At 57.7% G+C, this 55,690-nt stretch carries 55 protein-coding genes and 1 tRNA gene (1 of these 56 cut by a window edge); 27 read left to right on the top strand and 29 right to left on the bottom strand.

Features of this window, described 5'->3' with window-relative positions:
• The 3 genes in view from MDG893_RS09735 to MDG893_RS09725 are tightly spaced (at most 42 nt apart) and all read right to left on the bottom strand, a layout consistent with a single transcriptional unit that may run on beyond the window.
• Window positions 1–1,004 carry the 5' portion of an ornithine cyclodeaminase family protein gene (locus MDG893_RS09735; protein WP_007153601.1) on the bottom strand. Its footprint begins 73 nt before the window's first position, so 1,004 of the gene's 1,077 nt are visible here — the first part of the coding sequence; it begins with the start codon at window positions 1,002–1,004; its stop codon lies beyond the left edge, outside the window.
• A 42-nt stretch (window positions 1,005–1,046) separates the two neighbouring features.
• Window positions 1,047–2,153 carry an ornithine cyclodeaminase family protein gene (locus tag MDG893_RS09730; RefSeq protein ID WP_007153600.1) on the bottom strand — a complete coding sequence of 369 codons (1,107 nt, stop codon included), beginning with the start codon at window positions 2,151–2,153 and terminating at the stop codon, window positions 1,047–1,049.
• Between the two features lie 20 nt (window positions 2,154–2,173).
• Window positions 2,174–3,310: an ornithine cyclodeaminase family protein gene (locus MDG893_RS09725; RefSeq protein ID WP_007153599.1), complete on the bottom strand. Its 1,137-nt coding sequence runs from the start codon at window positions 3,308–3,310 to the stop codon at window positions 2,174–2,176.
• A gap of 163 nt (window positions 3,311–3,473) precedes the next feature.
• On the opposite strand from MDG893_RS09725, the gene MDG893_RS09720 reads away from it, so the two are divergent.
• The 3 genes from MDG893_RS09720 to MDG893_RS09710 all read left to right on the top strand — a co-directional run bounded on the left by MDG893_RS09720 (window position 3,474) and on the right by MDG893_RS09710 (window position 6,187).
• On the top strand, window positions 3,474–4,373 hold the full coding sequence (locus tag MDG893_RS09720; protein WP_007153598.1) for a LysR family transcriptional regulator: 900 nt from the start codon (window positions 3,474–3,476) through the stop codon (window positions 4,371–4,373).
• A gap of 173 nt (window positions 4,374–4,546) precedes the next feature.
• Window positions 4,547–5,374 carry a TauD/TfdA dioxygenase family protein gene (locus MDG893_RS09715; protein WP_007153597.1) on the top strand — a complete coding sequence of 276 codons (828 nt, stop codon included), beginning with the start codon at window positions 4,547–4,549 and terminating at the stop codon, window positions 5,372–5,374.
• A 45-nt stretch (window positions 5,375–5,419) separates the two neighbouring features.
• Window positions 5,420–6,187 carry an SDR family NAD(P)-dependent oxidoreductase gene (locus MDG893_RS09710; protein ID WP_007153596.1) on the top strand — a complete coding sequence of 256 codons (768 nt, stop codon included), beginning with the start codon at window positions 5,420–5,422 and terminating at the stop codon, window positions 6,185–6,187.
• 8 nt (window positions 6,188–6,195) lie between these two features.
• Here the strand turns inward: MDG893_RS09710 and MDG893_RS09705 are convergent, their stop codons facing one another.
• Window positions 6,196–7,155 carry a DMT family transporter gene (locus MDG893_RS09705; RefSeq protein WP_244264411.1) on the bottom strand — a complete coding sequence of 320 codons (960 nt, stop codon included), beginning with the start codon at window positions 7,153–7,155 and terminating at the stop codon, window positions 6,196–6,198.
• 176 nt (window positions 7,156–7,331) lie between these two features.
• Between MDG893_RS09705 and MDG893_RS09700 the strand changes: the two genes are divergently transcribed.
• Window positions 7,332–8,090: an SDR family NAD(P)-dependent oxidoreductase gene (locus MDG893_RS09700; protein ID WP_007153594.1), complete on the top strand. Its 759-nt coding sequence runs from the start codon at window positions 7,332–7,334 to the stop codon at window positions 8,088–8,090.
• 14 nt (window positions 8,091–8,104) lie between these two features.
• Here MDG893_RS09700 and MDG893_RS09695 read toward each other — a convergent pair whose 3' ends face one another.
• The 3 genes from MDG893_RS09695 to MDG893_RS09685 are packed head-to-tail and all read right to left on the bottom strand — an operon-like array spanning window position 8,105 to window position 9,668.
• A complete protein-coding gene (locus tag MDG893_RS09695) occupies window positions 8,105–8,599 on the bottom strand; it encodes a hypothetical protein (RefSeq protein ID WP_007153593.1) in 495 nt (164 codons plus the stop codon).
• A complete protein-coding gene (locus MDG893_RS09690; RefSeq protein ID WP_007153592.1) occupies window positions 8,592–9,128 on the bottom strand; it encodes a permease in 537 nt (178 codons plus the stop codon). Before MDG893_RS09690 ends, MDG893_RS09695 begins: the two co-directional genes overlap by 8 nt.
• A 60-nt stretch (window positions 9,129–9,188) precedes the next feature.
• Complete coding sequence (locus MDG893_RS09685) at window positions 9,189–9,668, bottom strand: universal stress protein (RefSeq protein WP_007153591.1); 480 nt, start codon at window positions 9,666–9,668, stop codon at window positions 9,189–9,191.
• A gap of 196 nt (window positions 9,669–9,864) precedes the next feature.
• Between MDG893_RS09685 and prpF the strand changes: the two genes are divergently transcribed.
• Window positions 9,865–11,037, top strand: a complete 1,173-nt coding sequence (gene prpF / locus MDG893_RS09680; protein WP_007153590.1) for a 2-methylaconitate cis-trans isomerase PrpF — start codon at window positions 9,865–9,867, stop codon at window positions 11,035–11,037.
• 153 nt (window positions 11,038–11,190) lie between these two features.
• Here prpF and MDG893_RS21315 read toward each other — a convergent pair whose 3' ends face one another.
• The 8 genes from MDG893_RS21315 to MDG893_RS09645 all read right to left on the bottom strand — a co-directional run bounded on the left by MDG893_RS21315 (window position 11,191) and on the right by MDG893_RS09645 (window position 18,956).
• Window positions 11,191–11,574: a thiolase family protein gene (locus MDG893_RS21315; RefSeq protein WP_007153589.1), complete on the bottom strand. Its 384-nt coding sequence runs from the start codon at window positions 11,572–11,574 to the stop codon at window positions 11,191–11,193.
• A gap of 101 nt (window positions 11,575–11,675) precedes the next feature.
• The gene (locus MDG893_RS21310; protein WP_007153588.1) at window positions 11,676–11,852 is read right to left on the bottom strand and encodes a thiolase family protein; all 177 of its coding nucleotides are present in this window, start codon (window positions 11,850–11,852) and stop codon (window positions 11,676–11,678) included.
• 570 nt (window positions 11,853–12,422) lie between these two features.
• Window positions 12,423–12,499 (bottom strand) — tRNA-Arg (locus MDG893_RS09670).
• 106 nt (window positions 12,500–12,605) lie between these two features.
• A complete protein-coding gene (locus tag MDG893_RS09665) occupies window positions 12,606–14,444 on the bottom strand; it encodes a protein kinase domain-containing protein (RefSeq protein WP_007153587.1) in 1,839 nt (612 codons plus the stop codon).
• Window positions 14,445–14,453: 9 nt separating this feature from the next.
• Complete coding sequence (locus tag MDG893_RS09660; protein ID WP_007153586.1) at window positions 14,454–16,052, bottom strand: dihydrolipoyllysine-residue acetyltransferase; 1,599 nt, start codon at window positions 16,050–16,052, stop codon at window positions 14,454–14,456.
• Window positions 16,053–16,078: 26 nt separating this feature from the next.
• Window positions 16,079–17,056 (bottom strand): alpha-ketoacid dehydrogenase subunit beta, encoded by a 978-nt coding sequence (locus MDG893_RS09655; protein ID WP_007153585.1) that lies wholly within the window; start codon window positions 17,054–17,056, stop codon window positions 16,079–16,081.
• 1 nt (window position 17,057) lies between these two features.
• Entirely contained in the window at window positions 17,058–18,242 is a 1,185-nt protein-coding gene (locus MDG893_RS09650; protein ID WP_007153584.1) for a thiamine pyrophosphate-dependent dehydrogenase E1 component subunit alpha, read from the bottom strand.
• Window positions 18,243–18,413: 171 nt separating this feature from the next.
• Complete coding sequence (locus MDG893_RS09645; RefSeq protein ID WP_007153583.1) at window positions 18,414–18,956, bottom strand: YaeQ family protein; 543 nt, start codon at window positions 18,954–18,956, stop codon at window positions 18,414–18,416.
• A gap of 75 nt (window positions 18,957–19,031) precedes the next feature.
• On the opposite strand from MDG893_RS09645, the gene MDG893_RS09640 reads away from it, so the two are divergent.
• The 12 genes from MDG893_RS09640 to MDG893_RS09585 all read left to right on the top strand — a co-directional run bounded on the left by MDG893_RS09640 (window position 19,032) and on the right by MDG893_RS09585 (window position 30,434).
• Entirely contained in the window at window positions 19,032–19,397 is a 366-nt protein-coding gene (locus tag MDG893_RS09640) for a CidA/LrgA family protein (RefSeq protein ID WP_007153582.1), read from the top strand.
• Complete coding sequence (locus MDG893_RS09635) at window positions 19,390–20,115, top strand: LrgB family protein (RefSeq protein WP_007153581.1); 726 nt, start codon at window positions 19,390–19,392, stop codon at window positions 20,113–20,115. Before MDG893_RS09640 ends, MDG893_RS09635 begins: the two co-directional genes overlap by 8 nt.
• A 154-nt stretch (window positions 20,116–20,269) precedes the next feature.
• On the top strand, window positions 20,270–21,832 hold the full coding sequence (locus MDG893_RS09630) for an ABC transporter substrate-binding protein (protein WP_007153580.1): 1,563 nt from the start codon (window positions 20,270–20,272) through the stop codon (window positions 21,830–21,832).
• Between the two features lie 75 nt (window positions 21,833–21,907).
• On the top strand, window positions 21,908–22,957 hold the full coding sequence (locus MDG893_RS09625) for an ABC transporter permease (protein ID WP_007153579.1): 1,050 nt from the start codon (window positions 21,908–21,910) through the stop codon (window positions 22,955–22,957).
• Window positions 22,954–23,886, top strand: a complete 933-nt coding sequence (locus MDG893_RS09620; protein ID WP_007153578.1) for an ABC transporter permease — start codon at window positions 22,954–22,956, stop codon at window positions 23,884–23,886. The genes MDG893_RS09625 and MDG893_RS09620 overlap by 4 nt, the downstream gene beginning before the upstream one ends.
• A gap of 4 nt (window positions 23,887–23,890) precedes the next feature.
• A complete protein-coding gene (locus tag MDG893_RS09615; protein WP_007153577.1) occupies window positions 23,891–24,889 on the top strand; it encodes an ABC transporter ATP-binding protein in 999 nt (332 codons plus the stop codon).
• Window positions 24,886–25,905, top strand: a complete 1,020-nt coding sequence (locus tag MDG893_RS09610; protein WP_007153576.1) for an ABC transporter ATP-binding protein — start codon at window positions 24,886–24,888, stop codon at window positions 25,903–25,905. The genes MDG893_RS09615 and MDG893_RS09610 overlap by 4 nt, the downstream gene beginning before the upstream one ends.
• Window positions 25,906–25,962: 57 nt before the next feature.
• On the top strand, window positions 25,963–26,877 hold the full coding sequence (locus MDG893_RS09605) for a LysR family transcriptional regulator (RefSeq protein ID WP_007153575.1): 915 nt from the start codon (window positions 25,963–25,965) through the stop codon (window positions 26,875–26,877).
• Window positions 26,870–28,162, top strand: a complete 1,293-nt coding sequence (gene pepQ / locus MDG893_RS09600) for a Xaa-Pro dipeptidase (protein ID WP_007153574.1) — start codon at window positions 26,870–26,872, stop codon at window positions 28,160–28,162. The genes MDG893_RS09605 and pepQ overlap by 8 nt, the downstream gene beginning before the upstream one ends.
• 96 nt (window positions 28,163–28,258) lie before the next feature.
• The gene (locus tag MDG893_RS09595; protein WP_007153573.1) at window positions 28,259–28,465 is read left to right on the top strand and encodes a bacterioferritin-associated ferredoxin; all 207 of its coding nucleotides are present in this window, start codon (window positions 28,259–28,261) and stop codon (window positions 28,463–28,465) included.
• Window positions 28,466–28,586: 121 nt separating this feature from the next.
• A complete protein-coding gene (gene bfr / locus MDG893_RS09590; RefSeq protein ID WP_007153572.1) occupies window positions 28,587–29,063 on the top strand; it encodes a bacterioferritin in 477 nt (158 codons plus the stop codon).
• Between the two features lie 12 nt (window positions 29,064–29,075).
• Window positions 29,076–30,434 (top strand): phosphohexomutase domain-containing protein, encoded by a 1,359-nt coding sequence (locus MDG893_RS09585; RefSeq protein WP_007153571.1) that lies wholly within the window; start codon window positions 29,076–29,078, stop codon window positions 30,432–30,434.
• Between the two features lie 151 nt (window positions 30,435–30,585).
• Here MDG893_RS09585 and MDG893_RS09580 read toward each other — a convergent pair whose 3' ends face one another.
• The gene (locus MDG893_RS09580) at window positions 30,586–31,755 is read right to left on the bottom strand and encodes a phospholipase A (protein WP_007153570.1); all 1,170 of its coding nucleotides are present in this window, start codon (window positions 31,753–31,755) and stop codon (window positions 30,586–30,588) included.
• Window positions 31,756–31,765: 10 nt separating this feature from the next.
• Window positions 31,766–32,098 carry a hypothetical protein gene (locus tag MDG893_RS09575; protein ID WP_007153569.1) on the bottom strand — a complete coding sequence of 111 codons (333 nt, stop codon included), beginning with the start codon at window positions 32,096–32,098 and terminating at the stop codon, window positions 31,766–31,768.
• Between the two features lie 195 nt (window positions 32,099–32,293).
• On the opposite strand from MDG893_RS09575, the gene MDG893_RS09570 reads away from it, so the two are divergent.
• Window positions 32,294–32,707: a c-type cytochrome gene (locus tag MDG893_RS09570; RefSeq protein ID WP_040474485.1), complete on the top strand. Its 414-nt coding sequence runs from the start codon at window positions 32,294–32,296 to the stop codon at window positions 32,705–32,707.
• Window positions 32,708–32,787: 80 nt separating this feature from the next.
• Here the strand turns inward: MDG893_RS09570 and MDG893_RS09565 are convergent, their stop codons facing one another.
• The 3 genes from MDG893_RS09565 to rep all read right to left on the bottom strand — a co-directional run bounded on the left by MDG893_RS09565 (window position 32,788) and on the right by rep (window position 37,725).
• The gene (locus MDG893_RS09565; protein WP_007153567.1) at window positions 32,788–33,315 is read right to left on the bottom strand and encodes a hypothetical protein; all 528 of its coding nucleotides are present in this window, start codon (window positions 33,313–33,315) and stop codon (window positions 32,788–32,790) included.
• Between the two features lie 21 nt (window positions 33,316–33,336).
• Window positions 33,337–35,601: a galactose oxidase early set domain-containing protein gene (locus MDG893_RS09560; RefSeq protein WP_007153566.1), complete on the bottom strand. Its 2,265-nt coding sequence runs from the start codon at window positions 35,599–35,601 to the stop codon at window positions 33,337–33,339.
• A gap of 105 nt (window positions 35,602–35,706) precedes the next feature.
• On the bottom strand, window positions 35,707–37,725 hold the full coding sequence (gene rep / locus MDG893_RS09555) for a DNA helicase Rep (RefSeq protein WP_040474481.1): 2,019 nt from the start codon (window positions 37,723–37,725) through the stop codon (window positions 35,707–35,709).
• A gap of 143 nt (window positions 37,726–37,868) precedes the next feature.
• Between rep and MDG893_RS09550 the strand changes: the two genes are divergently transcribed.
• The 4 genes from MDG893_RS09550 (at window position 37,869) to rmf (ending at window position 43,979) form a co-directional block, all read left to right on the top strand.
• Complete coding sequence (locus tag MDG893_RS09550; protein WP_007153564.1) at window positions 37,869–39,605, top strand: putative bifunctional diguanylate cyclase/phosphodiesterase; 1,737 nt, start codon at window positions 37,869–37,871, stop codon at window positions 39,603–39,605.
• Between the two features lie 47 nt (window positions 39,606–39,652).
• Window positions 39,653–41,983 (top strand): Tex family protein, encoded by a 2,331-nt coding sequence (locus tag MDG893_RS09545; RefSeq protein WP_007153563.1) that lies wholly within the window; start codon window positions 39,653–39,655, stop codon window positions 41,981–41,983.
• 68 nt (window positions 41,984–42,051) lie between these two features.
• Window positions 42,052–43,605 carry a glutamate--cysteine ligase gene (gshA, locus tag MDG893_RS09540; protein WP_007153562.1) on the top strand — a complete coding sequence of 518 codons (1,554 nt, stop codon included), beginning with the start codon at window positions 42,052–42,054 and terminating at the stop codon, window positions 43,603–43,605.
• 161 nt (window positions 43,606–43,766) lie between these two features.
• The gene (gene rmf, locus MDG893_RS09535) at window positions 43,767–43,979 is read left to right on the top strand and encodes a ribosome modulation factor (RefSeq protein WP_007153561.1); all 213 of its coding nucleotides are present in this window, start codon (window positions 43,767–43,769) and stop codon (window positions 43,977–43,979) included.
• Between the two features lie 29 nt (window positions 43,980–44,008).
• Here the strand turns inward: rmf and MDG893_RS09530 are convergent, their stop codons facing one another.
• Window positions 44,009–44,461 carry a flagellar basal body-associated FliL family protein gene (locus MDG893_RS09530; RefSeq protein ID WP_007153560.1) on the bottom strand — a complete coding sequence of 151 codons (453 nt, stop codon included), beginning with the start codon at window positions 44,459–44,461 and terminating at the stop codon, window positions 44,009–44,011.
• A gap of 161 nt (window positions 44,462–44,622) precedes the next feature.
• On the opposite strand from MDG893_RS09530, the gene MDG893_RS09525 reads away from it, so the two are divergent.
• Entirely contained in the window at window positions 44,623–45,129 is a 507-nt protein-coding gene (locus MDG893_RS09525) for a disulfide bond formation protein B (protein WP_007153559.1), read from the top strand.
• 89 nt (window positions 45,130–45,218) lie between these two features.
• Window positions 45,219–45,701 (top strand): Rsd/AlgQ family anti-sigma factor, encoded by a 483-nt coding sequence (locus tag MDG893_RS09520; protein WP_007153558.1) that lies wholly within the window; start codon window positions 45,219–45,221, stop codon window positions 45,699–45,701.
• A 70-nt stretch (window positions 45,702–45,771) separates the two neighbouring features.
• On the opposite strand, the gene bamJ is transcribed toward MDG893_RS09520, so the two are convergent.
• From bamJ to MDG893_RS09505, 3 genes are all read right to left on the bottom strand, one after another.
• On the bottom strand, window positions 45,772–46,482 hold the full coding sequence (gene bamJ / locus MDG893_RS09515; RefSeq protein ID WP_007153557.1) for a BamJ family beta-barrel-assembly machinery protein: 711 nt from the start codon (window positions 46,480–46,482) through the stop codon (window positions 45,772–45,774).
• A 105-nt stretch (window positions 46,483–46,587) separates the two neighbouring features.
• Entirely contained in the window at window positions 46,588–46,974 is a 387-nt protein-coding gene (locus MDG893_RS09510) for a hypothetical protein (RefSeq protein WP_007153556.1), read from the bottom strand.
• Entirely contained in the window at window positions 46,968–47,498 is a 531-nt protein-coding gene (locus MDG893_RS09505) for a TIGR02444 family protein (protein ID WP_007153555.1), read from the bottom strand. The genes MDG893_RS09510 and MDG893_RS09505 overlap by 7 nt, the downstream gene beginning before the upstream one ends.
• 48 nt (window positions 47,499–47,546) lie before the next feature.
• Between MDG893_RS09505 and MDG893_RS09500 the strand changes: the two genes are divergently transcribed.
• Complete coding sequence (locus MDG893_RS09500) at window positions 47,547–49,502, top strand: ATP-binding cassette domain-containing protein (protein ID WP_050776489.1); 1,956 nt, start codon at window positions 47,547–47,549, stop codon at window positions 49,500–49,502.
• On the opposite strand, the gene ppx is transcribed toward MDG893_RS09500, so the two are convergent.
• The gene (gene ppx / locus MDG893_RS09495; RefSeq protein ID WP_007153553.1) at window positions 49,499–51,010 is read right to left on the bottom strand and encodes an exopolyphosphatase; all 1,512 of its coding nucleotides are present in this window, start codon (window positions 51,008–51,010) and stop codon (window positions 49,499–49,501) included. The two genes, MDG893_RS09500 and ppx, sit on opposite strands and share 4 nt — an antisense overlap.
• 373 nt (window positions 51,011–51,383) lie before the next feature.
• Between ppx and trxA the strand changes: the two genes are divergently transcribed.
• A complete protein-coding gene (trxA, locus tag MDG893_RS09490; protein ID WP_007153552.1) occupies window positions 51,384–51,710 on the top strand; it encodes a thioredoxin TrxA in 327 nt (108 codons plus the stop codon).
• A gap of 217 nt (window positions 51,711–51,927) precedes the next feature.
• Here trxA and MDG893_RS09485 read toward each other — a convergent pair whose 3' ends face one another.
• Genes MDG893_RS09485 through moaB form a run of 4 tightly spaced genes read right to left on the bottom strand, consistent with a single transcriptional unit; the run spans window position 51,928 to window position 54,432 of the window.
• Window positions 51,928–52,374 (bottom strand): molybdenum cofactor biosynthesis protein MoaE, encoded by a 447-nt coding sequence (locus MDG893_RS09485; RefSeq protein ID WP_007153551.1) that lies wholly within the window; start codon window positions 52,372–52,374, stop codon window positions 51,928–51,930.
• Between the two features lies 1 nt (window position 52,375).
• The gene (gene moaD / locus MDG893_RS09480) at window positions 52,376–52,645 is read right to left on the bottom strand and encodes a molybdopterin converting factor subunit 1 (RefSeq protein ID WP_007153550.1); all 270 of its coding nucleotides are present in this window, start codon (window positions 52,643–52,645) and stop codon (window positions 52,376–52,378) included.
• The gene (locus tag MDG893_RS09475; RefSeq protein WP_007153549.1) at window positions 52,642–53,856 is read right to left on the bottom strand and encodes a molybdopterin molybdotransferase MoeA; all 1,215 of its coding nucleotides are present in this window, start codon (window positions 53,854–53,856) and stop codon (window positions 52,642–52,644) included. The genes moaD and MDG893_RS09475 overlap by 4 nt, the downstream gene beginning before the upstream one ends.
• 3 nt (window positions 53,857–53,859) lie before the next feature.
• Entirely contained in the window at window positions 53,860–54,432 is a 573-nt protein-coding gene (moaB, locus tag MDG893_RS09470; protein ID WP_007153548.1) for a molybdenum cofactor biosynthesis protein B, read from the bottom strand.
• A 369-nt stretch (window positions 54,433–54,801) separates the two neighbouring features.
• On the opposite strand from moaB, the gene rho reads away from it, so the two are divergent.
• Window positions 54,802–55,690: transcription termination factor Rho (gene rho, locus MDG893_RS09465; RefSeq protein WP_040474480.1), on the top strand; the 889-nt coding region annotated here is incomplete at its 3' end.

The following is a 55,690-nucleotide window of genomic DNA, read 5'->3' as shown; positions in this document are numbered from 1 at the left end:
AACAGCAGTGCGCCTGCAGCGGCAAACTGGAGCCCGAGGCCAACGTTGTTCATGAAACAGGTGATTTGCTGATCGTTGTCCCGTCCCGATATCTGGCCTGAGGTCAGTTGCCCGATCTCGGGCTGATTGAGCCAATCGATGCCATCGCCGGCTTTGCGCTTGGCCCAGAGTTCGTCATCGGGAATGTTTTCCTCGCCCATCATCAACATGTCGGGCTCCCACAGGCGGGTGTGGACGGCGACCCGGTCGGCGCGCCGATAGCATTCCGCCGGCAACTCAAACCGTTTCAGGCTGGAAAGATGCATGCCGGGCTCCAGCCAGTCGGCCTGGATTACCGGCTGCATTGAATTGGTCGCACACAACACGATGTCGGCGTTCGCCACCGCTTCTTTTGCATGGGCAACGGGAATCACCGGTATGCCCAGCTTGTCGGACCATTCGTCGGCAAAGGCCTGGCGTTTGGCTGCGGTAGGACTGTAGACGCGGATTTCCTCGATGGTTCGAACCGCACAAGCTGCCAGAGCCTGGGTTCCGGCCTGGTAACCGGCGCCGATAAGGCCGATTCGGCGAGCATTCTGGCGCGCCATCATTTTGATCCCCAGTCCATTGGTGGCGCCCACTCGAAAGCGCTGGATAATGCCATCGGGCAGCACCGCAAGCAGTTCGCAATTGTCGATGCTGAACAGCAGTACAAGGCCCAACCAACGATTACCTGGTAGCGCTGGCAGCTTTTCCTTGCGGTGCTGACCATCGGCCCTATTGGGCCACTGAATGATGTCAGAGCTGATTCGCAGGGCGTAGACGCCCCTCCGCGGGTAGCCTCCTTCCATGGATTTAAACACATAGCTGGCGCCGAGTTTCGGCCGCGGGATCGCGGTATCCGAACGATTGCGGTTTATGGCTTGATCGCGGGCCAGATCGCTGTACGCGAGGGCCAGCTCGTCAATCACCTCCGGCATCTTCAGCAGGCGTTCGGCTTCGTCGTTGTTCAACAACAGAGTCATCGGCGGTTGTCCTTGATTCGGGTTGCGAAGGCGGTCCTGGCGTCAGTTTCGTATGTCCTGGAGGAACAGGCTGGTGGGGATCTCGTATCCCAGACCAGCAGCCTTCGCGAGTTCGTACACTTTGCCAGCGACCGCATAGAACTGGGCGCCCTGAAGGTTGCCGCGTTCTGACCAGGTAATCTGCTGATCCGAAACCCGGCCCGGCGTTTTACCATTCAGGATGTCCGCCAGGGTGATGCGCCTGTCCGGCAACCAGACCCCCCGGCCACGGGTGCCCCAACGGCCGTTGCCAAATTTGGGCAGATCTGGGCGGGCTTCCCAGGCGATGTATTCCGCGTCTGTCTCGAACTCTGGATGACCGGTGGGGGCGGGTGTGTCGCCGAAGCGCAAATACACATCCACCTTTTCCATGGTGGCTGGGTCCGGCCGACCTTCGCTTCCCACGACAATGACATGGGCGCCCGGCTCGATCAGTTTGCCGTCCAGTACGGATACGGCGGAGTCGGTCAGCGACGCCACGATATGCGCGCCCTTGTAAACCTGCTCGGGCTTGTCACACACCTGGACTTCAATGTTGTGCCTTTCGGCCATCTCGCGACCGAATGCTTCCCGGTTTTCGCGGGTTGGGCTGTATACCTGAAGCTTTTTAATGTTGCGGACGTTCATGAAGGCGTCCATGTGGGACTTGGCCATGCCGCCTGAACCGAGCATGCCGACAACTTCCGCGTCTTTCCTGGCCATGTATTTGACGCCGATGCCGCCGTCGCCCGCGACGCGCATGTGTTGCAGAACACCATCGTTGATGAACGCCAGCGGTTCGCCGTTTTCGATGGATGTCAGGAATATCAGTCCGCAGAACAGGCCCGGGCGAACACAGTATTTTTCCGAGGTTGTCGCCCCGTTGTAGGTCGTTTCGTAAACAATGTCGGACTTCATTCGGGTCGCGAAATAGCCCTTGGTCGACCCACCCTCCATGGAACCGAACTGGTAATTTTTTTGGGGATCACTGGTGGGAATCCGAATGTCTATTCTCGGCCGACAGGTGGCTTCACCCAGGACCAGATTCCGGTAGGACTCTTCCAGGGCGTTAATCGTGGTGTCTACCGTGAGAACCTGAGCCACCTCGTCGTTGTTGATGATCAGTGTCATACCTTACCTCGTGTCGGGAATCAGTCCCGGATGTCTTGGAGTAACCAGTCGGTTGGCAGTTCACGCCCCATGCCCCTCGCGAGGGCCTGGGCGTAGACCCAGCCGCCAACCGACGAAAACTGAAGCCCCTGGTTGCCCACGTTGCGATAGAAAGTGACCTGGTCGGCACGGGTTCGGCCGCTGGCTTTGCCAGATACCAGATCAGCAAAGTCTGGTTTGTCGCCACCTTTGCCGCGATCTTTGAATTCCGGGCTGTCGCCACCAAAACCCGGCTCGGGGTTTTTTTCGGGGATGAGTTTCATCTGTTCCGGGGTGCCACCGATAAACGCGGCCGGGCTGAACCCACGCTCTGCCTGAAAGCGTTCGGTCTGCCGCATTTGCAGACCTGCGGTGCCCTGGCGAACAACCACATCGAACTTGTCCATGGCCTTATCGCTGATTTCCCGTCGGCTCAGATTGGTCACGTGCATGCCCGGCTCTATCCAGTCGGCGTCGTAGACCGGTTTCATGCTTGTGGTACAACTGGACAGAATGTCGACCCCTGTTACCGCTTCCTTTGCCGAGTCGACTGCGATCACCTCAATGCCAAGTTTGCGGGACATTTTGTCCGCGTACGCCTCACGGTTGTCCGGATTGGGGCTGTAAACCTTGCACTGCTGGATATCCCGCACTGCGGCAAACGCTTCGAGATAGGTTCTGGCCATGCCGCCCGAGCCCAGCATGCCCACCACGTGCGCATCTTCCCGGGCCAGGTATTTTGCGCCGATGCCAGCGCCGCCACCAACCCGCATATGTTGCAGGGCGCCATCGTTGATAAAGGCCAGCGGCTCGGCGTTACGGGTACTCAGCAGGAAGATCAGCCCGCAGTAGGTGCCAGGCTCCCGACAGTATTTTTCTTCCGTCCAGTTGTCGTCTGGTGTTCTTGGCCAGGTGATGACGTCCGACTTCATGCGGATGGCGAAATAGCCGTCGTTGGCACCTTCCATGGAGCCCCAGCGGTAATAGCTGTCGTCCTGATCCGTGGGCATGTACATGTCTATGCGGGGGCGATGGATGGCGCCCCCGGTCGGTATTTTCCGGAAAGCTTCCTCCTGAACACGAATGCAGTCCTGCATGGTCAGTAACTTGAACACGTCGTCATTGTTGATCAGCAGCATGAATCACCTGGTTGCGGAATTTCATAGGGGCCAGTGTGTTGCTCCCAGTCACACTCCGGGCCGTTCTAAATAACCTAAGTCACCTGCTGCTATAATTCGAATATATAATTCTGATATAGCCATAACATAAACACATACTAACGAGCCTTTCTGTGAGAGCGCCATGAACCTGCACCTATTGCGCACGTTTGCCAGTGTTGCCGAGCAACGCAGTTTTTCCCGGGCCGCAGAGGCCATTCACATCAGTCAGCCCGCGGTATCTCGTGCGGTTCGGGAACTTGAAGAGCAACTCGGGATGGCTTTGCTGGAGCGTCGGGGTGGGCAGGTCAGGCTTACCGAGGCGGGCGCTGAACTGTACCAGCACGCGCGCGCAATCTTTGCGCTGGAGCAGTCTGCAATGGCCGATCTTCGGGGGCGGCAGGGGTTGGAGCGCGGAAGCCTGACCATCGGAGCCAGCCGAACCATCGGGACCTACTTTCTCCCCCCCGTGATTGCCGAGTTCTTACGGCAGTTTCCGGCAATCGATGTTCGGATTATCAGCGAAAACACGGAACTGATTCAGCGACGGTTACTGGCCTACGAGCTGGATATCGCCTTTATCGAGGGTTCTGTAGAAGACTCTCGGGTTGAGGAGGTGTTCTGGCATGAGGATGAGTTGGTCATTCTGGCGCACTCGGACCACCCATTGCTCAATCGCAAATCGCTGAAAGCTTCTGATCTGGATGCCGAGCGATGGGTTTTGCGGGAGCAGGGTTCCGGCACGAGATCGGTCACGCTCGCCCTGCTTAAGCAGGCTGGCGTAAAGGTCGACCGAACGATTGAAGTCGGCGGCAATGGCGCGCTGGTGCAAAGCGTTGCGGCCGGGCTGGGGCTTGCGATGGTGTCGTCGGTCGCGGCTCGGGAACACCTGAGTGTCGGTAAGGTAAACGTGCTCAATTTTCCAGACCGCTTTAAACGGCCCCTGCATCGGATTCGGTTGAGAAACAAACCTGAGAGCCCGGCGGCACAAGCGCTGGTTGCCGTTGCTGATCGAGTGGCAAGTACCTTTTTGCCGGGTTATTGAGGGCGTCGCCCGTTCCGACCTGCTTTTTTGACGGCTTGGCCGCCGCATCTTGTTCTGTTATGCGGAACGGTGTACCTTAAAAGTTCTTCAAAGAAAAGCTGCACGGAAACTGGGCGAAAAGTGCGCCGGTTTGTTCACAGGTGCAGTGATGATTCTGACACTGGAGAACAATAATGACCTATCAGACATTGCCTCTTTCACCGGCACTCGGAGCCGAGGTCAGGGGCGTGGATTTGACGCATATTGATGACGCGCACGCGCAGGAGCTCAACGAGCTCTGGTTGAAGCACCACGTGTTGGTCATCCGGGATCACAGCGTCACGGAAGACGAACTGGTTGAGTTTGCGCAGTCGTTCGGTTCGATCGAAAACGCCCGCAAAATGAGCCCGTTGGCCACGCGGCCAGAAATCATGGTGATCTCCAACATTCGCGAGGGCGAAGCCGCACTTGGCGCGTTGCCGGACGGTGAGCTGTTCTGGCATTTTGACCGCATTCACCAGAAAGTACCCAACAAAGCTGGGGTGCTGCATTCCATCGAATTACCCTCCAAAGGCGGCGAAACCCGTTTTTCGAGCATGTGTCAGGCCTACGAGGCGCTGCCCGAGGAAACCAAGCGAAAACTTGAGGGACTCACGGCACTCAATACCTACCAATACGGCCAAACCAACGCTGCCAACAAACAGCTAACGAAAGACTCACCCTCAGCGGTTCATCCGGTGGTCCGGACTATCCCCGAGACCGGCAAAAAAGCGCTCTACGTCTGCCGCCTGATGACGGACCGGATACTGGAACTGCCCGAGGCGGAGAGCGAAGCGCTGCTTGCCGAACTCTTCGATCACTGTGAGCGCCCCGAGTTTATCTATGAACACAGCTGGCGCCTGGGCGACACGCTGATCTGGGACAACCGCTGTGTGCTTCATGCCCGAAACGATTTCAATGAAAACGAGCGCAGGCTGCTCAAGCGAGTCACGGTAGGGGATACCGTCGCGCCCATAGCCTGAGCCTTATCAGTGTTTGTCTACCAGGAATGAACGAAGGAGCAGATCATGAGTTCAAGATTGAAGGGCCGAGTGGCCATTGTGACGGGCGGAGGTCACGGCATTGGCAGGGCCTATGCGAGACGTCTGGCCGAAGAAGGCGCAAGTGTTGTGATTGCAGAGATCGATGTCAAAGCGGCGACATCCGCTGCAGAGGAACTCGAAAAGGAAGGGTTTGAGGCGCTGGCGGTGCACACCGATGTGACAAAACCGGACAGCGTTAAAGAGATGGCGAGGCTTGCGGCTGAAAAATTCGGTCGCATCGACATTCTGGTTAACAATGCCGCGATCTTTATTTCGGTTCCCATGTCTCGGGCGCCGTTTGATGAGATTGATCCTGAAGAGTGGGATCGCATGATGGCGGTGAATGTCAAAGGTGCCTGGTTGTCTTCCTGCGCTGTGGCACCCTATATGCGCGATCAGCAGTACGGCAAAATCATTAATATCAGCTCGGGTACGGCCCTCAAGGGGGCTGACAACCGCATTCATTATGTCGCCTCAAAAGCCGCCATTCTCGGGTTTACCAAGACGCTCGCCAATGAACTGGGAAAAGAAGGCGTCTGCGTTAACTGCATTGCGCCGGGCAGCACCATGAGTGAAGAAAATCCGGACGATGCAATCCGGCAGAGGCGCGCTTCTGCGGCCTCGACGAGGGCAATCCCGCGCCTGCAAATGCCAGGGGATATGCTCGGTGCTGTGGTGTTCTTTTCGTCATCGGACAGCGATTTTATTACCGGCCAGACGCTGGTGGTGGATGGTGGATCCTGTATGCATTAGCCAGTTCCCTAGCCCGTCGATTGCCAATCGACCGCAAGAATGACGGTGCCCGCGAAAGACAGCAGAACCGCCATAATAACGGTGGGTGTCAGCACCTCGTGATCGCGATTGATGAAATAACCGGCGCAGACCCGAGCCACCAGGGAAAACTGGTGAATGGGGGCCACGACAGTGACCGGCGCAAGGCTGAAGGCCATGAAATACAGCGCCTGCCCGCAGTAAACCAGCACACCGGCCATGGCGTACCAGGGCACGGATTTGCGGTCGGTCTGGCGGATGTGCCGGATTTGTCCGGGTGCCAGGCATGAGAAGAGTATAAATGTCATGGTGGCGGCGGAGTAGGCGATCAGGCCTCCCAGAATGCCAAGGTTGGTTCCTTCAAGGCCGGATCGAATCAGGATGGGGCTCGAACCATAGGAAATCGCAGCAATAATCGCACAGCCGTATCCAATCAGAATTTTGGGCCTGAACAGGGCGGCGCTTGCTCGCCGATCTTCATCCGAATCGGCTTGATCCATTTGCGCATGTCGGGCGTTTCGCCGTTTTATGCTGACTGCGATGATCAGTGGGGAAATGAACACCAGGCACATGCCAAGCAGTTTGGGCACGGTGAGGGTCTCATCAAGCAGCACCACCGCAAGCACCACGGCAATCCACATCTGAAGCTGCTGAACGGGGCCGGCACCTACAGAACCCAAAGCAGCGACCGCCCGGTAGTTCCAGTAGCGGGCCCAGGCGTATTGAAGAATGCCGGAGCCCGCCAGAAACAGAGCGCCCTGTCGGGAGAGTTCATCCATCTGGTAGAGCTGGCCTGTGAGCCAGGCGGCCAGAAGTGCCAGCGGTACGCCCATCGGCACCGTGATGGCCATGGCTTGAGACGCGCTACCGGTCAGTACGCCACGTCGGAGACAGGCGCTGTTCACGCCCTGCAGACAGGCACTTAGAAACGCAAATAAAGCTCCAATCACGGAAATCTCACTTATTCAGGTGCCCAACCTAACTCTGGATAGGGCGTTCAGGCGGGATGTGTGAATCGCTATTATGCCTAGATTGTTCTCTTATGTGGAACGGTGTATCGTAAATCATTGGATTTTTAGTTTGGCAATCCCATCGCTTTCCCAATATTTGAACCGGAGGTTAGGGCATGAAGCTGTCAGGTAAGGTGGCCATAGTCACAGGCGCGGGTCGCAACATCGGTGAAGAGGTATCGCGTGTGCTGTCCGCCGAAGGCGCCACCATTGCGGTGGTGGATCTTGATCGATCAAGGGCGGAGAAAGTAGCCGCCGATATCGTTGCTTCCGGCGGTCAGGCGAAACCGTTTATCTGTGACGTGGCGAGCGAAGACCAGATCCGAGCAACCGTCGCAGCGGTCGTCGACCAGTTGGGCGGTCTGGATATCCTGGTGAACAACGTTGCCATGTCCGACAACAAGCATATTTTTGATATTACCGCCGAAGAGTGGAACCGCACCCTTGCGATCACGCTGACGGCGCCTTTCCTGTTTGGTAAATACGCGGCCCAGGCGATGGTTCAACATGCGGCAGACGGTAGGATCATCAACGTCAGCTCGACATCGGGTTACTACGGCCGGGACCGGGCCATTGCGTATACGGCTGCAAAAGGGGGGGTGATCAACCTGACCCGCTCGATGGCGATTCAGCTCGCGCCACACAATATCCGGGTAAACAGCGTTGTGCCTAACAAGATCGGTTCGCCGGTTGGCAAAGATGACTTTGACCCGACTCGCCCGGTTTCCAACTTGCGTGGTCGTCCCGGTGTGCCTGCGGACCTTGCAAAGGCGATCCTGTTTCTGGCCTCTGACGACTCCGATTTTATTGCCGGAACTGATCTGTTTGTCGACGGAGGCGTCTCAGCGATGATGCCGGGCAGCAAGCAATCGTAATGGTCTCGGAAGGTCTATAACCATTTTCCAACGCTTTGCGCCGCAACGCCGGCGATCACGGGTAACGGAAGGCAGACCAGCAGTCGATGTCTGACAAACTCGGTGCCAAGCATGGGTAGCTCGTACGCAACTATGCGGTGGAATGCGAGCAGTAACCATCCGGTAAGCAGGGCGATCAACTGGGGAGTACCCATTCCGGCTTTGAACATCGCCAGAAGGAGCGGGAAGGCGATCATGGGGCCCCCCGGAAGAAAACCACCGAGAACAGAAGCCAGAAGGATACCTGCCAGGCCCGACGCCTCCCCCAACAATGCAATGATGTGCTCTCGTGGGATCAGCTCAGCGAGAAAGCTGCCAGCGAGAATGGCCGCCGGTATGCGGAACAGCAAAGGTAAGGTGTTGTCGACGGCCTGGGACATCACTTCTTTGTGTGATACCTCTGGTTTGCGCTGGGCAACCAGCGCCAAACCAACCAGGACGATGATCAGGGTTATATAGGCACTAAGCATTGCGTTGTCTTGTTAAGAGTTTAGCGAGCATCCAGGCAATGATCGGCAATGGCAGGGAGATCAGCAGGCGTAGCAGCACGAAATCAAAACCCAGAAAAGGCAGTTCCCAGATAAGCACACGGTTCAGCCCCAACACGGTCCAGGAGGTCAGGTACGCTACGCAGATTTCGAACGAAGCGCCGGCGCGATAAAAACCGACAACCAGCGGAAACGCAGCAAAGGGGCCGCCCGGTGTCACCATGCCGCCCAGCATGGCAACGGCCAGCCCGCGGAGGCCGCTTTCCGAGCCAAGCCAGCGCTCAACATGCTTCGTGGGCAGCAGTTTCCGCACGTAACAGCTTATGACCATCGCAATCAGAATGATTGGTGCAATCATCAGCACCAACATGCCGCTGCTGTAGGCTGCGACACGAAACGCTTCTTCCCCTCTGAGCCACCACAGAGCAAGGCCAGAACACAATGCCAGTGCGGTAAAGAAGAGAGTGCTGCGATCGAGCAATTCCCGCTTGATATAAGCGATAACGGACATCAGATAGTCAGACTTACCTTCAAGAGATCAAGTGGCGTTTGGATGCGCCGGGCCTGTCGTTCAGTGATAGGGAATCACCAGAACCGGGAACTTGCCGTTGTGCATCACTTTGTTCGTCGTAGAGCCCAGGACCTGGCCAAAGGTGCCATGACTCCGGCTGCTCATTACGATCAGGTCAACGTGCTCCTTCTCCGCCACAGAAAGAAGTGTCTGCGACGGATAGCCCTCCAAAACCCGGATATCGACTTCAACCGGAGAGCCTGATTCAGAAAACTCCTCTGCCACGAACTTTTCCACGTTGCTTTTCATCCGTGACTCAGCCTTTTCCAGTGTCTGCTTGAGAATCTCCTGGATATCGATGCGACTGTTGATCTCAAAGTCTTTGATGGTATCCCTGAGCTCTTTTACGTTGTTCACGACGTGGGCGTAGATCAGTGTCGCATTGTATTGCTGGGCAATTGAGAAGGCGAGCCGCATTGAGGGCCAGGTTGCCCCCTGCAGGTCCGAAGCGTAGAGAATGGTTTTGATATCTGGAATCATGCCATGATCCTCGCAGGTAGAGATAAAAACACCCCGTTGAAAGATGTTGGTTGCTGCTACTTCATCCCTTATAGTGAAACGGTATTCCTTTATAAGGAATGAGTCAACCGAGGGTTGAGGTTTGTTGACAACTACGGCTTTGGTTGTATTTTGAAGTCTTCAAACCGTTTTCGAGCACTGAATAGCGAGATTTCCTATGTCCAACGTACCCCAGATTCGGATTCCTGCTACTTATATGCGTGGCGGCACCAGCAAAGGCGTGTTTTTTCGTCTTGAAGACCTTCCTGAGGGCGCCCAGACTCCAGGCCCCATTCGTGATTCCTTGTTGATGAGGGTGATAGGAAGCCCCGACCCTTACCAGAAGCAAATTGATGGTCTGGGAAATGGCACCTCCAGCACCAGTAAAACCGTCATTGTCTCCAGGAGCGAGCGGCCAGACCACGATGTCGATTATTTATTTGGACAAGTCGGTATTGATCGCGCCTTTGTGGACTGGAGCGGTAACTGCGGCAACCTGACTACCGCGGTAGGTGCGTTTGCCATCAGCGCCGGGCTTGTCGCTGCTGACACTCTCGAGCAGAACAGCGTAGCAGCCGTCCGCATCTGGCAGGCTAATATCGGTAAAACGATCATCGCCCGAGTACCGATGACCGATGGCCAGGTTCAGGAAACCGGGGATTTCGAACTGGACGGTGTCGCGTTTCCTGCGGCGAAGATTGCACTGGAGTTTCTGGATCCCGCCGGTGATGAGGGTGCCATTTTTCCGACGGGAAACCCAGTCGACGAGCTGGACGTTCCAGGGCTCGGCAAGTTTCGGGTGACCATGATCACTGCTGGTATTCCGACTATTTTTGTCGAGGCTGACGCGGTCGGCTATACCGGCACAGAGCTTCAGGACGCTATTAACAATGATCCACAAGCTCTGGCGATGTTTGAATCTATCCGTGGTCACGGTGCGCTGCAGATGGGGCTGGTGGAAACGCTTGCGGAGGCGGAGAACCGACAGCATACCCCTAAGATTGCATTTGTCGCCGGGCCCTCGGACTATGTTGCAGCCAGCGGAAAACGGATTACCATCGACGATGTGGACCTCTTGGTGCGGGGCCTTTCAATGGGCAAGCTCCACCATGCAATGCCTGGCACTGTTGCGGTTGCCATCGGCGCTGCTCACGCTATTCCGGGAACTATAGTAAATACTGCTGCTGGGGGTGGAAACCAAACGTCGGTGCGTTTTGGCCACCCTTCCGGCACTCTGAGAGTGGGTGCCGAAGCCAGAGAGTCAAACGGGGAGTGGGTAGTGGAAAAGGCGATTATGAGCAGAAGCGCGCGCGTGCTGATGGAAGGTTGGGTCAGAGTACCCGGAAAGTAACTTCAGACCCGTTCGATGATTGTTGCAATGCCCTGGCCGGTGCCATCGTTCACACCGGAAGCGCTGCCCGCGGTCACACTGCCGCCGTATCTGTACGGAGTTGGCAGGGAGGCGGGCTTCTTCAAGGGAATCCCGCGAGGGTGCTAGTCGGTGTCAAATATTAGCGAGTCCTGCTTTCGGCGCGGAATGTAGATGGGCATGCTTTCCCCGATAAAGATGCCTTTTATCTGAACTCGGGCGGTCTTTTCCTGTGAGCGGGAGGCAAATAAATCCTGATCGCTCCCGCGATACTTGGTACTGCTCGGCCACTTTCTCCGCCGTTTCCGGCATGGAATCGATATCGTACTGTTTCTTCATCAGCGGGTTTACAAAGCGCCAGCCAATAGTGTTGCCTTCAACCGGCTGTCCCCGTGAGTAAGTCGAGTCGGCCTTACCCATCACGTAGGGCTCGTGGGACATGGACTGCACGCCGCCTGCCAAAACTAGATTCATCTCGCCGGCGCGAATGGCGCGGGAGGCCGTGCCGAACGGATCCATGCCAGCCCCGCACAATTGGTTGAGATAGTGCCGCGCACGGAGGTGGGCAGACCGGCCAACAGGGAAGGCATTCGTGCGATGTTCCGGTTGTCTTCACCGGCCTAGTTGGCGCAGCCCATCATCACTTCATCAATGGCAGCCGGGTCGAGTTCCGGCACCTGCTTCAGTACCGCATTGAAAATGTGAGCGGCGAAATCGTCCGGGCGAATGCTGGCGAGGGTGCCGCCGAAACGGCCAATGGCCGAGCGACGGGGATGGCAGAGATAGACGTCAGTCATGGGTTCTCTCACTGTTGGCCCAATTGAATTAAAGAGTGGTGCGCATGGTTACGTGCCATCGAATTACGCAGGACGTCCAGTTCTCTGACATCGGGTTCCGGCGTGGTCTCCAAAGAATCGGCAGAACCGAATACCAAGCCGGTGGCGTCGATCACTTATTCCAGGGTCACGTTGGGAGGGGGCAGCGAGGTGACGGGTTCTACCCCTCGGTCTCAAACGGAAGTTCTTGGTTATCCTCACGTGCATTCGGAGCGCTCAAGGGCTAAGCGCTTTTGGCGTTTTTTGTGTCCAAATGAGGAGTTTGCGGTTTCAGTGCAAGGGTCAGATTTTTCTGCTGAAAGAAATGCCTCTAATTCCGTGGACACACCATGGACACAGGACAATTCTCATAAAGGCATGGACACACCGGGGCCACAATTTGGACACAGGCTCAATTTCGTGTGCCAAACAGCGTAATTTCAGAATCTGGGCAAAGGTCATTGCCTAGTTTGGAGCTTGAGTGCTTCTTGTTTGCGGAGTTGAAAGTGACCAGGGAGGTCGAGAGTGTAACATGTTGATTTACCATGTTAATGGCCCGCCCGTCAGGATTCGAACCTGAGACCTTTGCCTCCGGAGGGCAACGCTCTATCCAGCTGAGCTACGGGCGGAAGAAATCGATGCAAGGTGCGTCAATTTCGAGTGCGCAATCTTACGTGTGATGGGGTGCTCTGTCCAGTCCTGTTGGTATTGATATATGCAGCGGCAAGCTTTCGATTAACCGGTCTTCGCCCTTGGATTTTTGGGGTAGTAACGCTCCGGCAGCCGTTCGATATGAGGGAAGAAACGGGTGTCCTTGTAGGGCATTTTCATAAAGCCCGAGACACCCAGGCCAGTGATCTGATTAACAGCGGACAGTATCTCGCCCAGCAGGTGGCTGAATTCACTCTCCCGGTCCGGGTCCAGCAGGCGGTAATGGCTGTGGATCTTGAGGTGGCGGGGCAGGGCTTCGAAGATGATCATGCCGGTGTGGTGGATGTCGTTGAGGGATTCCAGCGCGGTGATGATGGTTTGCGGCAGCACCAGGAATTCCTCGGGATCGGGGCCGTCTTCAAAGTAGGAGTGCACCCGGGATTCGTCTTCCACTTCCGGCGCGGCGCTGACTTCGTATTTCAATTGCATGCCGGGTTCGGGCTCGAAAGGCTGGTCGGGTTCGGCACGGTCGATGTGCAGGGTGTTACGGGCGTTGAACAGGCAGCTCTTGAAAATCCCCTGTCGGTAGATGGCCTGGGCCAGGTAGACCATGTTGTTGACGGCGCGGATGAAGGCGGTTTTCAGGCTGGGGTCGTGGAGGTTCAGGGAGGTGTCGATATACACGCCATCAGTTTCCCAGCGCACGGCAAGCCCACCTTCGACAGGGTATCGCCCCAGCCGGCTGACGGCGGCCAGGAAGGCTTTCTCGGTTTCGCCCATGCCTTGCATGAAATTTTTATAGTAGCGGTCCAGCTGCACATCGTTCACATCATTGAGGGTTTCCGGCGCGCCTTCCTGGCGCAGGAAAGACTTCCGGGAGCTGTAGACGACGGTGTCGATTTCGTGGTCTGAGGGCCGGGTCCACACCGGGACCATGGGGGCCAGCGGTGGTTCCTTGAGATCGATCATCACCGTGCGTGCCATTCGCGGCATTTCGTTCAGGTAGTGGTCACCAGCTTTTCTGCGCATTTGTGGGTCCGGGGATAGCATGCCGTCGAGCATGCGGGCGAACTCCATGGGCAGCCCGAGGGACGCAGCGGGAATGGCCTGATGACCGAACCGGCACGATTGACCGGATGCCAGCGCATACAGTGTGCCCGCAGCGCCCTGTTCATCAAAGCGGGGGGAAGACAGCCCACCGTTCAGCTGTTCTTCACCGATGAAGTAGACATCTCCCAACCGGGCGTTGGTCTGTTGCAGGTTGTCAGACATCAGTTCCATCACGTTGGTGGTGAGGAACTGCTGGTTGGCATCAAGCTGGGCGAACACCGACGAGCCCCAGTCGATCAGGGCGATGTTCTCGGTGCTGGCATCGAACACCAGATTCGACGGTTTGATGTCCCCGTGCACGATGGGGCGCCCCGAGGGGCCGTTCTCGCGTCTCAGGTTGCGCAGGATATCCGCAATCTGGTCGGCAATCCGCATGACCAGTCGGGGCTTCAGCCGGCCCTCACGCAGGGACACCTCTTCCAGGTTAAGGCCCGCTGCACGCTCCATTACCAGGATGGGTTGGTTGTGGGCCCGTTGATAGGCAACCAGGCGAGGCACCCTGGGATGCCGGACCTGCTCGAGGATGTAGGCTTCATCCTCCAGGCGGTCCTGCAGGTGTTGGGGAAGGTTGATGCGGGTGAATTTGAAGACATGTTCGGGGCTGGTGCTGTCCTGGTGTGGCAGGCGGCCCGCAAATACAAAGCCGTAGGCGCCTTTACCGATCAGTTCGATGTCCTGGTAACCCAGTTGGCGGAGCTGGGCGGCGCAGAGCGCCACCCAGTCCTTGAGCTTCTTGGCATCGTCATGGCTGAGCAGATAGATCGACTGCTCTTCAGGGATGTAGAACTGCTGCAGTTGCGTCTTCTGCGCCATGATGCTCCGTCAGCCCAGATGCAGCAGCATCGACTGCGGCGATTCCAGGTAGCCTTTCCAGCGATTGCAGAAGCGTGCAATGGTGCCGCCATCGATGATGCGGTGGTCGCCTGCCCAGCTCACGGTCATGATGGCCCGCTCGACCACCTGGCCATTGCCGTCAAAGCGCGGCAGTTTCTGGGTGCGGCCAAGGGCCACAATCGCCACTTCCGGCGGGTTGATGATGGGTGCGGCGTAGGTGCCACCCAAAGCGCCAATGTTGGAAATGGTGATGGTGCCGCCCTTGAGATCTTCCTGGCTGACACGACCCGAGCGAGCTGCCTCGGTCAGGCGTGCGACTTCGTCGGCAATGCCCAGCAGGGTCAGGTCTTCCACGCCCTTGATGTTGGGAACCATCAGCCCGGCCTTGCCGTCCACGGCCATGCCGATATTGCACTGTGGCTGGTAGTGGATCTCGGTGACATCATCGTTGAGGCGGCTGTTGAGCACCGGGTATTCCTGCACTGCCAGGGCCATGGCCTTCATAAAGAAGGGCATCAGCGTGAGCCTTGACCCGCTGGCTTCGGCCTCTGGTTTCAACTGTTCCCGCAGGCGGAGCAGGTCGGTGACATCAATGTCCTCACTGTAGATGAAGTGCGGAATAGTGGTTGCCGACGTCACCATGCTGCGTGCCATGGCGGCTTTCATGCCGCGGATTGGCTCAACGCGCACTTCCTGTTCCCGGGATGGCCGCCGACGCTCACCGCCTGAGCTTGCCGGTTGCGACTCGCCGGTGCTGTCCTGTGCCGGTGAGGTTGTGGCGGGTTTGTCGAGATGAGCCAGTACGTCGGCTTTCAGTACCCGGCCATCCTTGCCGGAACCGGTGATGTCCGCCAGGTCCAGATCGTGCTCGCGAACAATCCGGCGTACAGCCGGGCTGGCCGGCGTCCGCGATTGGTTACGGGGCGAGGCGGGTTGCGTGGTGGTCGGCGCTGGTTCAGGTGCGGGTTGCGATGGTTTCCTGGCCTGAGCCGGCTCGTCACGCTCACGGGGAACGAACTCAAACAGCGGTGAATGCACCCGCGCCATTTCCTGCTGCTTATGGTAGAGCTTTGTGACACGGCCGGCCTTGGGGGCGGTGATCTCCACCATGGCCTTGTCGGTCATGACGTCCACTACCGGCTGGTCTTCTTCGATCTCGTCGCCCTCGGCCACACGCCATTCCACCACTTCGCATTCGACGATGCCTTCGCCGATGTCCGGAAGGATAAAGTCCTCCGTTGGGTCATCGCCACCGGCTTCGCCGGAGGTGGCTTGTGCCTGGGTTGCCGGCGTTTCATTGGCGGTTTCCGGGGCTTTGGGCTCAGGCGTTGAATCTTCCTGGCTGTCGCCGCCTTCCTCCACCAGCTCAAACAGTGGGGCGTGCACTTTCGCGATGTCCCCTTCCTTGTGATAGAGGCGCGTTACCTTGCCTTTATAGGGCGCAGGGATTTCCACCAACGCCTTGTCGGTCATGACCTCGGCCACTGGCTGGTCTTCTTCGATGATGTCACCCTCGCTGACCAGCCATTTAACCAGTTCGCACTCCACGATACCTTCGCCGATATCGGGCAGTATAAAATCACTCATGATTGCTCTCCTGTCCTGATATCAACCTAGAAATCCACGCTCGACCTGATGGCCTCGTAGACCTTCAGGTGATTGGGCAGGTGCTCTTTTTCCAGCACCAGCGGGAAGGGGGTGTCCATCCCGGTCACGCGAGCGATCGGGGATTCCAGGTACAGGAAGCAACGCTCCTGTATAGTCGCCGCGATTTCACCGGCAAAACCACCGGTCAAAGGCGCTTCGTGGGTGACCACCAGGCGCCCGGTCTTGAGCACCGATTTGGCCACGGTTTCCACATCCCAGGGCAGGATGGTTCTCAGGTCAATCACCTCACAGGAAATGCCCTCTTTCTCCGCCCTTTCGACGGCGTGCTCAATCACTTCCATCTGCGCACCCCAGCCCAGCACGGTGATGTCGGTGCCTTCCTTGATCACTTCGGCTTCGCCCAGCGGCAGCCGGTAATCTTCATCAGGCACTTCCCCGACCGACGCGCGGTAGAGGCGCTTGGGCTCGAAGAACAGGGTCGGGTTGGGATCGTGGATGGCGCCCAGTAGCAGGCCTTTGGCCTGATGCGGGTTGCGGGGCACCACGATTTTCAGGCCCGGTGTGTGGGCAAAGTAGGCTTCCGGTGACTGTGAGTGATAAAGACCGCCGGCGATGCCGCCGCCGTAGGGCGCACGAATCGTTAGCCCGCCCACGTCGAACAGGCTGCCCGAGCGATAGCGGAACTTGGCCGACTCGTTCACGATCTGGTCGAAGGCCGGGAAAATGTAATCGGCAAACTGAATCTCGGCTACGGGCACGGAACCCTGTGCGGCCAGGCCGTTGGCAAAACCGACGATACCCTGCTCGACCAGCGGCGTGTTGAAACAGCGGGCCTTGCCGTATTTCTGTTGCAGGTTGCTGGTGGCGCGGAATACACCACCAAAAATGCCCACGTCTTCACCGAAACACAGCACCCGCTCGTTAGCGGCCATAGCAGTGTCGAGTGCGTTGTTGATGGCCTGGAGCATATTCATCTGGGTCATCTCACGCACCTCCCTTGGCTTGTTCTGCGGTTTTCGGATATTCGTCCGGATGCCGGCGGATGTGCGCCTTGAGTTTGTCGAACTGCTCGGCCAGCCCCGGCGGTACTTCGTCGTAGACGTCGCTCACCAGGGTATCGAGTGCGGGTGGCGGCCGTTTTTGTGCACGTTTCATGGTTTCGAGCACTTCCCGGCGCATGTTTTCCTGCAGCTGTTTCTCATCGTCCTCGCTCCACCATTTCTTACGTTCGAGCCAGAGGCGCATACGCAGGATCGGGTCTTTCTCGCGCCATACCGCTTCCTCGTCTTTGCTGCGGTAGCCGGAGGGGTCGTCAGAGGAGGAATGCGCTGCCAAGCGGTAAGTCATGGTTTCAATCAATACTGGCCGGTTGTGTTCCACCGCCAGCTTGCGGGCCTCTTTGGTGGCCTCATGCACGGCCAGGATGTCGTTACCATCGACACGGATCACGTCCATCTTATAGCCATAGGCCCTGGGTGCCACGCCGTCTGCGGCAAACTGCTCGGCGGCGGGGGTGGAAATGGCGTAGCCGTTGTTCCGACACAGGAAAATAACCGGAACGCGATGGACGGCGGCCATGTTCAAAGCAGCATGGAAATCCCCTTCGGAGGCGGCGCCTTCACCAAAATAGGTGATGGTACAGTGGCCTTCGCCCGCCAGCTTCTGACCGTAGGCGTAGCCCGTGGCCTGAGGGATCTGCGTGGCCAGGGGCGAGGAAATGGTCATGTAGTTCAGCTTGCGAGAACCGTAATGAACCGGCATCTGGCGGCCTTTGCCGTAGTCCAGTTCGTTGCCGAACAGCTGGTTCATAAATTCATCGATGGAAAAGCCGCGATAGGTCAGTGCGCCCTGTTCACGGTACTGAGCCATGATCATGTCGGCGTCATCCAGTGCGGCGGTACTGCCGATCACCGCGGCTTCCTCTCCGGTGCACTGCATGTAAAAGCTCAGGCGCCCCTGCCGTTGGGCCGCGAGCATACGTTCGTCGAGAATCCGGGTGGTGACCATCGCCCGGTAGATGCGCAGGGCTTTGTCTTTGTCGAGTTCAGGAGCCTTGGCGCCTTTGTAGAGCGAGCCATCCTGCTTGAGTAACTTGAAGGTGGGAATTCGGAATTCCGCACCGTCGGTAAAAACCGGGTTATAAACAACTTTGGATTTTGTTGTTGTCATAATCCTCTTCCTGGGGTAGTGGCCTGAGGAACAAAACACCCCTTGTGAGGGTGTCGATGTTTGCTTTGAGTATAGCCAAACTGACGGAACCTGATGCGACCCGGATCAATATCGGCTTAAGTTTACCTTAACGTAAACTGGATCGTTCTGGTAGACCCCGGCAGGGGATTTTTACTCAGGGTAGAGCGGTTCAGGGGTCACACTGACGAGCGTGTCGTCATTGCCAATATTGACGGTGCCGTCCTGAACGGTGCATTGCAGGTTCATGCCGCGTTCAGCCAGGGTTGCCAGAGACTCGGTGTCGTCCGTCGGCAGGTCGATGATGGTGAGGTTGTCGAAGCGAGTCAGCTTGCCCTGGTGTTTTTCCCACCACAGCGGCACGGCGCGGCCACCGTAGGTGTACAGAATCACTTTATCGGCCCGGTTGCAGGCCTTGCGCAGGCGGCTCTCGTCCGGCAGGCCGAGCTCGATCCACAGCTCGATCTCGTCGCTCAGGCTTTTTTGCCACAGATCCGGCTCGTCGTCCGTGCTGATCCCTTTGGTGAATTCCAGGCTCTCGCTGGCGTTCAGGATGAAAGCCAGCAGGCGTATCATCATGCGCTCGTCGGTTTCAGACGGGTGGCGGGCGATGGTGAGGTGGTGGTCACCGTAATAGTGCCGGTCCATATCCGCGATGTTCAGTGTTGCTTTGAAGATGGTTGCCTTGAGCGCCATGAAGTATCCGAACTGGTGTCAAACTTTGGGTATGGGCTAGTGTAGAGCAATTCGTTACTTGATGAGCATGACAATATGTCGATGTTGCGGGGTTTCCTGACTCTGGTTTTGTGTTTCATGCTTGGCGAAGCCTTGCGACTGGTTTTCCTGATTCCGGTCAGTGGCGGTGTGCTGGGCATGATTCTGATGACGTTCACGCTGATGCTGAAGGGTAGCGTCAGTGATGACCTGGCTGCGGCGAGCCAGGGGCTGATTTCCGTGCTGGTGTTGCTGATCATGCCGGGCGTGGTGGGTGTGTTCTTCTCTGCTGATCAGTTCAGCGGGCAGTGGCTGGCAGTGGCGGGGGCGCTCCTGGTTGGCACCTTTTTGAGCGTGCTGACCACACTGCTGCTGATGGCGTCTCTGGTCCGGGCCGGACAGCGGAGGAAGTCGGATGATTGAACTTCTGGAGCGTTTTTACGCACTCCCCAGCTCCCTGTCTGCGAGCCCGATACTGGCGATAGGGTTAACCCTGAGTGCGTTTTTTGCCGGCAACTGGCTTTTCCGGCGGATGGGTAGCCCGCTTTGGTTGCCTCCGGTGGTGCTTTCGGCCTTCCTTCTGTCGGCCACCATCGCGCTACTGTCACTGGATTACACCCGGTATCAGCAGGGTGCCCAGTGGCTGATGCTGCTGCTCGGGCCTGCCACCGTCGCGCTGGGTATACCGCTGTACCAGCAGATGCACCACGTGCGGGCGTTGTGGCGTCCGATTCTGTGCACCCTGCCTGTAGCGGCCACCCTGGCGGCCGTGTATGCGGTCGTGATCGCCTGGGCTCTGGGGGCGACACCTCTGGTGCTGGCGTCCCTGGCGCCGAAGTCGGTGACTGCGCCCATTGCCATCGGTATTACCGAACAGCTGGGCGGTTCGGTGCCCCTGATGATGGGCGGACTGCTGGTGACCGGTGTTGTCGCAACGCTCTTTGTCGACCTGCTTTCCAGAGTGTTGTCGATCACCGATGACCGCATTCTGGGTTTTGCGCTCGGGCTGAACGGCCATGCGGTGGGAACGGCACGAGCGTTCGAGATCAGTCGCACAGCTGGTGCGTTTGCCTCGCTGGGAATGGGGCTCACGGGGGTGTTCACCGCGCTGATTCTTCCGCTGGCGTTCCGTCTTTGGTGAGCGCCCCAAACAGGGTCATTCACTTCACGAATAACGCCAAGTCGCAATTTCGATTGCTGTTCGGGTTTTCCACGACTAGCTTTTAGCGCAGACATCTGGCGTGAAGTTGCGCCGATGTGCCGCAAAAACTCTTAAAACAGCGACGGAAAACGCGATGAAAACACTACTGACTGCTTTTGTTGGTTCCATGGCCCTGGCGACAGCCCCGATGGCGATGTCTGCCGAGGCGAACAAGGAACTGAAAATGGCGTACGACGCCGACCCTGTAAGCCTGGATATTCACGAACAGCTCTCTGGCGGCATGTTGCAGTTAAGCCACATGACCTTTGATCCCCTGATCCGCTGGACCAAGGACCTCGGCTTCGAGCCGCGCCTGGCAAAAAGCTGGGAGCGTATTGATGAGAACACCATGCGCTTCGAGCTGCGTGAAGGTGTGAACTTTCACTCTGGCAACGAGCTGACCGCCAAAGACGTCAAGTTCACCTTTGACCGTCTGAAGCAGAGCCAGGATTACAAAGCCATCTTCAAACCCTTCAGCGAACTCAAGGTCATTGACGACTACACCTTTGAGCTGGTGACCACCGAGCCATACCCGCTGCTGCTGAACACCGCTACTTACATCTTCCCGCTGGACAGCGAGTTCTACACTGGTAAGACCGAAAGCGGAAAAGACAAGAGCGCCATCACCAAGCACGGCAACTCTTTTGCTTCCGAGAATCTGTCCGGCACTGGACCTTACGTCATTACCGGTCGTCAGCAGGGCGTGCGTGTCGAGTTTGAGCGCTTTGACGATTACTGGGATACCGAATCCCCGGGGAACGTCGGCAAGATCGTGCTGACTCCGATCAAGGAAAATAACACCCGTGTCTCTGCGCTGCTGTCTGGTGGTGTGGATTTCATTGCGCCGGTGCCGCCCACGGATTTGGAGCGAATCCGTCGTGACAAAAACTCTGACCTGGTCACTATGAGCGGTACCCGCATCATCCTGTTCCACATGAACCAGAACCGGGTGGAAGCGTTCAAGAACCCGAAAGTGCGCGAGGCCATAGCCTATGCCATCAATCAGGAAGGCATCGCTGCCAAGATCATGAAGGGCTTCGCCACCCCGGCCGCTCAGATGTCGCCGGAAGGTTACCAGGGCCACAACGACTCCCTGAAAACCCGGTTTGATGTCGAAAAAGCCCAGCAATTGATGAAGGAAGCCGGGTACGAAGACGGTTTCACCATCTCCATGATGGCGCCCAATAACCGTTACGTGAATGACGACAAGATCGCACAGGCGGTGGCCGCCATGCTGGCGCGCATCAATATCAAGGTGGACCTGAAGACGCTGCCGAAAGCCCAGTATTGGCCGGAGTACGACGCTCGCGCCGCCGACATGATGATGATCGGCTGGCACGCAGACACCGAGGACTCTGCCAACTTCTATGAGTTCCTGACCTTCTGTCCGGATGCGGACAGCGGTTCCGGCCAGTACAACGCCGGTAACTACTGCAACCCGGAGATCGACGAGCTGGTCAACAAGGCCAACGTCGAGACGGATCTGGACAAGCGCACCGCCATGCTGAAAGAGGTGGAACAGCGCCTGTATGACGACGCTGCGTTCGTTCCCCTGCACTGGCAGGACCTGGCCTGGGCCAGCAAGAAGAATGTGAAGATCGAGCCGATCCTCAATGTGATGAACTTCCCGTACCTGGGTGACCTGGTCGTGGAGTAATAGCCTTTATGGGCGGGCCGGCTTCGGATTAGCCTGGAGCCGGCCTTTTGTTTGCAGCTTGACCCGGAATTTTTCATGTTAGCGTTTTTGGTTCAGCGGATTTCCCAGGCCGTGCTGGTCATGTTCGTGATCAGTGTGATTGCTTTCGCCATTCAGGATGGCCTGGGCGACCCGCTTCAACAAATGGTGGGCATGTCCGTCTCGCAGGATGAGCGGGAAGCGATCCGTGAAGAAATGGGACTGAATGACCCATTGGTTGTGCAATACGTTCGATTCGCCGGTAACGCCCTGCAGGGCGATCTGGGGATTTCCTATTTTTACGGAAAACCCACCATGGACGTAATCCTCGAGCACCTTCCAGCCACCCTGGAGCTGGTGATTGGCGCCAGCCTGATTATCATTATTTTCTCGGTGCCCATCGGGGTGTTCGCCGCGATACGGCCTCAGGCCTGGTTGTCCAAATTCTTCATGGGGGTCAGTACCGTCGGGATATCCATTCCGGTGTTCCTGACTGCCATCGTACTGATTCAGATTTTCTCTATCGGTGTCACCGTTGACTGGTTCCCGCAGGATGCTGGCTGGGGGCAGTGGCTGAACGCCGCACTATCCACCGAAGGCGGTTTGCCGTCCTACGGCCGGGGCGATGACCTGACGCCGCTGTTCGGCACCTGGGAGTCCGGTTTTTTCTCCCAGGGTGGCCTCCTGCACCTGATTCTGCCGTCGGTGTCGCTGGCGTCCATCATGCTGCCGCTGTTCATCCGCCTGATCCGTGCGGAAATGATGGAAGTGCTGCAGAGTGACTACATCCGGTACGCTCGGGCCAAGGGGCTGAGCTCGTCCCGGGTCTATTTCCTGCACGCGCTCAAGAACACCATGCTGCCGGTGATTACCGTGGGCGGTGTGCAGATCGGCATCATGGTGGCCTACACCATTCTTACGGAAACCGTGTTCCAGTGGCCCGGTGTCGGGCTGATGTTCCTGGAGGCCATCACCCGCAGCGATATTCCCCTGATCGTGGCGTACCTGATGGTGGTAGGCCTGATCTTCGTGATTACCAATACCGTGGTGGATCTGATCTACGGTCTGGTGAATCCCACCGTAAAACTGACAGGTAAGAAAGCATGACGACGGCGACTCTTTCACGCTGGGATCGCTTTCGCGAGTCCTTCCTCTGGTACAGCTTCAAACGCGACAAAGTGGCCATTGCCAGCTTTATCGTTCTGTTGTCCATGGTGTTGTCTGCCATCTTTGCGCCCTTGCTGGCACCGGCAGACCCCTACGACCTGGCCCAGATCAATATCATGAACTCCGAGCTGCCGCCGGTCGGCCTGGATGGCTCCGATCCGGCCTTCCCGTTGGGCACCGACGCCCAGGGCAGGGATCTGCTCTCTACCATTCTTTACGGCACCCGAGTGTCGCTGCTGATCGGGTTTGGTGCAGTTGTCCTGCAGGCGGCGCTGGGCATCCTGTTTGGTCTGCTGGCGGGCTATCTGGGTGGCCGGGTCGACTCCATTCTGATGCGGATTGCCGATGTTCAGCTGTCGTTTTCCACCCTGATGGTTGCGATCATCGTCGGGGCCGTGTTCAAGGCCAGCTTTGGCAATCTGATGTTCGGCGAAGTCGCTATCTACATGCTGATCTTCATCATTGGTGTAGCAGAGTGGCCTCAGATTGCCCGCACGGTGAGGGCCTCGGTACTGGCAGAGAAGAAAAAGGAATACGTGGATGCGGCAAAGGTGATGGGGTTTCGCACCCGTCGGATCATGTTCCGCCACATCCTGCCCAACACCCTGTCACCGATTTTCGTCATTGCTACCGTACAGATTGCCAACGCGATCATTTCCGAGGCGGCGTTATCGTTCCTGGGCCTCGGTATGCCGGAAACCCAGCCGTCTCTGGGTTCGCTGATCAAATCCGGTTTTGACTACATCCAGAGTGGCTCCTGGTGGATCAGCCTGATCCCCGGCCTGGTGCTGGTGGTGCTCGTACTGGTCATCAACCTGTTGGGTGACTGGCTGCGGGATGTCATGAACCCACGGCTGTACAAGGGGTAATGTGATGTCATTGCTGGAAGTAAAAGATCTGGATGTCCGTTTCGCCGTGCGGGGGGGTGACCTCACCGCCTTGCGAGGCATCAGTTTCAGTTTGGACAAGGGCGAGCGTCTGGGGCTGGTGGGGGAGTCCGGCGCGGGTAAATCCGTGGCGGCCTTCTCCATTCTCAATCTGATCGCCCGGCCCGGCTACATCGCCGCCGGCCAGATCCTGTTCGAAGGTAAGGACCTGGCGGCCATGAGCGAACGGGAGCTACGCAAGATTCGCGGCAACCGCATCGCCATGATTTTCCAGGACCCGATGATGACCCTGAACCCGGTGCTGACCATTGGTACCCAGATGGTGGAAGCGCTCAAGGCACACCGCCGGATCAGCACCAGGGCGGCCCGGGATATCGCCCTGAACAAACTTCGCAAGGTGCAGATTCCGTCGCCGGAAAAACGCCTGGATCAATACCCCCATGAACTGTCTGGCGGCATGCGCCAACGGGTGATCATCGCCATCGCATTGCTGCTGGACCCGGAGATCATCATCGCGGATGAACCGACGACGGCCCTGGATGTGACAATTCAGGCGGAGATCATGGCGTTGCTGTTGGAGTTGTGTGAGCAGGACAACGTGGCGCTGATGCTGATCACCCACGATCTGGGCGTGGTTTCCCAGGTCACCCAACGCATGCTGGTGATGTATTCCGGTCGGATCATTGAGCAGGGGCCCACTCGCGAAATCATCAACGATGCTCAGCATCCCTATACCCAGGGACTGATTAACGCGCTGCCCCAGATGGGCGAGCCCGGCGAGCGGCTGTTCCAGATCCCTGGTTCGATGCCGTCCCTGAAGAATGTGCCCACAGGCTGCCCCTTCCACCCACGCTGTGGCTTCGCCACCGATCAGTGCAAGCGCCGGATGCCGGAGTATGTTCGCTCGGGTAACGTGGATGTGGCCTGTTACGAAGTCAGCAACCTTATTGAGCAGGAGAAATGCATGCAGGAGGTGGAATCGTGACCTCCCAATCATCCACGCTGGTCGATATTCGCGGCCTGGAGAAGAGGTTTGATCTTTCCGGCGGCCTGCTGGAACAGATCTCGTTCAAAGGCGGTCGTTTCCACCGCAAACAGGAAGCCGTGCATGCGATCAACGGCGTTGATCTGCAGGTTCAGAAAGGCGAGGCGCTGTGCGTTGTGGGTGAATCCGGCTGTGGTAAATCGACCGTGGCTCGCACCGTCATGGGGTTGTTGTCTCCCAGCGCCGGCGAGATCCACTACGATGGCCAGCGTATCGATCATCTTGACGGTAAGGAGGTGCTGCCGTACCGCCGCAAGATGCAGATGATCTTCCAGAACCCCTACGCCTCGTTGAACCCGAGGATGACCATCCAGCAAACCCTGGAAGAGCCCATCCGCTTTCATCAGCCGGACGCCTCGGAGCCTCAGATTCGGGACAAGGTGCAGGATGTCATGGAGTCGGTGGGGATCGACCCGGACTGGGGCAGCCGTTTTGGTCATGAATTTTCCGGCGGTCAGCGCCAGCGCATTGCCATTGCCCGGGCGCTGGCGGTCGACCCCGAGTTTATCGTTGCGGACGAACCGATTTCGGCGCTGGACGTCTCCATTCAGGCCCAGGTGCTCAACCTGCTGATGGAAGCTCAGGAAAGCCGCAACCTGACCTATCTCTTCATTACTCATGATCTGGCCGTGGTGGAGCATTTTGGTACCCGGGTCGCGGTCATGTACCTTGGCCGGGTATGCGAGTTGGCAGATACCAGAACGTTGTTCAGTACCCCGAGGCATCCATACACTCAGGCGTTGCTGTCGGCCATTCCAAAGCTGGAGGACGACCGGCCCAACCATATCCGGTTACAGGGCGAGGTTCCGACACCGGTGCAGTTGCCGTCAGGTTGCGTCTTCCATGGTCGCTGCCCCTATGCCGACGACCGATGCCGGCAGGAAATACCTCAGTTGATCGCGACGGATGGCGGCGCCCAGGTTGCGTGTCACGCGGTGGAGGAAGGGCGGTTATAGCCAGTTCCCCACGATGGGCTATGATGCCTGACAACCATTCCCGACGCTGGTAACACCATGGAAATACGCTGGCTTGAAGACTTCATGGCGCTGGCCCGAACGCGTCATTTCTCACGTGCTGCTGAACTGCAGCACGTGAGCCAGCCGACGTTCAGCCGCCGCATCAAGCTTCTTGAGGAAGCCATGGGAGCGACACTGATCAACCGCCAGACCCTGCCGCTGTCTTTGACTCCGGCAGGGGAGGCGTTTGTGGAGCTGTGCGAGCGCGTAACGCGAGACGTTCGTGAAACCAAAGACCGGATCAGTGACATGGAGTCCGAGGCGTCTGCCCGGATCAGTGTGGGGTCAACCCAGGGGCTGTTTTCCCATTTTTATCAGGGATGGGCGCAGCAGGAGGGGTTGGCCGAGCGGCTACAATTGAACCTGAAAGCCACCAACTGGGTGGGAGAGCAGTTTCTGGATGCACTGGATAATGGCGAATGTGACCTGGTGCTGTGTTACTGGCACGAGGATCTGCCCTGGAAAGATCATCTGAGCGAGGACCGCTACGAGTGGGTGACCCTGGCGAGGGAGTTTCTGGTGCCGGTGAGCGTGGCCGACGAAAACGGACAACCACGATTTGCGCTGCCGGGCACGCCAGAGCAGCCGGTCCCGCTGATCGCCTATCACTCCCGGGGATTCCTGCAATCTGCCATTGAGGGGCACCTGAACCGGCGCAAGCTGCCAGCCAACCTGTTGCCACTGAATGAAAATACCCAATCGGCCGGTATCAAGGCGCTGGTAAAACAGGGCTTCGGCATGGGGTGGCTGCCGCAACGAATGACGGAAAAGAGCGAGCGTTTTGGCAGTCTCACCCGGGCCGGGGATAAACGGTGCGACGTACCATTGGAGATCCGCTTGATCCGCCTGCGTGAACCCCGTTCCGACAATCTGTTAACCCTCTGGAAAAAACTGGAAAACAAGCATGTCTGACACCGAGTTACTGTCACTGCAGACGGATCATATCCGCACGCTTCAGCAGCGTTACGAACAGGCTATCGCCGAGCAGGGCTATGACGGTCTGCTGATCAGTTCCGGTGCTGCACCCGTGCGTTACGGTGATGATCAGGCATGGCATTTTCAGGGTTATGGCCCCTTCCTGCACTGGACCGGGCTGACCGGGCAGGAACACAGTTGGTTACTTGTCCGGCCCGGGCAAAAGCCGCTACTCAGCCTTTATCAGCCCGTGGACTTCTGGCATGCCACCCCGGAGTTGCCGGACGAGCCCTGGCTGCAGTCGATGGACGTGCGTTTCAGTGATCGTCGGGATGCACCGGCCATGGACTTCAATGGCCGGCTCGCCGTTGTGGGCGACCCGTCCCAGCTGTCCGGGGTTGATGGTGAGCATAATCCGGAGGACCTTCTTTCCGCCCTGGACGAAACCCGGGTGCATAAAACCCCTTATGAAATAGCCTGCCTGGCCCGTGCCAACCACATTGCCATGCAGGGCCACCGGGCAGCTCGAAAAACGTTTCTGGACGGAGGCAGTGAGTTTGCAATAAACCTGGCCTACCAGCAGGCGACTGGACAGCGTGAAGCCCAGGCGCCATACCACAGTATCATCGGCGTGAATGAGCACGCGGGCACCCTGCATTACCAATACTATGACACCGAAGCGCCTGTGCGCCCCCGCAGCCTTCTGATCGACGCCGGTGTGCGTTTTCGCGGTTACTGTTCCGACATTACCCGCACCACGCCCGGGGCAGGGGAAAGACGTTTCGCCGCATTGATTCAGGGGCTGGAGCAGTTGCAGCAGCGGCTGTGCGGAATGGTTGCACCTGGCGTGGATTATGTGGCGATTCATCGCAAGACCCACCAAGGCATTGCGGCTTTGTTGAACGCCGCCGGAGTCGTTCAGGGGGTGGATGACGAAACCCTGGTGGAGCGGGGCGTTACCCAGGCGTTTTTCCCGCACGGTATTGGCCATTTCCTGGGAGTTCAGGTGCATGACGTCGCTGGCAAGAAAGCCCCGTCGCCATCGGACGCCCCATTCCTGCGCCTGACCAGGACTCTGGAGGCAGGCATGGTCGTAACCATCGAACCGGGGGTTTATATCATTCCTTCCTTACTGGATCCGGTATTGAATGGTCCACTCGGCAAGAATTTTAATCGTTCGGTGATTGATGAGTTGCGAGGCTGTGGTGGTATCCGCATTGAGGATAATGTCGTTGTCACACCCGATGGAGCCCGGAACCTGACCCGTGAAGCGGACGGTTAAAAAGATTTTGCACAAAAATCGCTCTTTGGGCTTGCAAAGCTGCATGCAAATGACAATAATTATCACTAGCTTTGTTATCGTTAGTGAGATGCTCCTATGTACGTATGCCTCTGCCATGGTGTGACAGACCGAGAAATCCGTGAAGCCGCCGACAATGGCGTCAGTTCTATGCGCCAGCTTGGCAAGGAGCTCGGTGTGGGCACGCAATGTGGTCGCTGTGCCTGCACAGCACGGGAAATTCTCCGCGAAAGCCGGACCCCAGACTACCTGGCCATGGCTGACATGTTAGCCCAGCCCGCCTGACGGACAGGTTTGATTGAGCGGAATCCGTTCTTGCCTGCACCTGATTCCTAAATGTGATTTTTTCTCCCCGTGTGAAAGACTATCCTTGTAAGGATCGCACACTCACGAAAGGAGATCCGTCATGAAAGGCGACAAGAAAGTCATACAGTTCCTGAATAAAGTGCTCGCCAACGAGCTGACCGCCATCAACCAGTACTTCCTCCATTCCCGCATGTACAAAGACTGGGGCATCACCAAACTGGCGGACAAGGAATACGAAGAGTCCATCGACGAAATGAAGCATGCGGATCTGCTGATCGAACGCATCCTGTTTCTGGAAGGGCTGCCCAATCTCCAGGATCTCAACAAGCTGCTGATCGGTGAAAACGTCGAGGAAATGCTGTCCTGCGACCTCAAGCTGGAAATGATCGCCCATCAGGACCTGAAAGACGCGGTGGTTCATTGTGAGCAGGTGAAGGACTACACCAGTCGTGAACTGTTCCGTGGCATTCTTGACAGCGAAGAAGAGCACATCGACTGGCTCGAAACCCAGCTCGACATGATCGGCAAGATGGGTATCCAGAACTACATCCAGCTTCAGTCGTCCGCCGCGGAGTAAACATCAGTGACAATGGATCTGTCCTGTTTTAAAGCCTATGACCTTCGCGGCCGGGTGCCGGACCAGCTTAATCCGACACTGGCCGAGCGCATCGGTCGCGCCTATGTGGAAGTGACCGGCGCCAAGCGAGTCATCGTCGGCTACGACATTCGATTGTCCAGCCGAGACATCGCCGACGCCCTCTGCTCCGGCCTGATGGCCGCCGGTGCCGACGTTTTCGACATTGGCCTGTGTGGTACCGAGCTGGTCTACTTCGCCACCAGCCATTACAAAATGGACGGTGGCATCATGGTCACCGCCAGCCACAATCCGCGGGATCACAATGGCATGAAGATGGTGGGGCCGGACTCGCGCCCTATCAGTTCCGACAACGGCCTGAATGACATCCGCGACCGGGTGCTTGAGCCTTTCGGCGATGCCCCGGAGCAGGGACGGTATGAGCCGCTGGAAGTGGTGACCGCCTATGTTGATCACCTGTTGGGTTACATAACGGCAGGTTCGCTCAAGCCCAAAACCATCGTGGTCAACGCCGGCAACGGCGGGGCAGGGTTGATGATCGACGAACTGGAGCAACACCTGCCGTTCGATTTCATCAAAGTGCACCACCAGGCCGATGGTCATTTCCCGAACGGTGTTCCCAACCCCATTCTGGAAGAAAACCGCGCCGCCACCGCGGATGCAGTTCTGGAGTACGGCGCAGCCATGGGCATTGCCTGGGACGGCGACTACGATCGCTGCTTCTTCTTCGACGAAAACGGCCGCTTTATCGAGGGCTATTACATTGTTGGCCTGTTGGCAGACCAGTTCCTTCGCAAAACCGGCGGTGGCAAAGTCATCCACGACCCAAGACTGACCTGGAACACCATCGACCTGGTCAACGCGGCTGGCGGCAAAGCCATCGAAAGCAAAACCGGCCACGCCTTCATCAAGCAACGCATGCGCGACGAAGATGCGGTCTATGGCGGCGAAATGAGCGCCCACCACTACTTCCGCGACTTCGCCTACTGCGACAGCGGCATGATCCCATGGTTGCTCGTCGCCGAGCGTCTGTGCCAGTCCGGCCAGACGCTGTCCTCCCTGATAGACGCACGCATTGAGGCCTATCCGGCCAGCGGCGAAATCAACCGCACCATCGATGATCCCCCCAAGGTCATTGCCGCCATCGAGGCCAAATACAGCCCGGGCGCCAAAAGTGTCAGCCACGTCGACGGCGCCAGCATCGAATTCGACGACTGGCGGTTCAACCTCCGCATGTCCAACACTGAACCGGTGGTTCGCCTGAACGTGGAATCCCGTGGTGATATCGCGTTGATGAAGGAAAAAACGGCAGAACTGCTGGCGGAAATGCAAAGGCTCAACGAGGAAGGTTAACTCACTGTTCTGGGGCCGGTCGGGGCGATACCGATGTCAGAAACTGTGCCGAGCCCTGGATGGCGGAGCTCAAGCGCCAGATGGATGTGCTGGAGAGTGTTTAGGAAATGGGTTCCCCCCCGGAGCGGTTTCACCAAAAGCCAGAAATAACTCAAAGCCAGTCGTTCAACATAATCCCGATGCCAATCCGCTGAATCCGCTCATTGTAGTCAATCAGACTCTCACCATAGCCATTGTAATAATGGACATACCCCTTGATCGTATCCCCCATCGGAAAGCTATAACCCAACTCCACAGACGTCTTGTTATCTGACCGCAAGTTGTTCATCAGCTTCATCGACAGCGTCCGATCCTCACTCCACTTGTAGATCGCCATATAGTTCGCATAGCCCAGATAGCGCTCAATATCCTCATTGTCGTCCTCGCTGTCATCCTCCGGCAGTCGATACCACGGCTGAAGGATAAACAGCCAGCGATCATAGCTGTACGCCGCCGACCCCACGATCCGGTTCCAACTGCGGGAACGGGGCTCCGACTGGCCATTGGACTCATGATTAAAGCCCAGGGTTACACCATTCAGCCTGCCAGGCCCCACGTCATAATTCGTCTCATAACGGACAAAGATCTCCGGCTCATAATTGGTTTCCCGGAATGGCGCTGAGTCATCCGTGTTGTACACCTGCCAGAACGATTTCTGGGTGTAACCGAACCAGAGCGTCGTGCGTTCATCAAGCCAGCCAGTCAACAAGGGCACCTTGAAACTGATCTGGTACTTGGCTTCCTGGTTGTCGATGCCATAATCGTAGTCGGTTGCACCGAGTCTCGGGTTCGTGGGTTCACGATTGGCATTCTTCATATAGCTGAACGGCAGGATATACATCGGCCGATGGCCAACAAAACTGCCGGAAAACGAGAAGATGGCCTTCTCTGCAGCGACATAACGGTTCAGGATCGCCGACATCACGCCGGTATCTTCCCCGTCCTTTCCGGCCGGGCTGTTTTCCGCGGGCCCCAGCGTCGCATCCCCGTTTTCCGCGTGGGCTGCCTCTTCGTATTGCAGCGCCTCCGTCGATTTGTCGATGGCATTCAGGCTCTCATCGGAGGCACCATTGCGAGCGCTGGCCGGGTCGTTGATGGCGTCGTAGCACGCGAGACGCTGAACGCCTTCCTTGATCAGGGCACAGTCCTCTGGCTTCACCCCCTCAAAGTTCCGGTTTCCCGGAGGCTCGTCCTGCGCGCTGACCGTGCCGGGAAGGAACACGTTAAGAGACAACAGCAAGCCAGCAAACCTCAAAAGTTCATAGCAGCGAACGACAGGCATGGTCCAGTCCTTATGCGTTGGAAACACTGATCCAGGTGTTGGCGACGCCGTAAGCCCATACGCCGAGCAGCGTCATCACCAGCAGGGAAAATACGATCTTATGCCGGGTTTTGCGTTCGGCAGCCGCTGCAACCACCCAGCGCAGGTACATCAGCCCGATAAAGCTGATGAATACCGCCAGGCTTGCGGCGGCGGGGATCAACAACCACACAGGGCTCAGTGCAGCGCCCTCTGCTGCACGGCTGGAAAACCAGCCCATGGAAGCCAGCAGTACGGCTACCGCCGTAAACTCGGTGATCAGCAATGGCTTTCGCCACGGGTGTGGCTGATTGGTATCAGGCATACATTCTAACCCTCGGTATCTGTTTGCTGCATGGTACCCGGAAACTGCTTCCGGAGCCCTCTGACTTACGAAATGGCAACGAAAATTGATTGAAATCGGGGGTTCATTTTGCAGTTTGGTTTTTTTGACCTGCCGCAGTCGCTATAATGCGGGCACAAACGATTATAACGCCCAATTGTGAGGTGCATTGTGATGATGAAGAGAGTCCTGGCTGCCGTATTGCTTGGTTTCGGCCTGACCGCAGGTGCCGTAATGGCCAATGTTGAAGATGAAATTCGTGCTCGCATTGCTCCGGTTGGCGAGGTGTGTGTTCAGGGTGAAGACTGTGGGCAGGCAGCTGCTCCAGCGGCAAGCGCAAGCTCGGGCCCTCGTTCTGGAAGTGACGTATACGATGCAGCCTGTACCGCCTGCCACAGCACTGGCGCGGCAGGTGCCCCCAAGAAAGGCGATACCGCTGCGTGGTCACCCCGTATTGAGAAAGGGCTGGATACACTGATCAGCCACGCGCTCAATGGCTTCAATGCCATGCCGGCCAAGGGTGGTTGTTCCGGGTGTTCTGATGAAGAAATTGAAAATGCCGTCAAGCACATCGTTGAGGCCAGCCAATAACGTCGGTTGCTTGAATGCCGACGACGAAAAAGCCCCCGGACAACGGGGGCTTTTTTTAGCTGGCGGACACATTCCGCGCATCAGTGAATGGGCGTAAACGTCAGGTTTCCTTCAATACGACCGATGTCGCCTCGCTCGGTTGTCAACGGGATGGACCAGGGATGGTTAGCCCGGGTGTCCTCAGTATCGTGCAAAGCGTTGAGGCGGGCATCCAGCCAGCCAAAGCTGCCAGATTGGGACAGCGTCACCCACGATGTTTCTTCTGCCTCGGCCGACGGGTTTGGCAGCGCCTTCCAGCTCGGGCTGTTGGTGTTGACGGTGACTTCCGTTCGGGTGAAGCGTATGAAAGCCTCTCCGTCGGCGCCAAGTACCGTCAGTGGTTCCTCACCCTTATAGCGAAGCAGGATTCCCGGCCGGGGAGCGTCCAGAATCATTGCACTGAGCCCCGGAATGTCCGGGTGTTTGGTGATCTGGGCCTTGACGATACCGTCCGGCACACCCTCTACCTCCGGTGCGCCGTGGGCCCCGGCCAGCCCTGAGGCTACCAGGGCCGTCAGGCCGCCAATCACCAGGCTCACCAGATGGTTTCCGGTTTGTCCAATAGTCATGATGTGGTCGCCTCCGGTGATTTACAGAATCTCAAGTGTTGACTCGATAATGCCGCTGTCGGTGGTAGTATCGCTTGCCACCTGGGTGGGGGCCATGCACTCGAGGTTTTCATTCACCACCGTGATTGGCGCGGATACCGAGGGTACACGGCCTTCAGGCGTATTTTTGCTGACGAACAGCATGTATTCACCTGCCGGGACCACATTGTGGTTGTCAGGCATGGCCAGCGTCAGTTTATTGCCCGGCTGCTTTTCCATGACCAGTTCAATGGCGCGCTGATCGCCGTCGATAACATGGGTCATCACAGTGCGCCGGATCAGCAGCGCCTTGTCGATGTCATCTGCCTGATCCACCTTGATGTTAAAGCGGTCACCGATGGTGAGATTGCTCGGTGCGCTCTTGATCTGCGGGCGATCATTGCGCATTGCGTACGGTGGTGTGTAGATCTCAAAGCTGGGGTCGCGACCGTCGTAGGGCGCCAGGCCGAAGTCCTGAAGATCAACGAACGTCAGGTACGCGGTGTTGATTGGCGAGTGCCCGGCAATCATGACACGGCCGTCTTCCATCAATACTGCCGTATTGTGGTAGGTGCGGGCGCGATGACCGGACGCCATTTCGGTCCAGGTGCCCGTCTCCGGATCAAACCGTTCGGCAGTGCGAATTGGTCCTTCCAGGCCGGGCGCAACCACACCGTCCCGGTTACCGCCACTGAATACCATGACACTGCCATCGGGCATCAACACGTTGGTGCCATACCAGCGCGGCTGGTTCAAAGAGCCAGTCAGGCGTGACTCATAGCCGATTTCATCACCGTTGGTGGTGATCGTGTCGATCCGGCTCTGGTCGGTCGGCAGGTAGCCGCCCGGGTTGGTCAGCAGCGCGTAGCTGGGAACGCCGCCTGCGGTCAGCAACTCGACGTCGGTGTATTCGCCGTTCGCATTCGGCGTCAACGGCAACATGGTGGATGAGGTGGAGCCGCGCATGCCGCCGGCAATCGCCATTTTCAGGTCGTCCTGGGAGATGCCGAGCTCCGCCCCGTTTTCCAGTAGATCTGAGGGTGCTTCGATAACGTCGCCGAGTAACGTGGAAACCTGTTCGAGGGACACATTGGTAATGTTGAGGGTGCTACTGAGCTGGCCCAGTCCGACCTCATCCAGTCTCAGCGGCAATCCGGCGTAGCCGATGTCGTTCCAGCGCTGGGTATCCGGGTTGAAGCTGGCAACAATGTTCCACAGGGCCTGATCGTAGCCTTGTCCAAACGGGTTGAACGCCTGTCCGCCAGCGTTGTAGAACACATGGCCGTTCGGCAGCAGGTGCATGCGCGGATACAGCGGCAGTGAGCGGTCCGCGGTGGACGGGTTTTGCGTCCAGGTGCCGGCACAAGGGTTGTAGGTTTCGGTCTGTACCACGTTACGTCCGCTGTTCAGCGGATCTTCGGGATAGACGGGTTTGAGCAGCTTGGTGACACCACTGGCGACGAAGACGTTGCCGTTGCCCATGGTTACGAGTGATGGATACCAGCGACCGTAGGTCATGTCGCCACTTTGGCGCCAGGTGTTGGTCTCCTCGTCGAATATTCTCGAATTCTTGATACCTTCCAGTTCCGCCACCCCAAGAGGCAGGCCATCAATGCCTGGCTCGGAATAGTAGTCGGTGCCGCCAACGGCCATCACATCACCGTTGGCCAGGCCGATGACGTCGGAGCAGAATAGGGCGCCGTCGTTGGCGCTGGTATTGTCGGCGGTATCGAGCAAGCCATCCAACTCGGTGCCGTTCAGCAATGTTTCACTGTCGTTGCCATCCGGGTTGGCGCCGGCGTCCAGTGGAGAGGGTTTGATCCAGGACGGATTGTCGTTTTCATCCAGCGACAGAACGCGGGTCTGATCGTTGACAGACACTTCGCCAAATTCCGCAACAATGGATAACTCAACGTTCTCGGTGCCCTCGAGGGCATTCAGGTAGAGCAGGCGACCGTCTTTGAGAAGCGCCATGGTGCCGGCAGCCGGTTTGCACTCGTCCATGCCGTCGGCCCGGGTGATGCATTTTTCGTCCGTTTCGACGGCTTCGCCATCCACAATAATGGTGGGTTCTGCAAAGGGCTCGCTGAAAGTGCCCTTGCTGTTGTAACTGTCGGGGACTGCCGGTTCCTCAGTCTGGGCCGTTGAGCCATCGGATGAGTCGCCCAGCAGGCTGCCGAGAAGGCCCGCGTTGGCGGTGCCTGATCCTGCGATAAGCAGAATCAGTGAACCTGTGACGCTTGATAATCGATTGAATCGACGGGACATGATGCCCTCCTGATCTTGTTTTTGTGTTTGCCGGAAGCGAAGCTCCCTGGGCAGATACGGATCAGGAGGTCATAAGGTTGCAGGGATTGTGAAAAAACGTGAAATTCAGCTCCCCAAGTCACCAAGTAACGCGCTGAGGGTGGCCTTGCCTTTTTGCTGGTTGGCTTCCACGTCCAGGTCGCCGGTTCCTTCCCATCTCAGGTCGTCCTCCGGCAGCTCATCGAGAAACCGGCTTGGAATCGTTTCCAACTTTTCGCCGTACTGTTTTCGCTGGGCGGCAAACGTAAGGGTCAAGGTTTCCCGGGCTCGGGTGATGCCCACGTACATCAGTCGCCGTTCCTCCTCGACGTTTCCTTCTTCGATGCTCGAACGGTGGGGCAGTATTTCCTCTTCCAGGCCCATGATGAAAACGTGGGGGAACTCCAGGCCTTTTGAGGCGTGGAGGGTCAGTAGCTGGACCTTGTCGCTGTCGTCCTCTTCTTCACGCTGCTCCATCATGTCGCGCAGGATTAGCCGGCTGATGGCGTCCTCAATGCCCATTTCGTCGGCCGTACCCTTGCCGTCGTCCAGCATGCGCTGGATGGATTCCACCAGGTACCAGATGTTCTCCATCCGCCGTTCCGCCTGTTTTGGCGAGCCGGAATGTAGGTGCAGCCATTCCTCGTACTCGATATCAGTGAACAACTGCTTGATCACCGGAATCGGATCCTCGCGGTGCAGGCGCTCGCAGGTATTGTCCACCCAGTGTGCAAAGCGCCGCAGACGGTCCAGCCCCTTTTCGGTGACGTGAGTTTCGGCGCCCATATCGCCCAGGGCGCGAAACAGGCTGACGTTGCGGGAGCGGGCGTAGTGGCTGAGCTGTTCAAGTGTGCGAGGGCCGATCTCCCGGCGAGGCACGTTCACGACGCGCAGGAACGCCGCGTCGTCATCCGGGTTCACCAGCAGACGCAAGTAGGACATGGCGTCCTTGATTTCGTTCTTGGAGAAAAACGACTGGCCACCGGAGATGTGATAGGGAATCTGGTAAGCCTGAAGTTTCATTTCCAGCAGCCGTGCCTGGTGATTGCCCCGATAGAGAACGGCGAAGTCCCGGAAGGCCAGGCCCTTCTTGAGTTTCTGGTCGAGAATTTCCGTAGCCACCCGTTCGGCTTCCGCGTCTTCGCTGCGGCAGCGGACGATGCGCAGTTCATCCCCGACCGTATGATCGCTCCACAGGGCTTTCTCGAATACGTGGGGATTGTTGGCGATGACCGTGTTGGCGCAACGCAGGATGCGAACCGTGGAGCGGTAGTTCTGCTCCAGTTTAACGATCTTGAGGCTGGGAAAGTCTTCTTTGAGCTGAGCAAGGTTTTCAGGCCGCGCGCCTCGCCAGGCGTAGATCGACTGGTCGTCATCACCAACGACGGTAAAAGCGGCCCGTTCCGCCACCAACAGCTTGACCAGTTCGTACTGGCAGAGGTTGGTGTCCTGGTATTCGTCCACCAGCATGTAGCGGATTTTTCGTCGCCATTTCTGCAATACCTCGGGATTGTCGCGGAACAGCTGGACCGGCAGCAGGATCAGGTCATCGAAATCCACCGCGTTATAGGCTTTCAGGTATTCGTTGTAGTGGCGGTAAATGATGGCAATACGCTGCTCCCGCTCATCAGCGGCCCGGCTCCAGGCGTCCTGGGGGCTGCGCATGGCGTTCTTCCAGGACGAGATGGTCATCTGCACGTCAGACAGTTCATCGCCAGCATCTGCGCTGGCCTCACGCATCATCAGGTCCTGAAGCAGGGCCTTGGCGTCCTCCGCATCGAAGATGGAAAAGCCGGGGTGATAGCCCAGGTGCTCATGCTCCTCGCGGATCATGTTCAGCCCGAGGTTGTGGAAGGTGGAAACAATCAAACCCCGAGTCAGTTTGCGGTCCACCAGGCGTCCGACGCGCTCTTTCATTTCACGCGCGGCTTTGTTGGTGAAGGTCACAGCGGCGATATGACGCCCCGGAATGCCGAGGTGTTCGATCAGATAAGCCACTTTGCGGGTGATCACGCTGGTCTTACCGCTGCCGGCACCGGCCAGTACCAGCATGGGGCCCTCCGCGTAGCGGACGGCTTCACTCTGTCGGGGGTTGAGCTTGTTCACAATAATTGCGCCAATCCGGGAAATTCCGAGACAACCTGGGAAGCATACATTCTACACCAGGCAGACATGCTGTACCTTGACGATCTATCAGCTATTCTTGAGGGAACGGAGATGTTTGATCACGAGGAACGGGACGCTTCTTGATGACCCTGGCAGTAAAACAACCCAATCCCAGCCATGTACGGTTGCTGGTGCTGACACCGGAGTATGCGGATTTTCTCTGGCTGGGCGCGCTCCTGTCACGTGATCGTGAAATGGAACCGGACCTGACCTGGTGCCCGGATCTTATCGACTGTGATGATCTGATTCGCAATACCCACTTTGACGTTATCCTCTGGGATTGCGTGTTTCATGGTGGTTCCGAGGACGCTTTTCTGCAGTATCTGTCCGTGTCCAGCAGCGAGAAACCGGTACTGGCACTGAGTGCCGAGTTGGCTTCCGAGCGCGCTGTTGATCTGCTCGCCAACGGCGCTTCGGACTATTTGAGCCGCCAGTCATTGGAGGAGTGGGGGCTGCGCCGCGCGGTACGCTGCCTTTGGTACCGGCAGCAGCTTTCGGAGTCCGCTCACGGCCAGTTGGGTCGGGAAGTGGCCAGTGGTTTTATCAACCGTGATCTGTTCTTTGATCGCCTGCAACAGGCATTGCTGAGAGCTGAGCGTGGCGGCCAGCGGCTGGCACTGTTGCATATTAATCTGGATGATTTCCGCAGCTTCAATGAATCCTTCGGTTACCAGAAGAGTGATCAGATTATGCTGAAGCTGGCGGAGCGGCTGCGACAGAATCTGCGACGAGTGGATTCGCTGATGCGTATTGGCGGCGACGAGTTTGCGATCATTGTTGAAAAAGTGGAAGACTCGCTGGATATTACTCAGATCATCCGCAAGCTCGTGACTGCGATGGGTGAGCCATTCAGCCTTGACGGTCAGAACGTCGTCGTCAGCGCCAGCCTCGGCGTGGCCACCTATCCGGAAGCGGGGCACAGCCCGGAAAATCTCCTGCGACGAGCCAATCGCGCCATGTTTGAGGCCAAGCGCGACCCCGGTACCAGTTACCGGTTTTACGATCGTCAGTTGCACATAACGGCCGGATACCAGCTCCGCCTGGAGGCGGATCTCCGTAACGCACTGCGGGGCAATGAGCTGGAAGTGTATTATCAACCGCGTATTGACCTCGCGTCCGAGGAAGTTCGGGGCGTGGAATGCCTGCTGCGATGGAACCACCCGGAAAGGGGGCTGGTGGGCCCGGATGAATTCATCCCGGTCGCTGAGCGCAGCGGGTTGATCGTTCCCATTGGTTACTGGGTGATTGAGCAGGCCTGCAAGCGCCTGCAGGAGTGTGCAGACCTGGGGCACCCGGGGCTGGTGTTTGCGGTGAACCTGTCGTTCCGGCAGTTCCATGATCGCAAGATGACCGAAACCATCTTTCGCATCATCTTCAATGCCAATGTCGACACCAGCCTGTTGGAACTGGAGCTTACCGAGAGCGCCATGATGCATGACCCGGAATACGCCCAGCGATGTTTGCGGGAGCTTAACCAGTTGGGCATCAGTTTTGCCCTGGATGACTTCGGAACCGGTTTTTCCTCCCTCAGCAACCTGCAGCACCTTCCTATTGCTCTCGTGAAGATCGACAAGTCCTTTGTTCAGGATCTGGGCCAGTCAGCCGACGCCGAGCATATTATTCGTGCCATTATCAGCCTGGCTCACAGCCTGCAGATCAGCGTGGTGGCGGAAGGGGTGGAGACGGAAGGACAACTGGAGTTCCTGCGCCAGCAACACTGTGACGAAATCCAGGGTTATTACTACGCCCGCCCAATGCCCTGGAACGATCTTGTGCAATTCCTGGACAACCGTAGCCGCACTGCTTGCCTGCAGCAATAAGCCGCTGTACCTTTGCGCTTTGACTCGTAAGCATCAGATGAGGTTGCATGAACAGTATCATCAGGCGCATTGCTGACGAACTGGGTGTTCGTGAACAGCAGGTGAATGCCACCGTTGAAATGCTGGACGGTGGCGCCACCGTTCCCTTTATTGCCCGTTACCGCAAGGAAGTTACCGGTTCGCTGGATGACAGCCAGTTACGGTCCCTGGAAGATCGCCTGCGTTATCTGCGGGAGCTGGAAGACCGTCGCTCTACGATCCTCAACAGTATTGAGGAGCAGGGCAAGCTGACCGATGAATTACGTGCCAGCATCGATTCGGCGGACACCAAGAACCGCCTGGAAGACCTCTACCTGCCGTATAAGCCCAAGCGCCGGACCAAGGCGCAGATTGCCCGTGAAGCCGGTCTGGAGCCCCTGGCCGATGCCCTGTATGACGACCCCACGCTGGAGCCAGAGAGCACAGCGGAAGGCTATATCAATGATGAGGCCGGTGTTACCGACACCAAGGCCGCGCTTGATGGAGCCCGCTACATTCTGATGGAACGCTTTGCCGAGGATGCGGAACTCCTGGGTGAGCTGCGTGACTTTATCTGGCAGCAGGGGCAGCTCAAGGTCACCGTGGTGGACGGCAAGGAAAATGAAGGTGCCAAGTTCCGCGACTACTTCGACCATGTCGAGCCATTGAAAAAGGTGCCATCCCATCGTGCGCTTGCCATCCTCCGGGGTCGCAATGAAGGCGTGCTCACCTATTCCATTGTGGTTGGCGATGCGGAAGACGACCGTCGCCAGCCCCATCCGGCGGAACAACGTATTGCCGCGCGCTGGCGTATCCGTGACAACGGCCGTGCGGCCGATCGCTGGTTGTCGGAGGCGGTGCGCTGGACCTGGCGGGTAAAACTGTCCACCCAGATTGAAACCGACCTTATGGCCCAGGTGCGGGAAGCGGCAGAAACCGAGGCCATCAATGTGTTTGCCGCCAACCTCAAGGATCTGCTGTTACTGGCGCCGGCGGGCCCCCGCGCCACACTGGGGCTGGACCCCGGCCTGCGCACCGGTGTGAAGGTAGCCATTATCGATGGCACCGGCCAGGTGGTGGGTCATGGTGGTATTTTCCCGCACGCGCCCCGCAACCAGTGGGATCAGTCGATCGAACAATTGGCGAACTGGTGTCGGCAGTACCGCATTGAGCTGGTGGCCATTGGTAACGGTACTGCCTCCCGTGAAACCGAAAAGCTGGTCGCGGACCTGAGCAAGCGTTACCCGGAGCTGAAGCTGGCGCGGATTGTGGTCAGTGAATCGGGCGCCTCGATCTATTCCGCCTCTGAATTCGCCTCCCGCGAACTGCCGGACCTGGATGTGACCATTCGTGGAGCGGTCTCCATCGCCCGCCGGCTTCAGGATCCATTGGCGGAAATGGTGAAGATCGAACCCAAGTCCATCGGCGTGGGGCAGTATCAGCACGATGTGTCTCAAGTGCAGCTGGCCCGCAGCCTGGACGCCGTGGTAGAGGACTGTGTTAACGGTGTTGGCGTGGATCTCAACACCGCATCCATCCCCCTGCTGGCACGGGTGTCTGGCCTGAACCAGAGCATTGCCCAGAACATCGTCGATTTTCGTAATCAGAATGGTGTGTTCCGTGATCGCAGGCAGTTGCTTAAAGTGTCCCGCCTAGGTGATCGTACCTTTGAGCAGTCGGCCGGTTTCCTTCGCATTGCAGGGGGCGACAATCCGCTGGATCGCTCGTCGGTGCACCCGGAAGCTTATGGCGTGGTTGAAGCCATTGCCCGCCAGAATAACCGTAAGATTGAAGGTATTGTCGGAGACGCCGATTTCCTGCGTTCGTTGAACCCGCAGGACTACGTCACCGAACAGTTTGGTCTGCCGACCATAAAGGATATTATTACGGAATTGGAGAAGCCGGGGCGTGACCCCAGGCCGGAGTTCCGCTTTGCCAGCTTTGAGGAAGGGGTGGAAACCCTCAATGACCTGAAGCCGGGCATGGTGCTGGAAGGGTCGGTCACCAACGTGACCAACTTCGGCGCGTTCGTGGACATCGGCGTGCATCAGGATGGCCTTGTGCACATCTCTGCGTTGTCGAACACCTTCGTGAAAGATCCGAGGGAAGTGGTCAAGGCAGGGGATATCGTCAAGGTGAAAGTGATGGACGTGGATATCCCGAGAAAGCGGATTGCGCTTTCCATGCGTATGGATGACCAGCCCGGGGAGAAATCCGATAACCGCGCCGGCTCCAGCAGTAAAGGTGGCAAGCCTTCCGCAAGAAATGACCGCCACAAGGGCGCAGACAGCGGGCAAAAGGGTGCCATGGCCGGAGCGCTGGCACAGGCTCTGGCGTCGGCCCGCAAAGACGGCCGTTAACCCGCGCCGCTACACACTATCGTAATGGCCGCCGGTGTTCCCGGCGGCCATTCAAGCAGGAGTCATTCATGGGTGAATCCCGCCATCAGCTTTTTCAGCAGTTCACGGCCAACCAATGGGCCGGATTCCGAAAAGGCGTTGAGAAAGAAGGCCTGCGGGTCGATCGCAACGGCTTTATCGCACAGACTCCGCACCCCCGCTCGCTGGGTTCCACACTGACCCATCCGCGTATAACCACGGATTACTCTGAAGCTCTGTTGGAGCTGATTACTCCGGTGTTCGATACCACGCGAGGTATGCTTGATTCGCTCCGTGACATTCACCGCTTCGTTCAATGCAATCTTGAGGATGAGGTGTTCTGGGCCGCCAGTATGCCGTGTGAGCTGGACGGCGACGCGAGCATTCCCATTGCCGAGTATGGCACCGCCAATATCGGTCGCCTGAAGCACGTGTATCGCCAGGGGCTGGCTGTGCGGTACGGCCGCATGATGCAAAGCATTGCCGGCGCCCACTACAACCTGTCGCTGCCTGACAGTTTCTGGAGGCTTTGGCAGGATGCCCTGGGCAACCAGCAAAGCCTGCAGGACTTCAAGTCGGACCAGTATTTCTGGCTGATCCGCAATTTCCGTCGCCGTAGCTGGATGCTGATGCTGCTGTTCGGAGCATCTCCAGCGTTGGATGCCAGCTTTGTGGCGGGTGTACGTCATGACTTGAGCCGGTTCGGCGATGATACCTGGTATGGCCGCGAGGCCACATCGCTGCGCATGGGCGACCTGGGCTACCACAACAACGCTCAGGCATCGCTGAATATCTGCTTCAATGAACTAAAGACCTACACCGACACCCTGTTCAGGGCGATTCACACGCCGTGGCCAGCCTACGAAGAAATGGGAACCCGGCGCGACGGCGAATTCATCCAGATCAACACCAGCGTGCTGCAGATTGAGAACGAGTATTACAGCGCCGTGCGGCCAAAGCGCACCACCGAACGTGGCGAAAAGCCGATACAGGCCCTGGAGTCACGAGGCGTGGAATACATTGAAGTGCGCTGTCTGGACCTGGATCCGTTCTCTCCGGTGGGCGTCAACGAAAGCCAGATCGATTTTCTTGACCTGTTCCTGCTGGATTGTCTGCTGTCAGACAGCCCCCGCATTGACGATGACGAATGCGACCGCCTGGATGACAACTACCAGGATGTGGTGGCTCGGGGCCGGAATCCGGACCTGACGATCTGTCGCTCCGGTGAACGGGGTCGGGTCGGTGATGCTGCCGTTGCCCTGATGGATCGTCTCGCCCCCCTTGCGGAACAGCTGGACAGCTTGAACGGAGATTCCACCTATCGGCGAGCGCTGGATGATCAGCGTGCCAAACTCGACGATCCGCGTGAGTTACCTTCAGCGAAGGTACTTGAAGCCATGGAGGCTTCCGGCATGGGGCACCGGGAATGGGGGCTGGAAATGTCCAGGCAGCACCAGCAAACGCTGCGAGGGGAAGGGCTGTCGCCGGATGTGATGGCGGCGTTTGAAAAGATGACCGTTGATTCGCTTTCCGAGCAGGATGAAATGGAGCAAGCCGAAAACCAGCCATTTGGAGAATTCCTGGAGCAATACCTGCAATCCTGAACCGGGAGTGCCTCTCCCGGTCTCCCGGTCGGGCGTCACACTCTCCCCGGACCTGTCGCACATAAACGTAATTAACGTTTGTCACCTTCGGTTCGCGCTGTTAATTTCTGTAAGCAGAGTGACAGCATCTGATGGTGGCTACAGGTAAAGGGAGAACCGGTATGGCCAGAGACATCAAATTAGGATGGGATGTTGAGTCCCTGAACAAAGCCTATCGCCAGGGTTATATGGCCGCCTCTATGGGCATGGAGCGCAGCCGCTGTCCCTATCGCGGAGAAGTTGTTGTTGCCGCCTGGGAAGCCGGATGGGAAGACGCTGAACAGGTTGCCAGCGAGGCGCGGCCGGCCGACGACCTGTTCTCCCGCATCGCCTGATACCTGCGCCTGCTCACCCGGCCGTGGTATTACTTCTGAACAACGAACTCCGTAAACAGCACACCGGTAATAGTCTCACCGGTCTGCTGCTCTTCAAGTGCAGCATTTATTCTCTTTGTGGCCTCTTCTCGCAGTGACTGCTGCCCCTCGGTCGAGGACAGCTGTTCTGTGTCCGTCTGCTCCCCGAACAGCATCACCAGCTCATGACGGAGCCTGGGCATGTGTGCCTCTACTGCCGGACGAGTGGTTTCCTTCGACGCCCGGATGGTAACCGCGGCCTTGAGGTAGGTCAGTTTGGTGCCTGGGTCCCCCACGTGGGTGACAAAGGGCGGATCCATTTCGATGTAGTCCGTGATGGCCGGTTCCTTTTCCTGTTCTTCCTGCGGCTCATCTCCCCCTTCGTCCTCTTGGGCAAAGGCGGTTGGGGCCAGGGGGAGGGCAAAAAACAGGGCCAGCAAAACGTACTTTGGCTTAAGTGTCATAGGCTTGAAGTTCGTATTGGTTTAAGGTTAAGTGGCTGGGCGCTCGCAGCCGCCACCTGATGCTGGGAGAATAGCAGGCTCGATGCGCGGTTGCAGCATCCGATGCTTTGCCGCCCAAGGCGGGAGACAGACTGACCTGAACGTTGACCCGAGGTACCCCTTTGAACTCCAGAGCCGTTTTCTTTCTGATATTCCTGCTATGCGCCGGGCTGCTTGGTGTGGCCTTTTACATGGAGCATGTTATGGGGTTGGAGCCCTGTCCTCTTTGTTGGCTGCAGCGATTCGGTTTTATGGCTGCTGGCACTGTCAGCCTCCTGGCAGCGCTCCACGGCCCTCATGGGTTTGGTGCAAGGATTTACGGGGTGTTGTTGTCCGTCAGCGCGGGTGCGGGTCTGGCGATGGCGGGTCGACAACTGTGGCTTCAAAGCCTGCCGGCGGATCAGGTGCCGGCCTGCGGGCCATCGGTGGATTACATGCTGGATGTGTTGCCCTGGATGGAGGTGTTGACCACGGCGCTGAAAGGCACGGGCGATTGCGCCGAAGTGACTTGGCGTTTCCTGGGGCTCAGTATTCCTGGCTGGACGGCCATCTTTTTCTCGTTACTGGTGATTGTCGGCCTGGTGATGCTTTTCCGGCCCCCAAGAAAGCCGGAGTGGATACAGGGATGAAACGGTTGCGACGGACCGCTGGCATGGGGTAACTTGAGTTTCGATATAACAGTAATCAAACCAGAACCCGGTAACCGGAGATAGGCGTCATGTTGGATAATTGCCGTAATGCCAGGGAGCGTTGGGGTGGCGTCAGCGAACTGATTGATCGCTGGCTGAAAGAAAGGCAAGAGCTGCTGGTACACTATTGCGATCTGTCCGGTACGACAGACTATTCCCAGACGGATGCGCTGCGCACGAAGTTTATCAAGCTGTGTGAGGTGCTGGTGGATTACGTTTCGGCAGGGCACTTCGAGATTTACGAGCAATTGGTTCAGGAAGCTCGTGAATTCAACGACGGTGGACTGGAGCTGGCGGCAAAACTGTACCCGAAAATTGAGCAGACCACGGAAACGGCACTGAATTTCAATGATCGTCTTAACGGTCAGTCGTTGACGGAGAGCGAAGTTCGCGACTTGTTCCAGCAGCTGTCAGAACTTGGTGAAACTCTGGAAAGCCGTTTTGAAATGGAAGATTTCCTGATTGAGCATCTACATAATGCCCACGCTGACAAGGTGATGTCGTCGGCTTGAGGTGAAGGTTGGAAATCTCCCCCCGATTCCAACAGGAAGCAGGGGGAGTAGCCGTTGCCAAGCGGCGTGTTTATTCCGGGTTTATTTCCAGAAGTTCCACGTCAAAGACCAGGGTCTCGTTGGGCCCGATCCGTTGGTTTCCTCCAGGCCCGTAAGCCAGTTCCGCAGGAATGTAGAGTTTCGCCCTGCTGCCTTCAGGCATCAGTTGCAGCCCTTCTGTCCAGCCAGGTATGACCTGGTTCAGGCCGAAGGTGACCGGCTCGCCACGCTCGCGTGAGCTGTCGAATACTTCGCCTGAGATCAATTCGCCGGTGTAGTGCACCTGTACGCGGTCTTCGGCCGTTGGCTTTTCACCATCGCCTTCTTCCAGGATTTCATATTGCAGCCCGGATTCCGTGGTTTTGACACCGTCGCGTTTGGCGTTCTCCGCGAGGAACTGTTCCCCGGCTTCCTGATTTTTCTTCGCCAGTTCTTCTGCCTGGGCTGACTCCTGCTCCTGGAGCTGGGTCTGGTAAGCCATCAGGGCTTCCTGGATTTCCTCACGGCTCATTCGCGTCTGTTCTTCATCGCCGGCGTGGCCGTGCTGAATGCCTTGAAGGAATTGCTCCATTTTAAGGTTCGGCAAGTCGTTGCTCATTCTCTGGCCCATAACCAGGCCCATGCCGTAGCTGACTTTTTCATCTGTGGATTCCAGCGCCGGATCTTCCGGAACCGCTTCCTGGGAAGAAGAACAGCCTGCCATGACACCGGCCACAGTCAGTGCGATCAGGGTTTTTCTCATTACATCGTCCTTAGTTAAGCATGCATTGAATGATCGGGAACGCACAGAAGGTAACGGGTTCTGTCGCCAGATGCCACTGAACATGTGTTAAGGAAGGGCGTAATCTCAACTGCCGTTATTGGCAGTGCTGGGGCCGAGCGAAAAAGGCGCACGGTAGGGCGATTGCCAATCGGTTTCCGAGTCGGGCACGGGCGGGCGTACGCTCTTGCTGTCAGATCGCTCGATCGCCAATGCGTTCCAGGGGCCTTGCGCAGGCGGCTTGTCAGCGTAGTGCCAGCTGCCATCGCTATCCTTCCATTTGAAGACGATGTCGGGCCCCTCCGTCGGGACCGGTGAGGGAACCAGGCCCTCAAACGCGGGAATTTCCGCGTTGGTTTCGGCCTTTGCGGGTTTGCTGGTGGTTTCCGCGGGGTCATTCAGTCCGAAAAACATCAGTGCCACCAGGACGCCGAGAGCGGGGAACGCCAGCCGGACTAGCCATTTCATCAACATGGCTTGTTATCTCCTTCAACGAGTGTCGACAGTTCTCTGGTCAAAATGTCCAGCAAGCTGCCGGTCTCGTTATCCATTGTCTTCTCTGGTGCTGCGGCGAGCAAGTTGCTAAGGGCCAGATTGGCCGTTGCTACCTCACCGCTGCCTGTATGTTTGTCTGAAATCAGGGCCTGATAGGCCAAAGCCAGTTCTACTCGCTCCGCTTCAAGTTCGCTACGGGCAATGTACTCTCTTACCATAGCAGTGCGGGGATTATTTTTCGTAATGGCTTTCTTCACTGATCGGAGCGGCTCCGTGACGTCGCGCCGCCATGCGGTTACCTGTGCGCTTTCGGTGCCAGGCAATACCTTGCCTGAAGTGGCCAGCCACGCCGCGCAGAGAAGCCGGGTAACACTCCAGCCACGATCCTGCAGGCCAAGGCACGCCTCCCGTGCCGCAGAGGATTCCCAGAAACGACAGGCAAACCGCCACAATGGGTTTTCCGGGTCTGCATCCTCAGGTATCTTGCTACCGCTACACGCCATAGGGGCCAGGCCGGTTCCTTATCAAACGTTCCTTGATACCATTACGTTATGCTTACGATAACCGATCTTAGTTTACAACGAGGTGGCGTCTGGTTGCTAGAAGCCGTCAACCTGACCATCCAACCCGGCCAACGGGTCGCGATAGTGGGTGCCAATGGTGCTGGCAAGTCCAGTTTGTTCCAGTTATTGCTGGGTCAGCTGGCGCCGGAGCAGGGCAGTGCGTCTCTGCCCGGTGGGTGCCGAATCGCCCACATGGCCCAGGAAGTGGCTGCCTCGTCCCGCTCAGCCCGGGATTTTGTGCTGGATGGCGACTATGATTTGCGACGCATGGAGTCAGAGTTAGCTGACGCAGAAGAACGGGGTGACGATCACCGTATTGCCCGTATCCATGGCGAACTCGACATCCATGAAGCCTGGTCTGCGCCGCGCCGCGCGGAGGCGTTGCTGAGAGGTTTGGGGTTTTCGGATGCCGACGCCGATCGGCCGGTGTCTTCGTTTTCAGGCGGCTGGCGAATACGCCTCAATCTGGCCCAGGCGTTGATGCGCCCGTCTGATCTGCTGTTGTTGGATGAGCCTACCAACCACCTGGACCTGGACGCTTGTCTTTGGCTTGAGAACTGGCTGCGGCGGTACGAGGGCACCCTGTTGTTTATTTCCCACGACCGGGACTTTATGGATCGTGTGGCGACCCACCTGGTTCACTTTGATCAGCGGCGGCTGGATCTGTATACGGGTAATTACTCATCATTTGAGACCCAGCGCAGTGAACGTATTGCCCAGCAGCAGGCCGGGTATGAGCGCCAGCAGGCAAGAATCGCCGAGATTCAGCGATTCATCGATCGTTTTAAAGCAAAAGCCACCAAGGCCCGCCAGGCACAAAGTCGGGTCAAAGCGCTGGAGCGTATGGAGAAAATTGCTCCAGCCCACGTGGATTCCCCGTTCAGTTTCGAGTTTCCGGTGGCTGACAAGGTGTCCAATCCGCTGATGTCGATTCGTAATGGCGCGGCCGGTTATGGCGATACCGTTGTGCTCGAAGGCATTAACCTGTCGCTGTTGCCGGGCAGTCGTATTGGCCTTTTGGGGCCCAATGGCGCGGGCAAATCCACGTTGATGGATGCGCTAAGGGGGCAAAGCACCCTGTTACGGGGTGAACGGACCACGGGAGAGCACGTGGCGATCGGTTATTTTGCCCAGCATCAGTTGGAGTCGCTGGACCTGGATGCAAGCCCGTTCCTGCACCTGCAGCGGCTTGCACCGAAAGCCTCCGAGCAAAGTATCCGTAATTTTTTGGGTGGCTTTGACTTCCACGGCGACGAGGCCCTGAGCGCTATCCGCTCATTCTCCGGTGGCGAAAAGGCCCGCGTGGCGTTGGCGGTGATTGCCTGGCAAAAGCCCAACCTGTTGCTGCTGGACGAGCCCACCAACCACCTTGACCTGGAAATGCGTCAGGCCCTGACCATGGCGCTACAAAACTTTGAAGGGGCAATTGTGGTGGTCTCACACGATCGTCACCTGCTGCGTAACACGGTCGATGATTTCTGGTTGGTGAATGAGGGCCGGGTCACAGAATACGAAGGCGACCTGGAAGACTACGAGCGCTGGCTGGCGGACCGTCGCAAGGACGAAACCGAAGCTCCACGCCGGGAAGGTGGCGGGGCCCAGACCACCGGCGATAAGGCGTTGGCCGCGGGTAGTGGTGCTGGCAAGAACGCTGACGATCGCAAGGCGCGAAAGCGGGCGGAAGCCGCCATTCGCCAGAAACTCAGCCCCTACCGTAAGCAACAGGATGCACTGGAGAAAGAGATGGACCAGCTTCAGTCCACGCTGGTGACGCTGGAACAGAGCCTTTCAGAGCCGGAGCTTTATGCCGATCAGGGCAAGCAGAAGCTCAAGGAGCTTTTGGGGCAACAGGCTACCGCAAAGAGTCGTCTGGCAGAGGTAGAAGCCGAATGGCTTGAAATCAGCGAGACGGTCGAGAGCCTTGAAGCAGAACTAACGCCCTAGAATTTCACCTCCAGGGTGAAGTTCTGTTTGGCTAGGTAATCGCGCTCGTTTTCAAGATCGGCGAGGGTCAGCGGGCGTTCATCCAGCCATCCCGCAGTGAATTCCAGGGACAGACCGTTGTTGGACGGATGCAGGCGGAATTCGGGTGGCTGTTCATGATTCCGCGGATGCTGCAACAGCACTGCCAGTCGAACCAGTACGCAGAGGTAGCGCAGGCGGGGAACGTCTTCGGGGTTCAGCCCGTCAAAAATGGCGGAAGAGAACTTGCGCCGGTGTCCGCGAACCAGTGTTGCCAGATCACGCTGGAATTGCTGGCTGAAGCCGGGAAGGTCGGAATACCGCAACAGGTAGGCGCCGTGCTTGTGGTACTGGCTGTGTGAGATGGTCAGGCCGATTTCATGCAGTCGGCAGGCCCAGCGCAGCACCTCTTCATCAATCGCCGTGTTCAGCCCCCAGGTGTCGGCCACCTGCTTCCAGGCTGCGATAGCCGTATGCTCCACAGCGCTGCCGTGATCCTGGTCTACGTGATAGCGTTCCTGCAGGGCCTGTATCGTTCGCACCCTTACATCTTCGTGCTGAATCCGGCCGGCGATGTCGTACAGCAGGCCTTCCCTCAGGGCGCCGTCGGCGAACGTCATTTCCGTTATCTGCAGTGACTGGAATGCGCCCATCAAAATCGCAAACCCCGCCGGGAAGATACTTTGGCGATCGGCGCGGACGCCCAGATCACCCAGTTTCTCGGCCTTGCCCATATCGACCAGCCGGGTCCTGAGTTCCATCATGGCGTCCAGGGTGATCGTGCCGTCAGTGATCCTGAGGCTGGTCAACACGCTGGCAATCGCTTTGATTGAGCCGGAAGACCCCACTGCGCTTTGCCAGCCCTTACTGCGGAAGTGCTGACGAATGTTGAGCAGTTCCTGTTCGGCGTGCGTAACGGCTTTGTCCATTTGCTTGCGGGTAATCTTGCCGTCCGGAAAGTATCGGTTGCGGAACGACACGCAGCCCATGTGCAGACTTTCCAGTTCCTGGGGCTCGAAGCGCTCCCCAATGATAAACTCGGTACTGCCGCCGCCGATATCAATCACCAGGCGCCGACCACTGTCATCCGACAGGGTGTGTGACACACCGAGGTAAATCAGACGGGCCTCCTCTCGGCCGGCGATGATCTCCACTGGGTACCCCAGCACCTCTTCCGCCCTTGTCATGAATTCATGGGCGTTGCGCGCCACCCGCAACGCGTTGGTGCCTACCACCTGGACCGCCTCCGGCGGCATGCCCTGAAGCCTCTGGGCAAAACGGCTAAGGCAGGCCAGGGCGCGCTCCTGGGCGTCTTCGGTGAGGCGATTATGACTGTCCAGCCCGGCACCGAGTTGGACCTTTTCCCCCATCTTCTCCAGGGTACGGATTTCACCGTGAACCAGGCGGGCGACCACCATGTGAAAACTGTTGGAGCCCATATCGATTGCAGCGAGCAGTTCTGGCGGGGTGGCGGAAGAGTTGGCCGTCACGTGTATTGAATTCCTTCTGCCAGGCCCTAAATAGAGGGAAGGGAGCTTGAAAGAATGCATGCCGGAAACACGGCAGCGTTCATGAAACCATTGTTATCAGGGCGAAAGCGGGCGTTTGACCACCATGCCTGGGGATTACTATAAGCGATATGCGGTGTAACGCAATGGGGCGGTATCCGTCAGGATGAGGGTAATCCGAAGTGCCGGGGTGGAACGAAGCGCTTCACATACGCGTGACCAATCGCGTAAAGTAAGGCTTACAATAATTTAGGAATTCGGTTGCCCCAAGCCTTTTGCGGCAACGGTCAGAACAGTCAACAGCATCACTCAGGCGGCCAGAGTCGCTGGTGGGTGCACGAATCGGGAAATTGAAATGAGCGGAAATATTGTAAACGTTACAGATGCTTCTTTTGAGCAGGATGTACTGCAGTCAGACGTACCGGTACTGGTGGATTACTGGGCAGAATGGTGCGGCCCATGCAAGATGATCGCGCCGGTCCTGGAAGAAATGGCTGAAGAGTACGAAGGCAAGCTGAAAGTCTGCAAACTGAACATCGACGAAAACGAGCAGACCCCGCCCAAATTCAACATTCGCGGCATCCCCACCCTTATGCTGTTCAAGAACGGCAACGTGGACGCGACCAAAGTGGGCGCACTGTCCAAGTCACAACTGGCCGCGTTCCTCGACAGCAATCTCTGATTGCTGTCACCGGCCAAAAACCGCCCCTGAGCCGAGGTTCACGGGCGGTTTTTTTATTGCCAGGCCAGCAGCCAATCAGGCGAGTAATGAAGAACAGGCTTTCCGAAAATGTGCGGAGCCATGGATGGCGGAGCCCAAGCGTACATGGAGGTATTTACAGCGTTTTTCGGAAAGCCTGTTCTTCATTGCTTGCCGTCTTGCTATGCGGCGTTGAGCGCTAGTCCCAGCTCTGAGTCCGATCCAGGTCAGCAGCCTTCTGCTCAACCCAGTGCTCCGTATCGCCCGTAATCTCCTTCTTCCAGAACGGCGCCGACGTCTTCAACGCGTCCATGATGAACTCACAGGCCGCAAACGCATCCCCGCGATGGGCACTACACACTCCCACAAACACAATCTGATCAGCCAATGCCAGCGATCCCACCCGGTGAATAATCCGTGCGTCCCGGACATCCCAGCGCCGTGAGGCTTCAAGAACCAGCCCCTCGATAACCTGCTCCGTCATCCCCGGATAGTGCTCCAGAAAAAGCCCCGTTACACCGCTCAGGTCGCCACTGTCCCGAACCAGACCGGTAAACGTCGCGATGGCCCCGGTGCCGGAACCACTGTTCCGAAGGGCGCGGTACTCTTCAGCAGGATCAAAATCCTGTTGCTGGACGCGGATCACATCAACCTCCCGTCACTGGTGGGAAAAAGGCCACTTCATCGCCCGGCTGTAGCGCTCTGTCAGGCTTGGTCATCACCTGATTGACCGCAATCATCACCGGTTGCTCGCCGTCCAGCTGGGCCCAGCTGCCCCCTTTGGTGGCGAGGCTGCGCAACAGTTGCCCGGCTGTCAGTCCGGGTTGGGCCTCAACCGTCAGCGTGGTTGTATCCAGTTCCTCCCTCAGGCGGGCAAAGAACTTCACCGTAATAGAATTATCCGTAGCCATGGTCATTCCAGAAGCTCCGCAAACGAGTAATAAATAACAGGGTCGCCAAGGTTAATGGTCTTGTTCTCAGGCACCACAGCCAAACCCTCAGCCCAGCAGGCAGAGCTCAGGACGCCGGAGCTCTGGTTGGGATAGGCCGTGATCGTGAGGCCGTCATCGCCAACGTTCTTACGGGCACGGACATACTGTCGACGAATCGAGGGCTTCTCCGTGGAGAATCCGGCCGGGACCCATTCACCACCGCCAGTGCCCCCAGTTCGGCCCTGGCAGGCGCGAACAAACGGCATACCCATCACCATAAAGCTGACCAGCACGGCCACCGGATTGCCGGGCAAGCCCAGCACCGGCGTATCGCCAATCGTACCGAAAGCCATTGGTTTGCCAGGTTTACTGGCAAGTCGCCACAGGGACAGGTCGCCTGATTCCTCCAGCACCGCCCGAACATGGTCTTCCTCGCCCACCGACACGCCGCCGCTGGTGATGATCAGGTCGGCGTCGGTTGCAGCCCGCTCAAGAGTGCTGCGGGTCGCTTCCCGGGTGTCTTTCAGGGATTCACAAAGCACCACCTCGCAACCTGCTTTCGCCAGCAATCCCAGCAGAGTGTAGCGATTGCTATTATAGATCTGTCCGGGGCCCAGAGGTTGTCCGGGGTCCACCAACTCATCGCCGGTAGTGAGAATGGCGACTTTCAGTTTTGCATACACGGCAACGTCTGCCGCACCAATGGAGCCCAGCAGGCCCATTTCCTGGGGGCGGATCCTGGTGCCCGCCGCCAGTGCCAGATCGCCCTGAGCCAGGTCCTGACCACGGCGACGGATATTCTGGCCTTCGCTGACGGGGCCGTTGACGGTGATGCCGTCGCCGCAAACGCTGACCCGTTCCTGCATGATGACCGCGTCCGCGCCGGAGGGGATTTCCGAACCGGTGAAAAGGCGCACCGCCGTTCCAGGCTCAAGGGTAAGGCGTGCTTCACCGGCAGCAGTGCGGCCAGACACCGGCAGTGGTCCCACGCCGGCAAGGTCCCCGGCACGCACGGCGTAACCGTCGACGGCACTGTTATCCGCTGGTGGTACATCCGCCGGAACTGTGTAGTCGCGGGCCAGAACCCGGTCCAGACTGTTTGTCAGTGCCACCGTTTGCGAGCGCGTGATCGGGCGCGCCCGCGCAACCAGATGGTCAATGGCTTCTTCAACGGGAGTCAGGTCGGAGCTTGCCATGGATTATCGCTCCGAGTTCTCGCCAATAACCTGGTCGATCCGGCTGAGAGGCTTGTCCGGCTTGCCGAGTGCCAGGTCTGAGAAGTTACAGGGGCCATGACGGCTGTCCAACTGGCTGACCAGAATGCCGTTCCAGCCTGTGCGGCAGGCACTTGTGGAGCCGGGCAGGCAGAATATCACCGTGTGATTGGCCAGCCCTCCAAAGGCGCGGGACTGGATAGTGGAAGAGCCAATCTCGCTGGCGGAAAGCCTGCGGAACTCTTCGCCGAAGCCATCGATGGCCTTGTCCAACAGCGGGGCGACGGCTTCTGGCGTGCTGTCGCGCTCATGAAAGCCAGTGCCGCCGGTGATGATCACCGCATTGATCTCCGGGTCGGCAATCCAGCCGGACATCAGCGCCCGTATAAGATAGACATCATCCGGCAGGATGCGTCGGGCAACCAGTCGGTGGCCCGCTTCAATGATGCTGTTCTCCAGGAACTTTCCTGATGAGTCTTCCGCTTCACCACGGCTGTCGGAGACCGTCAGCAGGGCGATACTCAGGGGTTTCAGTTCGACGGTGGCGTCGATACTCATGGATGCTCTCCAACGTTTTTATAGGTCTGTCTAACAGTATCTCTATTGGGAATGATGAATGGAAGGGGAGGCGCTCATCATAGGCAGGCGGGAGTATTCGCGGATGCTGCGAAAGAGCCCGTTAAGGAGAATTCGGTTCAAAAATGCGTGACATTACTTGACATTGGTACGCAAGGTGGCTGATGATCGCTGTTGCCCGGCGAACGGTTGTTCTTCCTGTCTCTGGCTTCAGTACCTTTCCGGACTCCATCTACACCGGTTGCTCCATCTGGCCAGCACCAAGTTCAACGTATATCCGATCAATCCGTTTAGGGGCATCCCTTTCATTCCAATATTCGTTTACTTCCATTCCTGACTATCTAACAACCTATGAACCTTACTGAACTCAAGCAGAACTCCATGCCCGAATTGCTCGATATTGCGCAAGAGATGGGCCTCGATAACCTGGCTCGCTCGCGCAAGCAGGATGTCATCTTCACGATCCTGAAGAAGCATGCGAAAAGCGGCGAAGACATTTACGGTGACGGCGTACTGGAAATTCTGCAGGACGGTTTCGGCTTCCTCCGTTCCGCCGACGCCTCATACCTTGCCGGTCCTGACGACATCTACGTGTCGCCAAGCCAGATTCGCCGCTTCAACCTGCGGACTGGTGACACCGTTGCCGGCAAGATCCGCCCGCCCAAAGACGGCGAGCGTTACTTTGCCCTGTTGAAAGTTAACGAGATTAACTTCGACAAGCCGGATAACGCGCGGAACAAGATCCTGTTCGAAAATCTCACGCCGCTGTTCCCCGACGAGCGCCTGATGCTCGAAGCCGGTAACGGCAGCACTGAGGATCTTTCTTCCCGGGTGCTGGACCTGGTAGCGCCCATCGGCAAGGGCCAGCGTGGCCTGATTGTGTCTCCACCCAAAGCCGGTAAGACGCTGCTTATGCAGAGCATTGCCCAGTCCATCACTCGTAACAATCCAGAGTGCCATGTGATGGTGCTGCTGATTGATGAGCGTCCGGAAGAAGTGACCGAGATGCAACGCACGGTGCGTGGTGAAGTCATTGCCTCCACGTTCGATGAGCCCCCGGCCCGCCACGTGCAGGTGGCCGAGATGGTCATCGAGAAGGCGAAGCGCCTGGTCGAGCACAAGAAAGACGTGGTCATCCTGCTGGACTCGATCACCCGTCTGGCCCGTGCCTACAACACGGTGATTCCGTCCTCCGGTAAGGTGTTAACCGGTGGTGTGGACGCCCACGCCCTTGAGAAGC

Source organism: Marinobacter algicola DG893, from assembly GCF_000170835.1.
Lineage (GTDB): Bacteria > Pseudomonadota > Gammaproteobacteria > Pseudomonadales > Oleiphilaceae > Marinobacter > Marinobacter algicola.
The sequence above is the reverse complement of the archived record's forward strand: the minus strand, read 5'-3'. Positions and strand labels throughout refer to the sequence as shown.

What these genes read in the sequence shown, in the direction of transcription:
- MDG893_RS09730 (WP_007153600.1), bottom strand. Translation starts at nt 2,153, where the DNA reads ATGACACTGATCATCAACAACGACGAGGTGGCTCAGGTTCTCACGGTA.
- MDG893_RS09725 (WP_007153599.1), bottom strand. Translation starts at nt 3,310, where the DNA reads ATGCTGCTGATCAACAATGACGACGTGTTCAAGTTACTGACCATGCAG.
- MDG893_RS09720 (WP_007153598.1), top strand. Translation starts at nt 3,474, where the DNA reads ATGAACCTGCACCTATTGCGCACGTTTGCCAGTGTTGCCGAGCAACGC.
- MDG893_RS09715 (WP_007153597.1), top strand. Translation starts at nt 4,547, where the DNA reads ATGACCTATCAGACATTGCCTCTTTCACCGGCACTCGGAGCCGAGGTC.
- MDG893_RS09710 (WP_007153596.1), top strand. Translation starts at nt 5,420, where the DNA reads ATGAGTTCAAGATTGAAGGGCCGAGTGGCCATTGTGACGGGCGGAGGT.
- MDG893_RS09700 (WP_007153594.1), top strand. Translation starts at nt 7,332, where the DNA reads ATGAAGCTGTCAGGTAAGGTGGCCATAGTCACAGGCGCGGGTCGCAAC.
- MDG893_RS09695 (WP_007153593.1), bottom strand. Translation starts at nt 8,599, where the DNA reads ATGCTTAGTGCCTATATAACCCTGATCATCGTCCTGGTTGGTTTGGCG.
- MDG893_RS09690 (WP_007153592.1), bottom strand. Translation starts at nt 9,128, where the DNA reads ATGTCCGTTATCGCTTATATCAAGCGGGAATTGCTCGATCGCAGCACT.
- MDG893_RS09685 (WP_007153591.1), bottom strand. Translation starts at nt 9,668, where the DNA reads ATGATTCCAGATATCAAAACCATTCTCTACGCTTCGGACCTGCAGGGG.
- prpF (WP_007153590.1), top strand. Translation starts at nt 9,865, where the DNA reads ATGTCCAACGTACCCCAGATTCGGATTCCTGCTACTTATATGCGTGGC.
- MDG893_RS21315 (WP_007153589.1), bottom strand. Translation starts at nt 11,574, where the DNA reads ATGGATCCGTTCGGCACGGCCTCCCGCGCCATTCGCGCCGGCGAGATG.
- MDG893_RS21310 (WP_007153588.1), bottom strand. Translation starts at nt 11,852, where the DNA reads ATGACTGACGTCTATCTCTGCCATCCCCGTCGCTCGGCCATTGGCCGT.
- MDG893_RS09665 (WP_007153587.1), bottom strand. Translation starts at nt 14,444, where the DNA reads ATGGCGCAGAAGACGCAACTGCAGCAGTTCTACATCCCTGAAGAGCAG.
- MDG893_RS09660 (WP_007153586.1), bottom strand. Translation starts at nt 16,052, where the DNA reads ATGAGTGATTTTATACTGCCCGATATCGGCGAAGGTATCGTGGAGTGC.
- MDG893_RS09655 (WP_007153585.1), bottom strand. Translation starts at nt 17,056, where the DNA reads ATGACCCAGATGAATATGCTCCAGGCCATCAACAACGCACTCGACACT.
- MDG893_RS09650 (WP_007153584.1), bottom strand. Translation starts at nt 18,242, where the DNA reads ATGACAACAACAAAATCCAAAGTTGTTTATAACCCGGTTTTTACCGAC.
- MDG893_RS09645 (WP_007153583.1), bottom strand. Translation starts at nt 18,956, where the DNA reads ATGGCGCTCAAGGCAACCATCTTCAAAGCAACACTGAACATCGCGGAT.
- MDG893_RS09640 (WP_007153582.1), top strand. Translation starts at nt 19,032, where the DNA reads ATGTCGATGTTGCGGGGTTTCCTGACTCTGGTTTTGTGTTTCATGCTT.
- MDG893_RS09635 (WP_007153581.1), top strand. Translation starts at nt 19,390, where the DNA reads ATGATTGAACTTCTGGAGCGTTTTTACGCACTCCCCAGCTCCCTGTCT.
- MDG893_RS09630 (WP_007153580.1), top strand. Translation starts at nt 20,270, where the DNA reads ATGAAAACACTACTGACTGCTTTTGTTGGTTCCATGGCCCTGGCGACA.
- MDG893_RS09625 (WP_007153579.1), top strand. Translation starts at nt 21,908, where the DNA reads ATGTTAGCGTTTTTGGTTCAGCGGATTTCCCAGGCCGTGCTGGTCATG.
- MDG893_RS09620 (WP_007153578.1), top strand. Translation starts at nt 22,954, where the DNA reads ATGACGACGGCGACTCTTTCACGCTGGGATCGCTTTCGCGAGTCCTTC.
- MDG893_RS09615 (WP_007153577.1), top strand. Translation starts at nt 23,891, where the DNA reads ATGTCATTGCTGGAAGTAAAAGATCTGGATGTCCGTTTCGCCGTGCGG.
- MDG893_RS09605 (WP_007153575.1), top strand. Translation starts at nt 25,963, where the DNA reads ATGGAAATACGCTGGCTTGAAGACTTCATGGCGCTGGCCCGAACGCGT.
- pepQ (WP_007153574.1), top strand. Translation starts at nt 26,870, where the DNA reads ATGTCTGACACCGAGTTACTGTCACTGCAGACGGATCATATCCGCACG.
- MDG893_RS09595 (WP_007153573.1), top strand. Translation starts at nt 28,259, where the DNA reads ATGTACGTATGCCTCTGCCATGGTGTGACAGACCGAGAAATCCGTGAA.
- bfr (WP_007153572.1), top strand. Translation starts at nt 28,587, where the DNA reads ATGAAAGGCGACAAGAAAGTCATACAGTTCCTGAATAAAGTGCTCGCC.
- MDG893_RS09585 (WP_007153571.1), top strand. Translation starts at nt 29,076, where the DNA reads ATGGATCTGTCCTGTTTTAAAGCCTATGACCTTCGCGGCCGGGTGCCG.
- MDG893_RS09580 (WP_007153570.1), bottom strand. Translation starts at nt 31,755, where the DNA reads ATGCCTGTCGTTCGCTGCTATGAACTTTTGAGGTTTGCTGGCTTGCTG.
- MDG893_RS09575 (WP_007153569.1), bottom strand. Translation starts at nt 32,098, where the DNA reads ATGCCTGATACCAATCAGCCACACCCGTGGCGAAAGCCATTGCTGATC.
- MDG893_RS09570 (WP_040474485.1), top strand. Translation starts at nt 32,294, where the DNA reads ATGAAGAGAGTCCTGGCTGCCGTATTGCTTGGTTTCGGCCTGACCGCA.
- MDG893_RS09565 (WP_007153567.1), bottom strand. Translation starts at nt 33,315, where the DNA reads ATGACTATTGGACAAACCGGAAACCATCTGGTGAGCCTGGTGATTGGC.
- MDG893_RS09560 (WP_007153566.1), bottom strand. Translation starts at nt 35,601, where the DNA reads ATGTCCCGTCGATTCAATCGATTATCAAGCGTCACAGGTTCACTGATT.
- MDG893_RS09550 (WP_007153564.1), top strand. Translation starts at nt 37,869, where the DNA reads ATGACCCTGGCAGTAAAACAACCCAATCCCAGCCATGTACGGTTGCTG.
- MDG893_RS09545 (WP_007153563.1), top strand. Translation starts at nt 39,653, where the DNA reads ATGAACAGTATCATCAGGCGCATTGCTGACGAACTGGGTGTTCGTGAA.
- gshA (WP_007153562.1), top strand. Translation starts at nt 42,052, where the DNA reads ATGGGTGAATCCCGCCATCAGCTTTTTCAGCAGTTCACGGCCAACCAA.
- rmf (WP_007153561.1), top strand. Translation starts at nt 43,767, where the DNA reads ATGGCCAGAGACATCAAATTAGGATGGGATGTTGAGTCCCTGAACAAA.
- MDG893_RS09530 (WP_007153560.1), bottom strand. Translation starts at nt 44,461, where the DNA reads ATGACACTTAAGCCAAAGTACGTTTTGCTGGCCCTGTTTTTTGCCCTC.
- MDG893_RS09520 (WP_007153558.1), top strand. Translation starts at nt 45,219, where the DNA reads ATGTTGGATAATTGCCGTAATGCCAGGGAGCGTTGGGGTGGCGTCAGC.
- bamJ (WP_007153557.1), bottom strand. Translation starts at nt 46,482, where the DNA reads ATGAGAAAAACCCTGATCGCACTGACTGTGGCCGGTGTCATGGCAGGC.
- MDG893_RS09510 (WP_007153556.1), bottom strand. Translation starts at nt 46,974, where the DNA reads ATGTTGATGAAATGGCTAGTCCGGCTGGCGTTCCCCGCTCTCGGCGTC.
- MDG893_RS09505 (WP_007153555.1), bottom strand. Translation starts at nt 47,498, where the DNA reads ATGGCGTGTAGCGGTAGCAAGATACCTGAGGATGCAGACCCGGAAAAC.
- MDG893_RS09500 (WP_050776489.1), top strand. Translation starts at nt 47,547, where the DNA reads ATGCTTACGATAACCGATCTTAGTTTACAACGAGGTGGCGTCTGGTTG.
- trxA (WP_007153552.1), top strand. Translation starts at nt 51,384, where the DNA reads ATGAGCGGAAATATTGTAAACGTTACAGATGCTTCTTTTGAGCAGGAT.
- moaD (WP_007153550.1), bottom strand. Translation starts at nt 52,645, where the DNA reads ATGACCATGGCTACGGATAATTCTATTACGGTGAAGTTCTTTGCCCGC.
- MDG893_RS09475 (WP_007153549.1), bottom strand. Translation starts at nt 53,856, where the DNA reads ATGGCAAGCTCCGACCTGACTCCCGTTGAAGAAGCCATTGACCATCTG.
- moaB (WP_007153548.1), bottom strand. Translation starts at nt 54,432, where the DNA reads ATGAGTATCGACGCCACCGTCGAACTGAAACCCCTGAGTATCGCCCTG.